Below are 57,035 nucleotides of genomic sequence, written 5' to 3'. Positions count from 1 at the left end.
CTCTACAAGTTGCCGGCCGATTTCCCTGCCGAGGCTGGCGCCTTGATCGAACCCCTGGCGGTCGGCATGCACGCGGTGAAAAAGGCCGGCAGCCTGCTGGGCCAAAACGTGGTGGTGGTCGGCGCCGGTACGATCGGCCTGTGCACCATCATGTGCGCCAAGGCCGCTGGCGCGGCCCAGGTGATTGCCCTGGAGATGTCCGGCGCACGCAAGGCCAAGGCCCTGGAAGTCGGTGCCAACCATGTGATCGATCCGAAGGAGTGCGACGCCCTGGCCGAAGTGCGTCGCCTGACCGGTGGCCTGGGGGCGGATGTCAGCTTTGAGTGCATCGGCAACAAGCACACCGCCAAACTGGCTATCGACCTGATCCGCAAGGCTGGCAAATGTGTGTTGGTGGGAATCTTCGAGGAGCCCAGTGAATTCAATTTCTTCGACCTGGTGTCCACCGAGAAGCAGGTGCTCGGCGCGCTGGCCTACAACGGTGAGTTTGCCGATGTGATCGCTTTCATCGCCGATGGGCGCCTGGATATCTCGCCACTGGTGACCGGACGCATCCAGCTGGAGCAGATCGTTGGCCAGGGCTTCGAGGAACTGGTCAATAACAAGGAGCACAACGTGAAAATCATTGTGTCTCCCGCACGGGTCTGACTGAGAGCGCCCGGGTGGGCGATTTGGCGATGGCCGGCAGCGGCCATCGCATTTTTTACACAGCGTGTCGCTTCAGTCAGGCAGATAGTCCCGCCAGACACGCCCTTCGTTGAGCTGCAGTTGTTGTTCTTCCTGTTGCCGGAACGGGCGGTCGCAATCAAGGAAAAACTCATCGAGCTGGGGTGGCTTGATGCCGGTGCCACTGAGCATCCCATGGACTTGGCCACGGTGGTGGATCTGATGTTCGAACAGGTGCAGTAACAGCCGGTCGATCCGCTCACGTACCACGCCGTCCACGCGTACCAGCTCAACGGAGCGGGCGAGGTCTCTTTCTCGCAGGCTTTCGCACAATGCCAGCAGTTGCTGGTCGGTTCGGGTTTGGCTTTCCTTCAGCTGGGCAAAGGCCAAGGTCTCGGAAAAGTCCTTGATCTGGCCGTCCCGGTCACCTTCCAGAGCGGTCAGGTAATAGCGGTCCACTTCCAGAATATGGCAGAGCGTGCCTTGTATGGACGGGAAGAACCCCGTGCGCGGCGCCTCGTATTCGGCTTCGCTCAACTGCGCGCAGGCAGTGAGCAGTCGGTGATTGGCCCACTGATTGTTCAGGGCCTGGGCCAGGAAGTAATTCATGGGGCACCTTGTGGGAGCGAGCTTGCTCGCGATGATGGCGGCACATCCAGCATAGTCGATTCAGACAGACCGCTATCGCGAGCAAGTTCGCTCCCACATGGGTGCTTTATTTACAGAGTATTGGGTCGGTTCTTAAAGCCCCACATCCGGCAACACCGGCCGATTGGCCAGGGCCTTGGCCATGATCTGCTCCACATACAGCCGATCCTCTTGCGGCAAGGCCAGGCGTGGTGGGCGGGTGAGGGCGCTGCCGCGACCGGCAATGGCTTCGCACAGCTTGATGCATTGCACCAGGTCGGCGCGGGCGTCCAGATGCAGGATCGGCATCAGCCATTCGTAGATCGGCATCGCTTCGGCAAAGCGTCCGGCGCGGGCCAGGCGGAAAATGGTCTCGCCTTCTTTCGGAAACACGTTGGACATGCCCGAGACCCAGCCTTCGGCACCCACGGCAAGGCTTTCCAGCACCACATCGTCCAGGCCTGCGAACAGTACAAAGCGGTCGCCGACTTCATTGCGCACGTCAATGAAACGCCGGGTGTCGCCGGAGGAATCCTTGAAGCACACCACGTTGTCGCAATCGGCCAGGGAAATCAGAATGTCCGGGGTCACGTCATTCTTGTAGATCGGCGGGTTGTTGTAGACCATCAACGGCACGTCGGCATGCCGAGCGACGTAGCGGAAATGCTCGGCGGTCTCGAACGGCTTGGAGCCATAGACCAGCGCCGGCATCAGCATCACTCCGTCGACCCCCACCTTACGCACCGCGTTGGCGACCTTGGCCGCTTGCACGCTGGTGAACTCGGCCACGCCGCAAATCACCGGCACCCGGCCCCGGGAAGCGTCTACCGCGACTTCGGTCACGGCGATCTTTTCCTCGGCGCTCAGGGAAGTGTTTTCCCCCACCGACCCGCAGACCACCAGGCCTGACACGCCATCACGAATAACGTTGGAAATCACTTGGTGGGTTTTTTCCAGGTTGATGGAAAAGTCATCGTTGAATTGGGTGGTGACGGCAGGGAAGACGCCGCTCCAGTTGATGCGTTTGCTCATGGTTGTCTCCGGTTTTGGTATTTCGTATACGTAAAAAGAATTGAATGCCCTACAAGGGGCGATTCCAGGTTCAAGAAATCACGCGCCAGGCCAGGTATCCGAAAGCCGATAGCCCTGCGGCCACGGGTCGGCCGGGTCGAGCAGCAGTTGATGCGTGCCGGTGATCCATGCCCGCCCGGCGATGCACGGATAAATCGCCGGGCGTCCGGCCACGTCGGTCAGCGAGTCGATGCGGCAATGGAATTCGGAGCCGATGATCGAGCGGCCGATGAACCGTTCGCCGACCTGCATCAAGCCCTTGGCGTGCAGCACCGCCATGCGCGCCGAGCAGCCGGTGCCGGTGGGGGAGCGGTCGATCTTGCCCGGCTGGATCACCACCGCGTTGGCGCCGGTGGCGATGCCATTCTCCTGGACGATGGGCGCGGCGATCTGGCAGAACGAGATATGCGACCAATCGGGGTTCAGCGGGTGGACGAAGCCCAGTTGTTCATTGGCGGCCCGGGTGATTTTCAAGCCCACGGCCACCAGCTCGGCGGCCTCGTCTGGACGGATGGCGAAGCCCAGGCGCTGGGCGTCGACAATCACAAAACTGTCGCCGCCGTACGCCGTGTCTACCTGCAACGAGCCCAGGCCCTCGACTTCGATCCAGGCATCGAGGCGGTCGGCGAAGGAGGGCACGTTCTTGATCTCCACTCGCTGCACCTTGCCGTCGCGGCAGTCGGCCACGGCTTCGATCAGGCCGCCCGGTGCCTCAAGCACCAAGCGAGTCTGGGGTTCGGTCATCGGCAGGATGCCGCTGTCCAGCAGCACGGTGGCGACGCACAACGAGTTGGAGCCGGACATCGGCGGGGTGTCGGCCGGCTCCATGATGATCCAGGCCATTTGCGCCCGTGGGTCCTTGGCCGGTACGAGCAGGTTAACGTGGCGGAATACGCCGCCCCGCGGCTCGTTGAGAACGAAGTTGCGCAGGGTCTGGTCCTGGGCGATCCAGCGGGACTGTTCCCACACCGTGGCGCCGGGCGGTGGGGCGACGCCGCCGACGATCACGTCGCCGACTTCGCCCTCGGCGTGGCAGCTGACTACATGGATGATTTTCGATGAGCGCATAAGTCAAATCCTTGTGTTGTCTTGTAGGGCCTCATCGCGAGCAAGCTCGCTCCCACACTGTTTTGTGAGCGCCACAGAACCTGTGGGAGCGAGCCTGCTCGCGATGGGCCATCCGCTATTTCACCGACTTGAGGAAAGCCGCCGTCTCCGGCTGCACGGGATTGCCAATCACCTGGTCCGGCGCCCCGATCTCATGGACCCGGCCATTGCAAAAGAACGCCACGCGGTCGGACACGTCCCGGGCGAAGCGGATCTCGTGGGTCACCAGCACCATGGTCATGCCGTCTTCGGCGAGCATGCGCATGGTGTCCAGCACTTCGCCCACCAGTTGCGGGTCCAGGGCCGAGGTGGCTTCGTCGAACAGCATGTAGTCCGGCGACATCGCCAGGGCACGGGCGATGGCCATGCGTTGTTGCTGGCCGCCGGAAAGCTTGCCGGGAAAGGCCTTGAGCTTGTCCCCCAGGCCGACATGCTGGAGCTGTTGCACCGCCAGCGCCTCGGCGTCCTGCTGGCTTTTGCCCAGCACCTTGCGCGGCGCCAGCATCACGTTTTCCAGCACGGTCAGGTGCGGGAAGGCGTTCCATTGCTGGAACACGATGCCGATCTTCTGCCGCAAGCGATTGAGGTCGGTGGCGCGATCATGAACCTCGACACCGTCCACGCGAATGCTGCCTTTCTGGATCGGCTCCAGGCCGTTGATGCACATCAGCAGGGTCGATTTTCCGGAGCCGGAACCGCCGATGATCGACACCACTTCACCCTTGTCCACGGTCAGGCTAACGCCCTTGACCACTTCCAGGTCACCGAAGGATTTGTGCACGTTTTCGATCTCAATCATTTTCCTGCCACCTTCTTTCCAGACGTGCGCCGAGGCGGGCGACCACCAGGCTCATGACGTAGTAAATGAGGCCCGCGATGCACAGCACCAACAGGGGTTCCTGAATGCGCGTGACAATGGTTTGCGAAGCACGGAGCAATTCGACGATGCCGATCCACATCACCAGCGCGGTGTCTTTCATCACGCCGAGCACCAGGTTCAGCCAGCCGGGAAAGGCCACCCGCGTGGCAATCGGCAGGACGATGAAACGCAAGTCCTGCAAGTAACTCAGGCCCAGGGAACGGCTGGCCCGGCGGGTGCTCAGTGGGACCGCCAGCACGCCACCACGGACGATTTCGGTGAAGTACGCGGCGGCGTAGACCCCGAGCACGATGCAACCCACCGCGAAGGCACTGAGGTTCAGGCCGACGATGCTCTTGAGGGAGTTGAACAGCACGAACTGGATCAGCAGCGGCACGCTGCGAAACACGTCTAGCACCCAGGCCAGCGGCAGGCTGGCCCGGGGCAACAGTGCTCGCAACAGGCCGAACAGCAAGCCGGCCAGGGTACCCAGCAGGATCGACCAGACGGTCAGTTGCAGCGTGACCCAGGCCCCATTGAGCAAGAACAGCAGGTCGTTAACGGTGAGGCTTGTAGAAAACATGACCAGCCCTCCTCAATAACGAAACAAGCGCCAGGACAACAGCCGGGCCAGCCCGACGATCAGCTTGGCGATCAGGTAATACAGCACCGCCGCGAGGGCGAAGTACTCGAAGGTGCGGAACGTCTTGACGTTGTATTCCTGGGTAACGCCTGTGAGGTCGTTGTTCAGGCCGACGACCACGCCCAACGACGTCATCAACACCGCCCAGACCATCTGGTTGGTCAGCGGATAGAAGACGATGCGCAACAGTTGCGGAACGATGATCATCCGGTAGGCCTGGAAAGCGCTCATGCCCAGGGAACGAGCGGCACGCATTTGCGTACTCGGCACGGCCTTGAGGCCGCCACGAAAGTTTTCTGCCAGGTAACCGGCATTGTTGAAGGTGATCCCGGCCAGCAAGGCCAGCCAGGAACTGACGTGCAGCCCGAGGGAGCCGAGGCCGAAGTAGAGGATGTAGATCTGGAACAGCGAGGGGGTGTTGCGGGCGATGGACACCCAGCCGTTGCCCACGCCCCGCAGCAAGGGATGCCGGGCTTGGCGCATCACTGTCAGTACCAGGGCGATCAATACGCCGAAAATCATCGACAGCGCGGCGGTTTCAAAAGTTACCCAGGCCCCGGCCAGCATATCGGGCAGGGCGCGCAGGGCCGGGCGCCATTGGAAGCTGTAGTCAAACATGGGTAGTGCCCCCCGTACGGGCGGTGGGTCGCAGCCACGTCGGCGGCTGGCCGCTGGTCGCGGCGGTGCAAGCGGCGTCGACGCATTCGGCAAGGGCGGCAAAGTGCACCCCACGACCAACCAGGCCGGGTGCGTAATGGGCGTATTTGCCGGAGTTGGTCATCAGCGTGGTGGCGTGGGGCGGGATCACCGGTTCGCCCAACATGCACCAGCAGGTGTCGGTTACCAGCACCGCACCGAAGGCCTCGATGGCCGCCAGGTAGCCGGCCTTGCGTGCCTGCTCCAGCACCGCTCGACCGCAGGTAATCGCCAGCACCACATACGGATGCTTGACCCGCCCCGCGCACAAGGTCGCGAGGGCGGCGAATTCGCTGAGGGAGAAATGTGGGTTACCCAGGGACACCACGTCCACCCAGTTGTCCCGGGCGCTGTTGAGCTCGCGCCAACTGGCAAGCAGGCCGGCGGTATCGACGCTTTCCTGCGGCAACGTGACGTCGCTCCCCAGGACCGCCGTCGGGTCGAGGGCTTCCGGCGTCACCCCGGCGATGTGGAACAACGGCGCGGCGCTGGTGGTGGCGAATGCGGCGCCGAAGGCCTTGAGGTCGTCCAGGGTTGGCGCGGCGTGTTCCAGGCCGCGTATCAGCGGGATACGACGGCCCGCCAAAGCGCCGATGTGATAGCCCAGCAGCGGATAGAAACTGTCGTCCGTGTTGCCCAGCGCTGGCACGTCGATGATCAGCCCGGCCTTGCGCGGGGCGTCGAGATGACAACCTGTCAACGGTGCCCGCCCGCACAGGGCAATGCAGATGTCGAGGAAGTCCGGGTACTTCTGCGTGCGCGCACCCAGCACACTGTTGGCGTAGACCACCGCGTTGGATTCGGCCCAGACGATTTGCTCGCCGGCCTTGGGCGCGGTCTCCAGCAGGTAGGGCGCACAGGTGAAACTCAGTTGGGCGCCCATCGCCATGTAGGCATCGCCCAAGGCACTGGCCGGCTCGCCCAGGGCCGGATCGACGCCCAGTTCGCGCCAGCGACGCTGGTCCACGGAGATGGAATTGAGGGTGGTGGGCACGCGGACTTTCGCGCCCCACTGCACCAGTTGTTCGGCAAAGCGCAGGCTGGCCGGGCCGGTGTAGATGCAGCCGTCGATGTGGGCCTGGGTCACGTCCAGCAGTTGCGTAGCCCCCTGGATCTCGGCCATGCGTAGCACGATTTGCATCGCCACTTGGGCCGCCTTGCCGTGGGCGCCGTCGAGCAACGCCCGGTCCTGTTCGGTGAGGCGCAGGGTTGAAGGCGTCGGTGGCTGCAAGGCAACATTCGACTCATGCCAGCCATCGTTGGGACGACGGCCAGTCAGGGTCAGGCAATCGCCTTCGACGCGGACGAAACCCTGGCCGCGCAGACTGTTGAAGGCCTCTAGGCCTACACACAAGACCGGCAAGGAACGCTGGAAAATCACCTGCGCCACCAGCACGCCCAGGGTCAGGATCTCATCGGCTTCGGCCAGTATCAGAGCGGCGGGGGCGTGGCCGTTGCTGATCAGTTCCATCAACACGCTACTGCCGGTGCAGGAGCCACGCCCGCTGGGAATCGCCAGCACACGCCCGGCCAAGCGCTCACCGCTCAGCGAGTGATGCCGGTCGATGACTTCGCCACTGGCCGGATCGACCCCGCCCCAGAAGCTCAAGCCGACATCGGCGAACAGCAGGGCGCCCTGGGCGGCACCCTCCACCAGACTGCGACCCTTCACACGGATAGGCGTGCTTGGCATGCGCCGATCCTCAGTAGTAAACCTGCGGCACGGTCAGGTTGGCTGGCGGGATGTCGGTGCCGACCCATTTGACGAACAACTCTTTGTAGCGGCCCGTGCGCACCTGCTGGTTGACGAACAGGTTGAGGTAGTTGAGCAGGCCGTATTCGCTGCGCTTGGCGCCCAGGGATACGTAGTCGATGACATAAGGCGCGTCGCCGGCGATCTTCAGGCCTTTGTATTTGCCCGATTTGATGGTCGCCGCCGCCACGGTGTTGGTGACCACGGTCGCGTCAATGTGGCCTTGGGCGACGGCCAGCAGGGTGTCGTTCTGCGACTGGTAGGCGCGGAAACTGCCGCTGCCCCAGCTCTTCTGGTCTTTTTCCAGGGCGATGGCTTCGTAGGTGCTGCTGGTGTTGCCGAGTTTCTTGCCCTTGAGGTCGGCGTAGCTGTTGATGCCGGTGTCGTCGCGGGTCAGCACGACCATTTGGAAGGCGAAGTAGGGCACGGTCAGGCCGACGGTCTTGGCTCGCTCCAAGGTGTCAGACGTGGAGGCGACGATGACATCGGCGCGACTGGACAGCAGCGCGGGGATTCGGTCGGAGAAAGGGGTTTCCACCACTTCGGCGTCCACACCGAGGACCTTCGCCAGATCGTGGCAATAGTCCACATCGAATCCCGCCGGCTTGTTGTTTTCATCGCGAAAGCCCATGGGTGGGAAGTCCAGGGTTACGGCGCAACGCAGCGTGCCCGAGCCAATGATGTCGTCGAGCTTGTCGGCGTGGGCGGGGGCAATGAAAAGCGGGGTGAGGACAACGCTGAGGGCTACGGCCAATGCAGGGTTTTTCATAAATGCCTCGCTGTCGAATAAATGCGGTGAGATATCGTATTGAGGATTTCGTATACGATATTAGATAAGCAAGCGGCGTGCCGGTTTGCTGCTCATTCGCGGGAATGCCGCCGGAGGGCTGATATAGAGGCTTTCATGGGCGGTGGTGAAGCTCAGGGCAGCAGGCACCGCTGGCCCAGGGTGTTACAGATGGGAGCAGCCACGAGGCGCCATGCCCCGTTAGGGAACAGGCCTCAGCGCTGATTCTCGCGATACTGGCTGGGGGACAGGCTGGTCAGGGCCCGGAACTGGCGGCTGAAAGCACTGTGGTCGGTGTAACCGCAGCGCAAGGCGATTTCGGTGATTGGCAGGTCCTGATCCAGTAACAACCGCGAAGCTTCTTCCAGCCGCGCCTTGTGAATCATCTGCCGGGGCGTGAGCTGGAAAATGCGTTTGCAGTGCCGCTCCAACTGCGCCACTGATAACCCGGCGATGGCGGTCAGTTCAGCCAGGCTGATGGGGCGGGCGAAGTGGCTTTTGATATGGGCATCCACCGCCGCCAGTTTCTGGAAGGCCGGATGGCTCGATTGGGGCAGTTGCAGGTCGCGGGAGATACCGGCGAGGCCGACGATCTGGCCGGTGGGGTCATGCAGGGCGAGCTTGTGGGTCAGGCACCACACGGGTTGGTTGCCGTAATACAAATGCAGTTCGAGCTGGTCGGCCAACTCCCGGCCGCTGGCCAGCACCCGGCGATCCTGCTCGGTGTACAACGGGCCGAAGCGTTCGGGGAACACCTGTTCGGCGGTGAGGCCGAGCAGGTCGGCGCTGTGTTTGAAGCCGCAGCGGCGGGCCAGGGTCTGGTTGACGAAGGCGTAGCGGGCTTGCTTGTCCTTGATGAAAAACACCACATCCGAAAGGGTGTCCAGCAGCGGCGCGATGGGTTGCAAGCTGCGCAGCAGGGTGTCGAGGTCGCAGGGTGCGAAAGAGGTGAGCGAAGGGTACATGGCCGACGTCGTCTTTTTTGTGGAAGCGATGGCGGAGTGTCAATCGAAAATGCGCTGGCTGTCACGCCGCTATCGCGAGCAGGCTCGCTCCCACATGGGGTCCTGCGGTGCCGCAAAGTTGAAGCTCACCTCAAATCCCTGTGGGAGCGAGCCTGCTCGCGATGGCGTCAGTACATCCAACATCGATGCAAGCAGGCCCACCGCTATCGCGAGCAAGCTCGCTCCCACTGGGAGTTTGTGGTGAGTACAGGTCTGAGTGGGATGTGTGTCGGGCTCAGGTGGGTGGGGCTTGTTCCAAGGCCAGCAAGGTATCGATCCGCGCCGGGTTGAAGGGCGGGCGGGGTGTGGGTGGTGTCCAGCCGAGCAGGTGTTCCAGCGCGGCGCCGCACACCCGGCCTTGGCACGCGCCCATGCCGCAACGGCTCGCCAGTTTCGCTTCGCGCCAGTTTTCATGGCCGATCAGTTCGCCATACGGCACGTCTTCGCAACGACAGACCAGGGTGTCGGCGCGGGCCAGGGTCTTGAGCCGTGGATCGAGGGTGAAGGCCTTGTTCAATGCCTGGGCGAAACCCTGCCAGCGTGTGCGCCGGGGCCACAGGCGCTGGGCTGCCGCAGTATCGCCGACGGCGGCATGGCCGGCGATGGCGCCTTCCACCAGCGCCAGTTCGCTGCCGCCAAAACCGGTGCATTCCCCAGCGGCGTAATGTCCGACGCGGGTGGTGGTTTGCCAGGCATCAACGGCCAGCGCCTGGCCCTCCAACGCGCAGCCCAAGGCCTGACCGAGTTGGGTGTTGGGAATGAGCCCGAAGCCACAGGCCAGCCGGTCGCAGGCCAGTTCAATCGTCTTGCCTTGTTGCAGCAAGCGCACGCCCTCGAGCCGTTCCTGCCCCAAGGCCTCCAGCACATAAGTGCCGGTACGGTAGTGGTGGTCGAACAAACTGAACGATTGGAAGAGCTTGCCCGGCCAGCGTGGCAATTGCGCGGCGAAACCGGCGACGGCGGTGCGACTGGCTTGCTCGGCGATGCGCAGCACCTGCGCACCTTGATGTTTCGCCGTGGCGGCGCTGGCCAGTAGCAAGGGGCCGCTGCCAGCGATCACCAGCCGTTCGCCGCGCACCGGCAGGCCGCCCTTGATCAGCGCCTGCAAGCCGCCGGCTCCGGTCACGCCGGGCAACGTCCAGCCGGGGAAGGGCAGCAGCAATTCCCGGGCGCCGGTGCAGAGGATCAAGCGCTCGTAAGTGATCCGCCAGCCGCGCTCGGCATCCTCCACCAACAGGGTTTCGTCTCCTGCGCAGGCGATTACCCGCGCGCCAGCGTGGCAGCGGACGTTAGTGCAGGCATGCAACCGGTCCCGCAGGCGGCGTGCCTGGGTCGGCAGGTTGGCCTGGGGACCGTCGCGCCAGATCTGCCCGCCCGGTAGCGGATTGTCGTCCAGCAGTACAATGCGCGCGCCGCTGCTTGCTGCAGCCAGGGCGGCCGCCATGCCGGCAGGGCCGGCGCCGATGATCAGCAGGTCGGTGGTTTCATTCATGGTCGGGTCTGCACCCGCATACCATCGCGGCACAAGGTCTGGCAGGCCAGACGCCGATGGCCGTCGATCGTCACCCGGCATTCCTGGCAGATGCCCATGCCGCACAAAGGCGCACGGCGCTGGCCGCTGACCGACGTGCGGCTGCTGCCGTCGGAGCCCAAGGCCAATGCCGCCGCGACACTGGTGCCGCTGGCGACCGACAGCCGGTGACCGTCAAGGAATAATTCAGGCATGGGCCGGTTCTCCCAGGAAACGCTGCGGCAGATAAGCTTGAGGGGCAAGTGGCGAGGTTTCGTTGAACAGCTGCGCGGCCAGCAGGTCGGCGGTCGCGGGGGCCGTGGTGACGCCCAGGCCTTCGTGACCTACCGCCAGCCACAGGCCCTGGCGCTGCGGATGTTGGCCCACCAACGGCAGGCCGTCGGGGCTGGCCGCGCGAAAACCGGTCCAGGCACGAATGCCGTTGAGCTGCGCCAGCCCCGGCATGTATTCGACGGCGCGCTTGAGCATCCTCGCCAGCATCCAGCCTTCCACCTGTGGGTCGACGGTGCCGAACTGCCGCGAGGCACCGATGAACAATTGCCCGGTCGGGCGCGGCTGGATATTGCACGCCACCGATGGCCCGCTGGCGTTGTGGGCGCTGGTGACATAGCCCAGTTCCACCAACGTATGGGTGATTGCGGCGGGGTAGCGATCAGTGATCAGCAGGTGCCCCTTTTTCGCTTCGATGGGCAGCTCCGGGCACAGCTCGGTGGCCTGGATGCCATTGGCCAGGACTACCGCGTCGGCGCCCAACCAGCGACCGTCGTCAAGGCGCACGCGGTGGCCGTCCACTTCGCTGACCCGGGCGCGCTGCTGGCGAATGTTGGGCGCGTCGAGCATCCAGCGCGCGGCAGCCGGGGCGTAGAGGATGCCGTCACCCTTGATCAGCAACCCGCCTTCCAAACCTTCGCGCAATTGAGGTTCACGCTGGTGCAGGGCGGCGCGACCGATCAGTTCGCAGGCTTCGCCATGGGCCAGCAGATTCAGATATTTACTGTGGGCCACCGCCATTTCTTCGGCATTGGCCGCCAGCCACAGGGTGCCGTTGTTGCGCCAGGCGCAGGCCTCGGGCAGGGCCGGGGCCAGTTCGCGCCAGCGTTGCAGGGAGTATTGACTGAGGGCGAGTTCCGCCGGGTTGTCATCCAACACCAGCAGATGGCCCATGCCAGCTGCCGTCGCGCCATGCCAACCGGCGTCCAGCACCAGCACTTGCAAGCCGCGTTGGGCCAATGTCCGGGCGCAGGCAGCGCCGATGATGCCGGCGCCGATGATGATCACGTCGGCGACCTGGCCCTCGCTCACGAACGGATACCCCAGGCAAACGGATCATCTGCGTCGATGATCAGCGTGGTTTCGGCGCTGATGTAGGCTCGACCACGGATGGTCGGTACGATGCGCTCGCCCGAGCGTTCATAAGAACCTTCGAATTCACTGCCAATCACGCTGGCCTGGCGCCAGATCTGCCCGGGTTGCAGCTTTCCATCGGCGGCCAGGCAGGCCAGTTTGGCGCTGGTACCGGTGCCGCAAGGGGAGCGGTCATAGGCCTTGCCGGGGCAGAGCACGAAGTTGCGGCTGTCAGCGTGCGGGTCGTCGGCGAACAGTTCGATGTGGTCGATCAGGCCGCCGTCCTCGCCGCGAAAACCCTGCTGCTCCAAGGCTTGCTGCACGGCGTAGGTATAGGCGGTCAACGCGTCGAGGTTATCGCCGGCCACGCGCTGGCCGTGGTCGGCGATCAGGAAAAACCAGTTGCCCCCCCAGGCCACATCACCCACCACCTTGCCGATGCCCGGCACCTCCAGTTCCAGTGCCTTGCGGTACCGGTAGGCCGGCACGTTGCGCACGCTGACCGAATGGTCGTCGTGCAAGGTGGCTTGTACCGTGCCCACCGGGGTTTCGATGCTGTGCACGCCGGGACCGATCCGTCCCAGATGAGCCAGCGACGCCACCAGGCCGATGGTGCCGTGGCCGCACATGCCTAGGTAGCCGCTGTTATTGAAGAAGATCACCCCGGCACAGGCACTCGGGTCCACCGGTTCACAGAGCAGCGCCCCCACCAGCACATCGCTGCCTCGCGGTTCCAGAACGCAGGCCGTGCGCCAGGCATCGTGTTGCTCGGCCAGGCGCTGCCGGCGCTCGGCCATGCTGCCTCGACCCAGGTCGGGAAAGCCGTCGGTGACCAATCGGGTCGGCTCGCCGCCGGTGTGGGAATCGATCACGGTGATGCGTTTCATGGGGGCCACGTCCGTTCAGATGATTGACGGCAAGGGTGGCCCGCGCCGGGGGGCGACGGCTTGATGGATTTATCTGGTGCTGATGACGAAATCGGCACAGTGCGGCCCAGCCAGATGAGCCTGGTCAGGCGTTCCTGTCTTGCCATCGCCATTCGATATGCTCGGTATTGATCCCCAAGGCCTCGAGCTTCTCGGCCACATACCGCAGGCAGGCGCCGCCGTCGGGCCTGTAATGTCCGGAAGCATCGTTGACCATGGCAATCACATGGTCCATACGACGTTCGGTGACCCTGAACTCCCCAGCACACATGACGGGCCTGCCACTGCCGAGCTGGCTATGCCTTACATAATTGCCCCGGTCGCTATGTTCCCAGCGCTTATAAATAATGGCGTGTTCCGGTGTATAGACCCATGTGTAGCTATTGGACTGGTCGTTGGGGGACAACAGCTCACTGGTGTGTGTCTTCAGTTGATTGCCGATCAATTTGCCGTCCCTCATCCCGATCAACTGGCCTACGCCGTCTATTTTCGACGGGTCATAACAACGCCAATGCACCAGGTCACCGATAAAGGGCATCCACCTGATCGGATAGGTCTGGGCGTTGAGATCGATGGATCTGTGATCGGAATTTTTCCAGTCGGCGAAATGAACGTGACCCGACCATACGAATCGCAAGTGCGCGGATGAGTTTCGGAGCCATTTGTTGATCTGTTTGAATGAGGTATTGGTGTAGATGTCATTGGCTTTGATCAGTACCGATTCCAGCGCCCAGTCATCAGAAGCGATCGGGTGTGCGACGGGCACCTGGTAGAGGACCAGGCCGTCAATTTCCATCAGCGAAATACGCGGTCGGCCGAACATCCGGGCAATGTCGATATCCACGTGGATGACTTGCCCCACCCTGGGCGCTTCACAGAACAACTGCATCTGACCCAAGGGGCCCATCGATATATAGATGCTGTCGTCCGTGCCCGCCCAGTTTTGATTCTTTATGGAGGCTGTAACAGAAAGGCTGTCGATGAAGGTGTCGAATGGATGTGTCATGGTTGAAAGCAGGTGTCTGTCTTGAATAACGAAGGCACCTGATTCTAGGGCGGCGTCGGACAGCCGCCGCGGTATATATGTATAGGTCTTCAAGAAGTACCGAGTCGCTCATCGACGCGGTACGACGGGCAGTCTCAATGGCTGGAAGGCAGGAACTCGAACAGCGTCTTGCAGACCCCGGCGATGTGTTCGTCCAACAGCTTCACCGCCCGTTCGACATCACCGGCACGGCAGGCGTCGAGGATTTCCCGGTGCTCGTGGTCGGCGCGCTCCTTACCCGCCGAAAGGCTCATTTGCATGCGCAAGTAGCGCTCCAGCTTGTCATGGACCGAACGAATCAAACTCACCAGGAAGGGCCGTTGCGCCGGCTCGTAGAGGCAGGCATGCAATTGCCAGTTCAGTTCGGCCCAGCGTCCGACGTCGTCCTCACCGATGAATTCCTGGCAGATGCGCTCGGCGCGAGCGAAGGTCTCTTCGGTCATGTTGGGAATCGCCAGGCGCAGCACCTTGTCCTCCAGCAGCATGCGGACTTCGAACATCTGCGCCAACTCTGCCTCGGAAATACGCGTGACCATCGCCCCGCGATTACGCTGGAACATCACCAGGCCCTCGGCCTCCAGACGCTTGAGGGCTTCGCGTACGGGGATCTTGCTGACGTTGAACTGGCGGGCGATGTCGTCCTGGCGAATCGGCTCGTCCTCGGCAAAATGCCCGGCGACGATGGCGTCGCGCAGGTGGCGGGTGATGATTTCCGAGGTGGAAGGGGTGTTGCCCAGGTCGGGCAGATTGAACTTGGATAAGGTCACGGCGGCAGGTCGTTCGGCTTGGATGGGGATATGGTATACGACTTTGCCGGGTGCAAGTCGAGCGGTCCGGGTCCTCACCACAGGTCGCGCACTGCCCAAAGGGTTGTGTTCAGCCATGGGACAGCTGGGTGACACATGCCTGCGTCCGAACGATGATCAATCCCGTGACACCTGCACCCGCAGCCAGCGCCAGACCGAACAATACCAGCGCCACATCCGCGCCGAGATAGTCGGCCAGTAAACCCGTCACCACCACCGGGATGCTGAACCCGACATAAGCGAACAGGAAAAATCCGGCGCTGACCCGGGCCTTTTCCTCACCGGCCATGGCCGTGACGGCTGACAATCCACCCAAGTACAGAAAACCGTAGCAGGCACTGCTCGCTCCCAGTGCGCCCAGCAGTACGGCGGCCAGGGACCCGACGCTCGCGCCCCAGGCCAGCAACGCGTAGCTCAACGGCAGGATCAACAGACCCAAGCCAGTGGCCCTGGCCGGTTGCATGCGGCGCACCCAAGGTTGAAAGAGCAGCCCGCAACTGATCACAGTGAAGGTCGACAGACCCGACCAGCGTTGCAGGTCGTGGGTGGCAAGCACCGAAGGCAGGATGGCGATGACCAGGCCCGAGGTCGCCCAGGCCAGCAGCATCGAAAAACTGTAGGGCAGGCTGCCGGCGGGGAACAGTGGCAAGCGCAACAGTGCTGCGCTACTGATTTTCACGGCAGGGTCCGGTAAGCGCCAGACCACGCCGATTGCGACGGCAGCCAGCAGCAATTGCAGCCAGAAGCTGCCGGGTGTGACGCTGTGATGGACGAACAGAAACAGGCTGGTCAAGGCCGCGCCCAGACCAAACCCCAGAGAGGTGCTGGCGGTGACCCGGTTGGCCGGTGAGCGGGTATCGCGGGTGACCATCAGTTCGGTCATGTAGGCCGTCGATGTCGCCGAGGCCAGCCCCGTGCCGACGCCCATCATCAGCCGCGCCACGCCCAGCGCCAGCAGGCTCGGCCAGAGCAACGTCACCACCGTCGCCAGCATCGACAGGCCCAGCGCGATCAGGATCAACGGCCGGCGTCCCACTCGGTCGGCCAGCCCGCCGAAGGCCAGCAGGACCGGCAACACGCCCAGCACGTAACCGGAAAATGCTACCGCCGTGGCGCCAGCACCATAGCCGGACAACTGCGCGTAGGTGGTGTACAGCGGTGCTTGCAGGTTGACCGCCAGGGTGATCAGGCAAAGACCGAACGCCAGTCCCCACGCGTGTCGATGTTGTGTGTTCAAAGGTGTTCCTTAGGTGGGGGAGCTCGGGTGCAGTCGTTGGGACTATCACTTGTGGGGAGCCACTCGAACAAGGAACACCCAGCGGCCTTTTGTGCTTAACTGTTCGCTCGAAATTAAAGAACACTTGGGCAAGAGTGCGCGCGTGGACCTGAACATTGATCGCAACGCTGCTGAACCGGTGATCCGCCAACTGGTGACTCACGTCATGGGGTGGATACAGTCCCATGGCATTCGTCCCGGTGCGCGCATGCCTTCCATCCGTCAATTGGCCCAGGAAAACAACCTGAGCCTGTCGAGCGTGATCAAGGCTTATGACCAACTGGTGGCCGTCGGGGTGCTGGAGTCGCGCCATGGGTCGGGCTTCTTCGTCGCGCAGCCGTTGTCCCAGCCCGCGGCGCCGGCCATTGAACCGGACAACGTGGCATGGCGGCTGTTCGACAATCAATCGACGCAACTCAAGCTGGGCTGTGGCTGGCTGCCCGACGCCTGGCGCGACGAGACCGACCTGGGCCAAGCCATCCGGCAGGTGGTGCGCAGCGACAGCCAGGCGCTGTTCAACTACAGCACCCCGCTGGGTTCGCCGCAGCTGCGCTTGCACATTCAAAAACGCTTGGGCCTGATCGATATCCACGCCGATCTGGGGCAAATCCTCACTACCCAAGGCGCCAGTCATGGCCTTGACCTGCTGGTGCGCACGCTACTCAAACCCGGCGACCTGGTGCTGGTGGAGAGCCCCGGTTATTACAATCTGTTCAACCTGCTGCAGCTCCACGGGGTCAAGACCCTGGCGGTACCCAGGACCGCCCAGGGGCCGGATATCGCCAGCCTGGAGCGAATCCTGAGCCAGCATAAACCCACGTATTTCTTCATCAACAGCATGTACCAGAACCCCACCGGTACCAGCCTGGCGCCGAGCGTGGCCTATCGTCTGCTGCAACTGGCCACGCTGCATGACTTTCGCCTCATCGAGGACGACATCTACGCCGATTTCCAGAACGGCCCGACCTCACGCCTGGCGACCCTCGATGCCCTGGACCGGGTGATCTACCTCGCGAGTTTCTCCAAGACGCTGTCCAGTTCGCTGCGCATCGGTTATGTGGTCGCCCAGCCCGAAATCATCAACCGCCTGGCCGAAGTCAAGATGGTGACCGGCATCGGTTGCTCGCTGCTGGCCGAAAACGTGGTGGCGACGTTGTTGGCCAACGGCGCGTATCGCAAGTTGATCCAACGCTTGCGTCAACGCCTGAACAAGCAGATGGCGAGTACGCTGCGCCAACTGGACCCGGTGCATTGGGAGGTCTTTGCCGAGCCGACTGGGGGCCTGTTTATCTGGGCCAGGCCTCGGCGGCTCGATGCACGACGGGTTGAGCAGATCGCGCGGGAACTGCACATCCAACTGTCCCAGGGCTCGACTTTCTTGCCTGGGGGGAGGCTTGCGACTGGCTGCGGCTGAACGTGGCCTATACCCAGGATATTCGGGCGCAGAGGTTCTTTCAGCGGGTTGAAAGGGAGTCTGCAGCGCTTCAGTGAGCAGGGTGAATGTCCCGGCGCCATCGCGAGCAAGCTCGCTCCCACATGGGTTCATGGATATTTACAGAAATCGCGTCCGCCACAAATCCCTGTGGGAGCGAGCCTGCTCGCGATGGCGGACTGACAGACACCAAAAAAGATGCTAATGGGAATTTATATCAAACAAGAATGAGTTCATGTATCTTTCGCGACACATTCTTGTCGGCCTCGAAAATGGCCGGTGTTCTTTCATTAGGATTGTGCATCGATGCGTCGGATTCTTGTTTCACTGTGTGTGCTCCAGGCTTATTCGGTTTCCACCTGGGCAGATGAGTCCATCTCTACGGACAGGGCACCGCTGGAGCTGCAAGCCACGGATATCGTTGGCGAGTCGGATTATGAGAATGCGCAGGGCCCGGTGAAGGGGTACCACGCCACCCGTTCCGCCAGCGCAACCCGTACCGACACCGCAATCCATGAAACCCCGCAATCGATCTCCGTAGTGTCCCGCGACGTTGTCGAAGACCTCAGCGCCACACGCCTGCAAGACGCCCTCGACTACGCCGGCGGGGTTGGCCGGGGCAATAACTTCGGCGGCCAGGGCCTGACCACGTTCACCGTGCGCGGCTTCACCACGGGGGAGTTCTATCGCAATGGCTTCCCGATCAACCGGGGCTACCCGAACATGCCTGATGCCAACACCATCGAGCGCCTGGAGGTGCTGCGAGGGCCGGCGACCATGCTGTATGGCCGTGGCGACCCGGGCGGTACCTTCAACGTGGTGTCCAAACAACCTTTGGCCGAGCGAAAGGTGACCTTGGGTAGCCAGCTCAACGATCAGGGTATGCGCCGTGGCACGTTGGATGCCTCCGGCCCGTTGGATGAACAAGGCAACCTGGCCTATCGCCTGAACGTGATCGGCGAGGGCGGGGACACCTTCCGCGACCACGTCGAGACCGAGCGTTACGGCATTGCGCCGGTGGTCTCCTGGCAGGTCAACGACACCACGCGCTTGATCTTCGAAGGCGATTTCATGCGCAACAATGCTCCGCTGGACCGTGGCTTGACTCACTATGCCGGCCAGCGCGGCACCGCATCGCGCGATACGTTTTTCGGCGAAAAAGACGCCGGCAAGCTGCACAACGACAACAACATGCTGCAGGTGCGTTTCGAACACATGCTCAACGACGACTGGACCCTCGCCGGCGGCACCCAGTGGCTCGATGGCACGTTGCAGGGCAACGCGGTCGAAGGCAACGGCATCGCCGCCGATGGGCGCACCCTGGGTCGCAACTTCAACTTCCGCAAGCTGGAATGGAGCGACCGCGACACTCAGTTGAACCTCACCGGGCATTTTTCCACCGGCGGGTTCGAGCACACGCTGTTGACCGGGATCGAATATGAGGACTATGACTACCAGTCCATCATCCAACGTTCCGCCGCCGGTGCCGGTGCCTACCCGATCGATATCTTCGATCCGGTGTATGGCCAGCCGCGCCCGGCGCTGACGCGCACGCCCACTGACGACCAGGAAAACCTCAAGACGTTCGGCGTGTTCGTCCAGGACCAAGTGGCGCTCACCGAACGCTTGAAACTGTTGGCTGGGGCGCGTTTCGAGCGCTTTGAGCATGAGTACGAGACCTTCGTCCCTCAAGCCCGGCCTGGCAGCAGGAACTGGGATGTCACTGACAGCGCCGTTACCCCGCGCCTGGGTGTGATCTACGACCTGACCGACACGGTGGCGGTCTACGCCAACACCGCCCGCTCTTTCAAACCCAACACTGGGGCCAGCCGCGAAGGGGGCGGGTTCAAGCCGGAAGAGGGCAAGTCCTACGAAATGGGCGTCAAGTGGGAAGCGCTGGATCGCCAGTTGAGCGTCGATGCGGCGATTTACCAGATCGAAAAGCGCAACGTGCTCACGCCTGACCCACTGGATTCCACATTCAACGTCGCCGCCGGCGAGGTGCGCAGCCGTGGTTTCGACCTGAACGTGGCGGGCAACCTCACGCCACAATGGCGCATGATCGGTGGCTACGCCTATGTGGACGCCGAGGTGACCAAGGACATCAATATCCCGACCGGCACTCGCCTGCTCAACGTGCCCCGGAACACCTTCAGCCTGTTGAACGTCTACGAGTTCCAGGACGGCGGTCTCAAAGGCCTGGGCCTGGGATTGGGCGGCAAGTACGTTGGCGAGCGGGCCGGCAATACGGCGGCCAACGCCTTTACCATGGACAGCTACACCGTCGTCGACCTGCTCGGCTACTACAAGGTCAACGAGCAGATTCGCCTCAACCTGGACCTGAAGAACCTGTTCGACGCCGATTATGAGGAAGGCGCATTTGGGGGTGTCTATGCCTATCCAGGCGCACCGCGGACGGTGCAGGCCGGCATCTCCTACACGCTCTGAATCCAACGCCTCATGAAAACCCCGAAGGTCCTGCCTCCGGGGTTTTTCCTTTTTACCACTTGCCCGTGCTCATCCCGCCGTCCACCGGCAGTATCGCGCCCGTCGTGAAATCAGCGCCCGCCAGGTACAGCACGGCTTCGGCAATTTCCTCGATGGTACCCACGCGACCGGCCGGGGCCAGGTTGTCGAGGAACTCGCGGTGCGCCTGGTCGTGCATCGGCGTGTCGATGATCCCGGGAGCAACGGCGTTGACCTTGATGTTGTAGGGCGACAGTTCCAGGGCCAGGGCGCGGGTCATCTGGTTGACGCCGCCCTTGATCAACACCGGCAGTGCTGCGGGCACCTGGATGTTCGGTTGCAGCGCCACAGCCGCCGAGATGTTGATGATGAAGCCTTGCTGGCGACTGATCATGTGCGCGGCAGCAGCCTGGCTGGCGTAGACCAGCCCCTTGAGGTTGGTGTCCAGCAGCGCGTCCAGGTCCTGGGGGCTGTATTCGATGAAGGGTTTTGGCAGAAAGAAACCGGCGTTGTTCACCAGCCCGTCCACCGCCCCGAACGCCTCGATGGCTTTGTTGATGAGGGTGGTCGAAGTGGCCGGGTCAGCGACATCGCCGGCCACGCCAATGAAACCGGCCGGGTGCCCGAGTAGCCCTGCGGCATCGTCCAGGCCTGACTGGGAACGGGCGTTGCCCACCACGTTATAGCCACGAACGAGAAACGCCTTGACCAAGCCAAGGCCGATGCCGCTGGAGGCGCCGGTGAGGATGACGGTTTTGTTGAGGTTCATGATGGGACTCCTGATCACGTTGAGTTGAAACCGTTGCGCCTGGGTGGGCGGTGGTTGAGATCAGGGTATTGATGTGCCGAGGGTTGATAAATGGAGGTTCTGGTACTTGAGTTGATACCTGATGTAATCAATTGTGTGATCACCACTGGACCATTGTGGGAGCGAGCTTGCTCGCGATAGCGGCATTCCAGTCAACATTTGAGTCGGCTGATATACCGCTATCGCGAGCAAGCTCGCTCCCACAGGGTTATTGGGTTGGCAGATATAAAAAAGCCCGGTCAATCGGACCGGGCTCGGAAGTTTAGAACATCATTCCTTGGGCAGACTTCGATACTCAGTCGTGGTGATCCCCGCATACCCCCAGTTATCCGTATCGACCTCCTCGATCACGATATGAGTCAAGTGCGGGTCCTTGCCCAGCACGCGCTGGAGGGTTTCGGTGATTTCTGCAATCACCTGGGCTTTCTGCTCGCGGGTGACGCCGTCGCGGGTAATACGCACATTGACGAAAGGCATGTTGCACTCCTGCTGGTGAGAAAAGTGCCCAGGAAGATTCCTGCGCAACGGGGGCCACTATATTTATACGCCTGAGGCTGATAAACAGGCGCCTGGGATCTTCAGTTGATACGCGGTGTAATGAATCATGAAGCGTCATTTCGAAGACTTGCAGTTGGGCAGCATAGAGCTGTTTTGCCTGGCGGCCGAGGCGGGCAGTTTTACTGCGGCGGCCCAGGCGGCGGGCGTTACGCCGGCGGCGGTGAGCCGTTCGATCTTTCGCCTGGAAGAGCGCCTGGGTTCACGACTTTTCGTGCGCACCACCCGCAGCATCCGCCTGACCGAAGCCGGCAAGATCTATTTTGAACAATGCCGGCAGGCCTTGACCCAACTGGTCGAGGCGCAACAGGAAATGATGGGCGCGCAATCGGTGCCGTCCGGACAACTGCGCATCAGCCTGCCCACCACCTATGGTCACCACCGGATCCTGCCCTTGCTCCCGGCCTTTCGGGCGCTGTACCCGCAAGTCAGCGTGGACCTGCACTTGAGCAATCGAAACATCGACTTCGTTGCCGAAGGTTATGACCTGGCGATCCGAGTGCGCGCCCAGCCGGACTCGTCCATGATCGCCCGGCTGCTGGAAGACGCGAAACTGGTGGTAGTCGCGGCACCGGACTATCTGCACAAGGCCGGCACGCCACAGACTCTGGAGGACCTGGACGCTCACGAGTGCATCCAGTTCGAATTGCCCAGCAGCGGGCGACGGATTTCCTGGTTGTTCGATGTCGATGGCAAGGAGCGGGAGGTATTCGGCCAGGGTGGCTATTGCTGTTCGGATGATGTGCTGGGCGGGGTGACATTGGCCAAGCATGGCGCGGGGTTGTTCCAGACCTACAAATTCATCGTTGAGCAGGAGCTGGCGGACGGCCGCCTGGTAGAGGTCTTGCAGCCCTTCGCGGGCCGCTCACGTCCTTTCACCTTGCTTTACCCCCACGGCCGCTACATGCCGCAACGGGTGCGGGCCTTCGTGGATTTTCTCTTGCAGCATCGCGAACAGTGGGCGGGAGCCTGACGATAGCTTCGGGCCAAGGTGTTCCCTGTGGCGAGGGAACTTGCTCCCGCCTGAGTGCGAAGCGCTCAGCAGAAGCTCGCCACAGAAAACACCTGAGTCAACCCAATATCAGAACCGAAACGCTTGACGACCAATCAGCAACCACTTGCCATTCTTCTGCTTCTGCCAGATCTGGAAGTTCTCGATTTCAGTGGGAACCACTTCAGTGCCTTTGAGCGCCTGCGCTGAGAAGTGGTTACGCACCAGCGCCACATCGCCAGACAGGGTGATTTTCTGGTTCTTCATTTCCAGGGTCTTGAACGCGCTCTTGCCGGTTTCGATGTCGGCGATGAAGGCTTTCTTGTCCTGGATGTTCCCGCTGGAGTGCCCGTAGGTCAGGTTCTCGGCGGCCAGTGCCTGCAGTTGTGGGATGTCTTTGTGCAGCATGGCCTGGGTCAGGTGGTCGACGGCCTGGGCCACGTCCTGCTCGGGCGATGAAGTGGCTGCCGCTGCGTAGCCGCTGAACAGGCACAGGAAGCTGATGACCAGTGTGGTTTTTTTCATGGGGATTTCCTTGTTGTTGTAGGTATCAGGAACGCGAGCGATGCGTGCTCGTCGGTCATCGTACAACTTGTTTTGAGATGGGGGAACAGCCGAGTGAATGTACGTTGCGTTTTCGATAAAAAAGATTGCGATCAGGTTCCTTGGGCACGCCCAGCCGTTATCATCTCGTTGGTTGTACGCTGCTCATGAGCGAACGAACTCGGAACAGAAGGAATCAGGATGTCCCCGACACTTTCAGATCGCTATCGCGGATGCTTATTGGGCTTGGCGTGTGGTGACGCCGTTGGCACTACTGTTGAATTCCAGCCACGGAATTCCTTTGCCCCCGTGACCGACATGGTCGGTGGCGGCCCCTTCAGTCTCAAGCCTGGCCAATGGACCGATGACACATCGATGGCTTTGTGTCTGGCTGAGAGCCTGTTGCAAAAGCGTGGTTTTGATGCGACTGACCAGATGGGCCGATACCTCAATTGGTGGCATTGGGGTTATCTGAGTTCCACTGGTGATTGCTTTGACATTGGTATGACCGTTCGCGGTGCACTGGAACGCTATCAGTCCCATGGCGACCCCTTCGCGGGGGATACCGCTCCTGATACGGCTGGCAATGGTTCGCTGATGCGACTGGCACCGGTCGTGTTGTTCTTTTATCCAGATCGCGAACGCATTCGCGATTTTGCGGCTCTGAGTTCACGCACAACCCATGGGGCAACAGAGGCGGTGGAGTGTTGCCAGGTGTTGGCCGATGTCATTGGCAACGCATTGACCGGCGCTTCAAAGGCGGATGTGTTGCGTGTGGTGTCCGAGCAACTGACCGAGGCCAAAGTGATAGCCCTCGCCCAAGGGGCCTATGAGGGAAAAGGTCGTAGTGAAGTGTCAGGCTCTGGTTATTCGGTGGCTTCCTTGGAAGCGGCGCTGTGGTGCTTTCATCAGACGGACAGCTTCACTGATGCGGTGCTGGCCGCGACGAACCTGGGCGACGACGCTGACACCACCGCTGCCATTGTCGGTCAGGTGGCAGGGGCATTTTATGGGGTGCAGGCTATTCCCTCCGATTGGTTGCAGAAGTTGTGGATGCGACAGGAGATTGAAGCCATGGCGGATGCGCTTCACTTGCAGGTCTGAGCCGCTTTTCAAGTAAAGATTTAGTATCTGATCTTCTTGCTCTTGAGCCCCGTACTGCCTCAACGCAAGGCACAGCTGAAGGCTATGTTTGAAGCTCAGTTCGCGAGGCAGGCAGTCGGCCAACAGAGCTGATTGCACCATCTTTGCTTTCGACTCAATTGTTTGGGACACGCCCCCGCAAACCAAATGGAAGGCACCCCATGTTCATCATCGAACTAGACCACCAACACCTACTAAAAACCCTAGGCAAAGTGGAACACTCCATCGGAGACCTCACACCACTCACACAGCCTAGCCGCCGAACTCGCCAGCCAAACCGAGGAAAACTTCGAACATGAGGGCCGCCCCCAGTGGCCTGAGCTTTCCGACGTCACCAAAGGACGCCGAGCCGAAACCGGCCACTGGCCCGGCGAGATGTTGCAAGTCAGCGCCGTCGGTCTGGCCGCTTCAATTATCACTCAGGCTTCCGACAGCTCCGCGCTGGTGGGCACTAACAAACCTTATGCGGCGATGATGCAACTTGGAGGTAATCAAGCTGACTTTCCGCAGCTATCGGGCGATATCCCAGGCCGACCGTACTTGCCTATGGATGACGAAGGGAATCTGCAGCCTGAGGCGGAAAAAATCATCCAAGTTTTAGCGTTAGCTCACCTGGAAGGTTCTACCAAGTAAGTCGTCTAAAAGCGGTGATGGTGCTCGTCTTGGTACGGTTTCAAGAGACTTCTCAGACTCAACTGTGCATATGCTTTTTCTCCTCCAGTGGACAGCCGCGAAACTTCGTGACATCTTGATGTCATGTTGCCACCTAATTCGCAATGCGCTAAGGATTGAGCATGAGTTATGAAGCAGAAGTTTTCAATGTGATGATTGCATCCCCTGGAGATGTTAAAGCCGAGCGAGCACAGGTCAGAGAGGTGATTCATGAATGGAACGCCGTACATTCCAGGTCTCGTAAGATAGTTCTTCTGCCTATTGGATGGGAGACGCACTCTGCTCCTGAAATGGGGTCGGGCCCACAGGAAATTATTAACAGACAAATTCTAGATAAGTGTGATTTATTAATTGGCGTTTTTTGGACAAGAGTCGGAACTGCTACTACTGAATATGCGAGCGGAACCGTGGAGGAAATTGAAAAGCATGTGAATGGCGGCAGGCCAGCCATGTTGTATTTTTCCAATCAGCCCGCTGCTTTAGATACAGTAGATCATGATCAATACAAACTTCTGACAGAGTTCAAGAAAACGTGTCAGCAACGCAGCTTGTACGAGGGGTACGAAGACTTGTCGGACTTTCGAAATAAGTTCTCGCGACAGTTGCAGATTACAATTAATGAAAATGAAATTTTTAAAGTTAATGATGCGGTTGGCGGCAAGGATGTTTCTCTCCCGCAGAAAATTATTCCAACTTTGTCTTATGAGGCGAAGTCATTGTTGAGAGAAGCATCAAAAGATTCGCACGGAACAATAATGCATATTCGCTACATTGGCGGAACTGACATACAAACGAACGGTAGAAATCTTATAGATTCCCGTGAGCGTAGAGATGTCGCAAAATGGGAGTCTGCACTGGAAGAGCTTTTGAAGCTTGATCTCGTAACGGCTCGAGGTTCCAAAGGCGAAGTGTACGAAGTAACAAACTTAGGATTTAGTCTCGCCGACACCTTAGGTGCTGACTAATCCGCCTAGATATATTGAGTGTTAATATATGATATCGATAAATCTTCGTGACAAAAAGCTATTTGGTAATGAAGCGGGTGAGGATGAAGATCTCAATCATCTGAACGCGTACTATATTGAAAACAAAGACTTTGATGATTTTTATGCTTGCGAAGAAAAGCTATCCATTGTAAGCGCTCGAAAAGGGATGGGGAAGTCCGCGCTCCTTTCTCGGTTGTATTATAAGTTAAATAATGATGATTCATATGGCGATCCGATTATAGTTCGGGTGAAGGGGAACGATCTGCTGGGTCTCGGGCACTTTACGGGATCCGATCATTCATTTTTAGAGAATTATTGGAAGCAAATAATCTGTAAAAAAATCCTCATGGAGATTGGTGCTCATATAGGTATCGCTCTATCTGATGACACTATGTCAATGGTAGAGCTTGCTGAGCTCGACGGACTAAAAAGCAAAAATATTGTAGGTGCGCTGATCTCTAGGACGTTAGGCAAAATACCTTTGCTGGGTATTGAACTAAAAAAATCACTTCCTACTAACAGCGAAAGCTTACTAAAGCGCTATCAGGATTCTGAAGAGCGAAAGCATGTGTGGTTACTTATCGACGATATCGACGCAAAATTCCAGAATAACTCCGAAAGCCAAGCACGAGTAGGGTCGTTCTTTAGCGCGATCCGGTCCTTGGCGTTTGATTACAAAGGATTGAATATACGCACAACCGTCCGAAGCGATGTTTGGTCCTGCCTAAGGCACCTCGAAGATCTAGATAAGCTACAGCAGTATATAATAAATATATTTTGGACTAAACGGCAGATGCGCGACATGCTTGCGCAGAAAATTCTTGTTTATATAACGAATAATCATCCCGACTCCCCAGAAGCAAAACTCAAGCTCGCTACTGACTACAACAAAATATTAGATATGGTGTTTACATCACCTATCGAATGGGGGCAAAGCAAAGAGGCAAAATTATTTGACGCAATATCTGCTTTCTCTAATAGAAGGCCTCGTTGGATGGGGCAGTTGTGCCGCATGGCCGCAAAAAAAGCCAAAGAAAACGCCTTAATTCGGAAAGTAACCCTTGAGCATATCAATTATATACTTTCCGACTTTGGAGCCAACCGCAGAGACGACCTCATTAAAGAGCATATACATCAGTTTGAAGAGCTAAATAATCTTATTGATGCATTAAGAGCCACCAAAAAAGAGTTTTCATGCTCTGAACTAGAAGAGGCCCTGGAGCTTAATTTTTTACGCGGTCGAACTAAAGACGATATCCCCATGATTGACGGAAAGCCTTATGCGGGCGTTGAAGATCTCGCGGACTTCTTATATAAGCTAGGTTTGATCTCTCATATCCACCTAGATGGAATAGAGTTCACACATTTCACAGATGACCCTGACCTATATCGTTCTACAGAAAATCGTAGAAACAACGTAAAGTGGTCGCTACACCCATCGTATCGAAAGTTCTTGAATATTCATTAGTCATCGGATGGATTGGGCTGGACGAAAAAAGCGTCTTAGAGCAGGCTTGAAGATTGGCATCAGAACTAAAGCGGTGTTTCTACGTGAACTCCAACGCCGCCTAGTCGGCCTAATCCATTTCAGCGACGTTACGACAGTGGACACATAGGCGATCTAACTCTGCATCAGTACCATAAGGATGATCAAACCCTCCACCACATTGCACGCAACCCAACTCTGGGCTGTCCTCTAGGCATAAGGCACAAAACGCATCATCTACAATGTAGGTTCTGTGATGACACTTAGAACACCATTCCAGCGGCGGCTCGCCCCCCTGAGTAGCAGTGAGGTACAAATCCCGATAATGCCTAGCCACCAGAATGCTCTCGACTGCCTCTTGGTAAGTCGTCACAGCGCCGCAGCTCGTACATTCAAAGCTTGTTTTAGGAGGTTGAGCAAGGGGGACGTGGGGTTTGATCAGCTCTGATCTACAGCTAACGCAGCGCAAGCCCCCAGCGGACTTTGTCAGCAGAGGAAGTGGCCAGAAAATCGCTTTGGAAGCCTCCTGGCAAATATGATGCTCATGCGTGTAGAAGGCATTTTGCTTGGTGAGGAACGACCAAAGATCATTGCCGAGCAACTGGAGCGGGCTTTTTCCCAGATGCTTAGGAGCGAACTGCTGGATTAGATGGAAGGAGGCCTCCATAGCTTCAAGCAATACTGAAGCAGGGTGCGGGCTGAAATAATGCTCAACATCGTTGCGCAACTTGGTAAGCGCTTCAAGGCGCTTCCAATCAACACCATCTACACCAAGCCCCTTGAGTCGCTGAATGATAGACTGCACATCAACTGTCTTACTACCTGTACCAATCCACATAGGATTGCCGTCGATATCAAGCACAGGGGTCACGGTCTGCTTGAGAAGTACCTCCTTCGAATCTGCCGGGCTGAGTTCCTGTAGCTTAACTTTGAAAAGCAAAAGTAATCCGGCTGTTAGATTTCGAATTGCCGAAAGTGCGCGCGCATCATCATTTTCAGCGGCCTGAAAATCCTCCACCCCAAGCCGAATGGAGGCAACAGCATTGGCAAGCATCGACATTCAAATGTTCCTTTCTCGTTTGAAGATATTTTCGAGCGTGGGGGGATGCTCCTCGCTAGAAAGCTATGAGGCCAAATCTGAGCCTCATTCCGCTAGACACCGGGACGCTGAAGATTAGCAGCCATTTAGCGGTGAGTCCCTACGCAATGTCGAGGACGATGCCTTCTAGGGATAGGAGTCTTTCGAAGGGCTACAACCACCACCGAATCCCCCGGCAGCGCATCCACAGCCCCGGTATCTTATCCCTCACCGCTCGTAGTGACAGGGCGGTGCAGCCTGGGGGAGTGCTTAAGTGCCTCTGATGAAGGAACAGGTCGCTCCGCCCGATGTTTGATGGCGCTGTCCGCCGGGCCCTCTGGGCACTCTGGCATTGCAAATCCCCAGTCCACACCGGCGTACAGTGCCATCTTTTTAATCGCCAGAGTTTTATGGTTGCTGTGCGAGGTTCAACCCACTGCGTTGAGTGCGATCTTTTCAGCCGGTGACCCCGTACAGCGCCTCCCTCCGCCAAGCATCCTTCAAAGCCCTTCAAGTGCGATCGAAGGCCGAAGCCAATCACCCAAGATCGCCTCCAGCCTCAAACCCTCTGCCGAGAAAGCACGTCGTTGCCGCGGTCAGATGTAGGCAAATTCCCCAAAGCATCCGCCAGCGTATTATCTACGGCATAATCTCGTTTAATACCGATGACCCCGGAGCGTCCCATAAGACACTGTATTTACACCGATACAGCCCCAAGGAATAACGAAGAAAAATCGCCTCGTTTAATTTTCGCAAACATATCCAGCGCGACACGTTTAAATACACTCCACATAACGCCCCAAAGGCTACGAGGCCTTGCGTCCTTACTTACGCATGCGTCAGAATCCGCTGGCTTGTGCGCTTTGCCCCGGGCCTCTATCGTTCATCTGCCACTGCCCATCAGTGGTCGGGTTTAGTCGCCCGGACGGTTTTAGTAAAGTGCATAAGTACCATTCAGTCAGGTCATTCTATTCCTGCACTTGATGGTGGTTGTGTGCAGGGCGCCCCTTGGGCGCGCCGGGCTTGCTAATTCCACCGGTCGACTAACCTGCGCACAGCCGCCACCCTTCTTTTAGTCGAGAACGGTTGCGGCCCCAGCTGAGGGAATTAGTTATATGTTCAAGGTTACTCCCAACCCCCCGAATATCGATTCGGTACTCTACGGCGACTCTCTCGACCCCGAAAAGTTGAAAGAGGCGGCAGACCGCGCGCTCAAGCACTACCTGAACCCCGGGGCAACGAAAACGCAGATACCGCCCCGCAAGCCCAGCACGATCTTCACCATCGACGCAGCGGTGGATGACGAAACGTTACTCGTTGAGGCGTGCGAATCCTTGGCATCCGCCAGCGTGATGGTCAGCGACCTCACCGATTTGACGGACGGCCCAAGGCGCCAAACGATGCTGGTGCTGCAACGGGTCATCATGTTGGGTGAGCTAGCGGTCAATCGAGTACTGGATAACTACAAGCCTGGGTAGTCGCCAGGTAGTGTTGTGAGGGGCGCCGCAAGCGCCCTCACAACCTAAGTCCACGAAGCTCGGTGGAACGTTGGGTTCCGTCAGGCACTGCCAACCGCATGGGCCTTGTTGCTCCGCCTTCACAAGCCTTCCCGAACCGCCCCCCGAATCCCCTCCAGCAACATGGTGAACGCCGGGTTGTCGTTGTCCTCGCGCCAGACCAGGTGCAACTCGCTCTGCACCCCTTCGCCCAGGTCGATCTCACGAAACACCACATGCTTGAACACCACGCTGGTGGCGCAACGTGGCACTAGCGCCAGGCCCATGCCGGCGTTGACCAGCGCCAGGATTGTCAGCGACGACCCCAGCCATTGCACGAATTGCGGTGCGACCCGGGCCGAGCGAAGCATGCCGGTGAGCAGTTCGTTGAAGGGCGGGTAGGCGGAGTGGGAGTACATGAGGAACGGTTGGCCGTCCAGATCCTGGACGCCCACGGTCTCGGCACTGGCCAGCGGATGCCCGGCGGGCACCGCCAGGACGAAGGGTTCGCGCACCAGGCACTCGGTGGCGTAACCGGTTTCCAGCAGCGGCGAACGAACGATACCCAGGTCGATGCGCCGGGCGCGCAAGGCCTCGTGCTGCTGGTAAGTGTTCATCTCCGCCAGGACGATTTTGACCTGGGGCTGTTTCAGCCGTGCCTCGGCGATGACCTTGGGCAAGAACTCGTACACCGCGCTGCCGACGAAGCTGATGGTGACCGAGCCGATGTCGCCCTGGGCGAACCGCCGGGCGGCGACGGCGGCTTGCTGTGCCTGCTCCAGCAGGTTCTGCGCCTCGATGAAAAACGCCCGGCCGGCGGCGGTGAGCGCCACGCTGCGGGTACTGCGGGTGAACAGTTCGACACCCAGGTGGTGTTCCAGCAATTGGATCTGCCGGCTCAGCGGTGGCTGGGTCATGTTCAGGCGTTCGGCGGCGCGACGGAAGTTGAGTTCGGTCGCCACCGTGGTGAAGCAGCGCAGCTGGGCTAGTTCAAACATTGATTCAATCCGGGTATCAATCAAGTGCCAAGTTAGATTAGACGGGAACAATCCGCCGCGTCCATCATCGCCCCGTTCCCCACAAAAACAATGATCGGGAGGCACCCCTTGAATAACGTAACGGACTCCACCCATGACAGCACCCTGGCGCTCGCAGCGGCCAAGGTCAAACGTCATGTACTGCCGCTGGTGGTGGTGATGTTCATCGTCAACTACATCGACCGGGTAAACATCGGCTTTGTGCGCAGCCACCTGGAAACCGACCTGGGCATCGGCGCCGCCGCCTATGGGCTGGGTGCCGGGTTGTTCTTCGTTGGCTACGCACTGTTTGAAGTGCCGTCCAACATGCTCCTGCAGCGCTACGGCGCCCGGGCCTGGCTGACACGCATCATGTTCACCTGGGGCGCGGCGGCCATGGCCATGGCCTTTGTGCGCGGCGAAACCAGCTTCTATGTGCTGCGCTTCATCCTCGGCGCAGCGGAGGCGGGCTTCTTTCCCGGCATCATCTACTACTTCACCCAATGGCTGCCGGCTAACGAACGTGGCAAGGCCATGGCGATTTTCCTCAGCGGTTCGGCCATTGCCTCGGTGATCTCCGGCCCGGTGTCTGGCGCATTGCTGCATCTGAGTGGACTGGGCCTGCACGGTTGGCAGTGGATGTTCCTGATCGAGGGCTTTGCTTCCATCGTGTTGTGCGGGTTTGTCTGGTTCTGGCTGCAATCCCATCCGAGCCAGGCCAAATGGTTGACCGACGACGAGAAAACCGTGCTGATCGCCGCCATTGCTCAAGAACAACGGGCCCGGGAAGCCGCGCAGGTGATCAAGCCGTCGATGTTCAAGTTGCTGGCCGACCGGCAGATCGCGCTGTTCTGCTTCATCTACTTCTCCATCGCCCTGACCATCTATGGCGCCACGTTCTGGCTGCCGAGCATGATCAAGAAAATGGGCAACCTGGGAGACTTCCAGGTCGGCTTGCTCAACTCCATTCCGTGGATCATTTCCATCGTCGCGATGTACGGTTTCGCCGCCCTGGCGGGCAAATGGAAGTTCCAGCAGGCCTGGGTCGCGGTGACGCTGGTGATCGCGGCGTTTGGCATGTTCATGTCCACCACCGGCGGGCCGATCTTCGCCTTCGTCGCGATCTGTTTTGCCGCCATCGGTTTCAAAGCGGCGTCGGCGTTGTTCTGGCCGATTCCCCAGGGCTATCTGGATGCCCGCATCGCGGCGGCGGTGATTGCCCTGATCAACTCCATCGGCAACCTCGGCGGCTTCGTCGCGCCCACGGCGTTCGGATTCCTGGAGCAGACCACCGGCTCCATCGAGGGCGGCCTGTATGGATTGGCCATCACCTCGCTCGTCGCCGCCGTGGTGATCTTTTTCGCCCGCACCGCGCCCAAGCGCGACACCCCGAATTCACTGTCCGGCCGGCCCGAAACCGTTGCCGAAGCCGATCAGCCGCACACACGTCAAGCCTTGAACCCTGGCCCATCGGGAGCCGCTGTATGAAGATCAAACGCGTCACCGTCACACCCATTGCGTTTCGCGATCCACCCTTGCTCAACGCCAGCGGCATCCACGAGCCGTTCGCGCTGCGCTCGATCATCGAGATCGAGAGCGACAACGGTTACATCGGCCTGGGCGAGAGCTACGGCGATGCCCCGGCCCTGGCGATCCAGCAGCAACTGCAGGACCAGTTGATCGGCCTGGATCCGTTCAACCTCAATCAGTTGCGAGCCATCGTCCAAGCCACCGTCGCCGCCCATAAACCGGTCAGCGTCGCCGGGGCCGAACTGGCACCGGGTTCCCATGCGAGCAAGGCGGTGAGCAATGCCTATTCGGCGTTCGAGGTGGCCTTTCTGGACCTGCAGGCCCATTACTTGAATGTGCCGCTGGTGGATCTGCTGGGCGGCGCGATTCGCGAGGAGATTGCGTTCAGCGCGTATCTGTTTTTCAAGTATGCCGAGCACATCGATTCGCCGTATCCGCCGGACAGTTGGGGCGAGGCGCTCAACGAACAGCAAATCGTCGCCCAGGCCCGACGGATGATCCAGGACTATGGCTTCAAGAGCATCAAGCTCAAGGCTGGCGCCCTCGATCCGGAGCATGAAGTGGCGTGCATCAAGGCGTTGAAGCAGGCGTTCCCCGGCTACCCGTTGCGCATCGACCCCAATGGCAACTGGTCCCTGGAAACCTCGATTCGCATGGCCGAACTGCTGGGCGATGACTTGCAGTATTACGAAGACCCGACGCCGGGGCTGGAGGGGATGGCCGAACTGCACAAACGCACGGGCCTGCCCCTGGCGACCAACATGGTGGTCACCGATTTCGATGAGTTCCGTCGCAGCGTAGCGTTGAACAGCGTGCAGATTGTGCTGGCCGACCATCATTACTGGGGCGGCCTGCGGGACACCCAGGCCTTGGCAAAAATGTGCAGCACCTTCGGCCTGGGCGTGTCGATGCATTCGAACTCGCACCTGGGTATCAGCCTGATGGCCATGGCTCATGTGGCGGCGGCGGTGCCGAACCTGGACTTCGCTTGCGACACCCATTACCCGTGGCAGGAGCCGGATGAGGAAGTGATCAAGGGCGGCAAGCTGCCGATCGTCGACGGCTGCGTGAAAATCACCCGAGCGCCGGGCCTGGGTTTGGAGCTGGACCGCGATCAACTGGGCAAGCTGCATGACCAGTTCCTCAGTTGCGGTATTCGCCAGCGTGACGATGTGCGGCAGATGCAGCGCTACCGGCCGGACTGGAAAACCGTCAAGCCGAGGTTCTGAGCCCAAGGCGCAGGGCCTGCTGCGCAGGCCAGCGGGAGCAAGCTCCCTCGCCACAAGAGCCTTGCCACCCAAACAGTATTGCGCGAAACCCTGTGGGAGCGAGCTTGCTCGCCATAGCAGTGTGTCAGTCGACATCAATGCTGAATGGTTCGCCGCCATCGCGAGCAAGCTCGCTCCCACAGGGTGGGTGGCCACCCAACGATCAACTGGCAGGACAACCGACCCACACCCAAAGTCTCGCGCCCGGCGGCATCGGGGTCTTACACCCAAACTGCCGCGCTGGGCCGGCGCTTCCAAAGCATTCGCCAATTGCCTCCAAGGCAGCGTATGACGCGGCCTGGCGCCTTTCGATAATCGCCTCCGACATCCCGTCTCATGTTGCGGAGCGCGCCATGCACAACAATAAAAATATTCGCCAGCGTTTTATGCCTGCGGTCATCGCCGGTCTCTCGACCCTGGGCTTGACGCCTTGGGCCCAGGCCGAAATCATGCTGTACGACAAAGACCAGACCACCTTTTCCACTGACGGCTACATCAACGCCTTCTATGTCAACAGTGACGTGGACCGGGCAGGGGATCAGTACGACCGTCGACAAGCGCGGGTCAAGATGGGCTTTTTGCCGAACTACCTGGGCTTCAACATGGGCAAGCAGGTTGATGACCTCAAGCTCGGTGCCCGCGCCTCGTTCTGGGTGACCATCAACGACAGTGAAACCAACGGCACCGACACCGCCATCGATGTGCGGCAATTCTACGGTACCGTCGCCAACCCAGAGTGGGGCGAGGTATTGATCGGCAAGGACTTCGGCCTGTTCGCCCGCTCCAACATCCTGCTCGATGAACTGCTGGCCGGTTACGGCCAAGTCAGCGACACCCTGGGGCTGGTGGACGGCGGTGGTGTCTCGTTCGGCAACATCGGCAGCGGTTACCCTTATCCGTTCCCAACCTCGCAGATCACTTACCGCACCCCGGTGATAGACGGCTTGCGAGTGGCGGTGGGCATCATGGATCCGGTGGACACCAACGACAACAGCGCCACCGGCAAGGCCTACCAGGAAAACCCTCGCACCGAGAGCGAGATCACCTACCAGTTCGACCTCGCCGGGGCGAAGATCTACAGCTGGCTCAACGGCAGCTACCAGACCTCGGACAACACCGACTCCACCGTCGAATCGGTGACCTCCAAAGGCCTGGGTTATGGCGTCCAGGCGAAGATGGGCGGGCTGTCGCTCACCGGTTCCGGGTTCCAGGCCAAGGGCATCAACCCGTTCTTCACCAACAACGCTGGCGAAGCCACGTTGCGCAACGTCGACAGCAAGGGCTACCTGCTGCAGGGCTCCTACAAGTTGGGCAAGAACCGCCTGGCGCTGTCCTACGGCAAGACCGACGACGATGGCAATGGCGTGGTGGGCAGCGGCGCCGATTACGAAACCCGTGGTATCGCGCTGTTTCATGACGTCAACGACAACCTCAAGCTCGTGGCCGAATACAACCAGTTCGAAATCAACGGCCACGACACCAGCGCGCAGAATGAAGACACCGATACCTTTGCAGTGGGGGCGGTGTTGACCTGGTAAGGGCAATACGTCGAGCGAAAAGCATACCCTTGTGGCGAGGGGATAAAACCCCTCGCCACAAGAGCATTCCAGGCAAAGTCCGAGTGTTTTGTGGTGGCCCCAGCCGTGCGCATCGCGGCCAGGGCCGCCACCGTTCTCCTCCCATGGAAGCGCCCACCCGCTACCCAAGTAGCATTCGTGCCGCGGGCGCGGCTTCGTACACTCAAGGTTCCTATCACGCACCGTCGGAGGCGAAGATGCTAAAGGCCCAGAGCGAAGGTGTGGTGAGCGCCATGTCCCAGGCCACGGACGTCCAGCAAGTGGCCCAGGAGCTGGCGCGACAGTTGTTGCACCCGCACCTGGGTTTCGTGCTGTTTTTCTGTTCCGCCGAATACAACTTGCCGGCCCTCGGCCAGGCGCTGTCCCAAAGTTTCGGTGGGATTCGCCTGGTGGGCTGCACCAGCGCCGGGGAAATCACCGCCCAGGGTTATGGCCGCAACTGCGTGACCGCAGTGGGCTTCGATCATCGGCATTTTTCCATCGCCGCCGAACTGATCGGCGAAATGGAACACTTCAGCCTGATCGACGCCCAGCAAATGGTCGAGCGGCTGGCCAGTGGTTGCCGCAGCAACGCTCTGGCACCGATCAAGGGCCACAGCTTCGCCTTGACCCTGCTTGACGGCCTGTCCAGCCGCGAGGAAATGGTCCTGGCGGCCCTGAGTGCCGCACTTGGGGACATCCCGCATTTTGGCGGTTCGGCCGGCGACGATAATTACCTGACCCACACCCATGTGTACTTCGAAGGCCAGTTCCACAGTGGCGCGGCCGTGGTGCTGCTGATCAACACCTGGCTGGAATTCGAAGTGTTCACCACCCATCACATCCTGCCTCGGGAAGAAAAACTGGTGGTGACTGGCGCCGACAGCGCTTCACGACGGGTCTATGAACTCAACGCCGAACCTGCCGCCGAAGAATACGCCCGGCACATCGGCGTGCCGGTGAGCGCACTCGATTACCGGGTCTTCGCCGCCCATCCGCTGGCGGTGCGTATCAATGACCAGTACTACGTGAGGGCCATCCAGCAGGTCCACCCGGACCTGAGCCTGAGCTTCTACTGTGCGGTGGAGAACGGCATCGTCCTTACCGCGATGACCCCGGGACCTTTGCTGGACAACCTGCAAAACCTGTTCGACGGCTTGCAGGCACGCCTCGGCGACTTGCTGCTGACCATCGGCTGTGACTGTTTCCTCAGGCGCCTGGAACTCGAAGACCGTGGCGGCCTGGAACAGATCGGCCAGTTCCTGCGCGAACAACGGGTGATGGGTTTCAACACCTACGGAGAACAGTTCAATGGCATGCACATCAACCAGACCTTTACCGGAGTTGCCATTGCCCGCCATCGCGTCCCCGGCCATCGCTGAGCTGCAGGCGCAGATCGCCAGCCTGCAGCACGACAACCACAAGCTGCGGCGGATCAACGCTGCGCTGATCGAACGGGTGGAGTCCGGCGTGACCCGGGGCAACGACCCGTATGCGGCATTCCAGCATTCGGTGGTGCTGGCCGAACAGGTTCGCGAGCGTACCGACGCACTGAACCAGGCCATGGCCGAGCTCAAGGCTGGCAATCACTTGCTGGGTGAGGCGCGGCTGCGGGCGGAAACCGCCCACCGGCATTTGATCGACGCTATCGAGAGCATTTCCGACGCGTTCGTGCTGTTCGATGAGCAGCAACGCATCGTCCTGTTCAATAGCCGTTTCAAGGCGTTCTGGGCCAACAGCCGGGTGCGGATCATCGCCGGGATGCGCCTGTCGCAGGTCAAGCGCTTGATGACCGCCAACGGCTTGTTCAGCGAAGAACCCCGGGGGCAGGCCGACGAACACGTGCTGTATCGCTTGCAGAACGGTCGCTGGCTGCAAGTCAGCGAGCGACCGACCCAGGAAGGCGGGCGGGTGATCCTGTTTACCGACATCACCGACGTCAAACTCAGTGAAACCGTGCGCCGCGAGCAGGCCATCGCACAGAAATCCCACTTGTTGCAGCGCGCGGTCGACAACCTCTCCCAGGGCGTGGCGATGGTCAACGCCCAAGGGGTACTGGAGCTTTGGAACCGCCGGTTCCTGGAACTCAGCGGCCTGGCACCGGTGGCGGCGCACCGGTCGTTCAGCGAGGTCATCGCCGACAGCGAACTGCGCCTGCTAACCCCGGCCAGTCGCGACAGCAACGGGCGGTTGATCCACGAATGCGAACAGCGCCTCTCCGATGGCCGGGTCCTGGAGATTCGTACCCATCCGCTGCCCACCGGCGGTTACGTCAACACCTTTACCGACATCACCGAGCGCTACCAACACGCCGAGGCCCTGAGCGAAAGTGAACGCTGGATCCGTTTGATCACTGACCATGTGCCGGCGTTGATCGCCTACCTCAACGCTGACCTGGTCTACGAGTTCACCAACAAGGTCTACGAACAATGGTACTGCTGGCCGCGCGGGGTGATGCTCGGCCAGAGCTTGCGCGAGGCACACAGCGAGCAGCATTACCAACGCCTGGAGGCTTACGTCGCCCGGGCCTTGGCCGGTGAGAGCGTGACATTCGAGTTCGCCGAAACCAACATCAACAACCAGGAACGCTACATGCTGCGTTCCTATGTGCCCAACCGGCTGGCCAACGGCGAGGTGGTGGGGATCTTCGTGCTGATCCGCGACATCACCGAGCGCCGCCGCACCGCCGAGGCGCTGCACCAGGCTTATCAGAACCTGGAACAGCGCGTGCAGGAACGCACCGCCGAACTCACCACCCTCAATGATCAGTTGCTGCGCGAGATCGACGAGCGCAGTCGGGTGGAATTGCGCCTGCGCGAGGCCAAGCGCGAGGCCGAGCAGGCCAACCTGTCGAAAACCAAATTCCTCGCGGCGGTCAGCCATGACCTGCTGCAACCGCTCAATGCCGCGCGGTTGTTCACCAGCGCCTTGCTCGAACGCCGCGAACCGGTGGCGAACGCACAACTGGTGCGCAACGTCAGCCATTCGCTGCAGGACGTGGAAAACCTGCTGGGCACCCTGGTGGACATTTCCAAGCTCGATGCCGGGGTGATCAAGGCTGACATCGCACCATTCGCCCTCAGCGAGTTGCTCGATAACCTGGCCGCCGAATATGTCCAGGTGGCCCGCAGCGAAGGGCTGGAATTGCACTTTGTGCCATGTTCGGCCCTGGTGCGCAGTGACATTCAGCTGTTGGCGCGGATCCTGCGCAACCTGCTGAGCAATGCCATTCGCTACACCCCCAGTGGTCGGGTGGTGTTGGGTTGTCGGCGACATCGCCAGCGTTTGTCGATCGAAGTCTGGGACAGCGGCATCGGTATCGCCGAAAACCGCCTGGAGGAAATTTTCCAGGAGTTCAAGCGCGGCGACGTACAGCGCCCGGACCAGGACCGCGGATTGGGCCTGGGGCTGGCGATTGTCGAGAAAATCGCCGGTATCCTCGGGCACCGGATCCAGGTGCGTTCGTGGCCGGGCAAGGGCTCGATGTTCGCCATCGAAGTCCCCCTCAGCGCCACCGCGCCCAAGCCATTGCCGTGCCTGGACATGAGCGAACCGATGCTCGAGCGTTTGCGCGGAGCGCGGGTCTGGGTGTTGGATAACGACGCGGCGATCTGCGCCGGCATGCGGACCTTGCTCGAAGGCTGGGGGTGTCGGGTAGTGACGGCATTGTCGGAGCAGGACCTGGCACGCCAGGTGGACAATTACCATGCCGAGGCGGATCTGCTGATCGCCGACTATCACCTGGACAATGAGCAGAACGGGGTCGACGCCGTCGCCCGGATCAACGCCCGCCGGGCCTCACCGATCCCGGCGATGATGATCACCGCCAACTACAGCAACGAACTCAAGCAACAGATCCGCGAACTGGGCCATACCCTGATGCACAAGCCGGTGCGGCCGATGAAGCTCAAGATTGCGATGAGTCATCTGTTGGGCCAGACCCACGGCCATTGATCGTTCCCACGCAGAGCGTGGGAACGATCAATACAGCTACGATGCGGTGCCTTTCAACGCCGCAAATAAGCCCCGAAATCAATATCCCCGGCACTGAGGATCGCCTGTACCCGGTTGTGCACATTGAGTTTGCGCAGGATGGCCGAGACGTGAGCCTTGACCGTGGTTTCGGCGATGTCCAGCGTATAGGCGATCTGTTTGTTCGACTCACCTTTGGTCATGCGCTCAAGCACCAGCAGCTGCTTGCGGGTCAGGGCCTGGAGCAGTTCCGGTGGAAAGCTCGGGTTCTCATTCAGGCGTCGGCCCATCGGGCTTTTTTGCGTGCGGATGATGTCAGGTGGCAGGTACACGTTGCCGTTGAGAATCTGTTCGATGGCATCGGTCATCTGCGAGCGAGGCGAGGACTTGGTGATGAAGCCCACCGCACCATAGGTGATGGCCTGCAACACTATCTGCTTGTCTTGCTCGGCGGAGACGATCACCACCGGAATGGTTGGTGCCTCGTTGCGCAGGTTGATCAGGCCATTGAGCCCGTGCATGCCGGGCATGTTCAGGTCCAGCAGGATCAGGTCGAGGTCGTCGTGTTCGCGGGTCAACGCCAGGGCGCTGTCCAGGTCGGCGGTTTCCATCACCTCGCTGCCAGGAAACCCGTCGCTGATGACGTTGTGGATGGCTTCGCGAAACAGTGGGTGATCGTCGGCTATCAGGATCTTATACATGGCCATTCACCTCGTTATTGTCGTGTGGGTGGGGCAGTTGGGCGCACGCGTGCGGTCAGGGAAAGGGTTCGGGCCGCGCTGCCTGCAGGGGCAGGTTGGCCGCTTCCCACGCATCGAGGCCATCGCGATACCAATACACATGGTTATAGCCCATGGCAGCGGCGCGTTTTACCGCGTTCCAGCTCAGCCAGCAATCGGCGCGGCAATAAAAGACCAGCGGTTGATCCGACCGCCCGGAGGTGGCTTTGCGCAGATGATAGGAGAGGTACGCCTGCCAGGTCGGGTCGAGGTCACCGTCGCCGGTATTGGCCAGCCACAGGCTGCCGGGGAGGTTGGCGTGAGGCTCGTTATCGATGAACTGCCCCTGGACCCAGGGCCGGCGGTAAACGTCGATCAGTACCGGGGGCGGTGTTTGCCCGAGCAGTTGTTGCAGGGCCTGGGTGTCGAGCACCTGCGCACCGTCCACCGCGGCAGGCGTCGGGCTGCGGTACAACGCAATACGGTAGCCCTGTGGGGAAAACAGGGCAGTGTCAGCCTGCGCGACATTCAGCGACAGGCCCAGCAGGACGATGGCCAGCAAACGGGGCATAGGAATTTATCCTTTTTGTTATGCGCCCATTACATGCCAGGGTGGGAGGTCTTGTGAATGCGACCATAGACAGGAAAACCAGTACTAAAGTCGTAATTTGAGGCGATGGATCCTGCACAGAACCCTGTGGGAGCGAGCTTGCTCGCGATGGCGGCGGATCATTTAGCAACGATGTTGACTGACGCACCGCTATCGCAAGCAAGCTCGCTCCCACAGGAATCCATCCACCAGGGAAGGCTTGTGTGGGCTGGATCAGTTCGCCTTACGCAACGCCGCATGCTGCGGATTGAACGTCCACACCGCCAGCAGCGCAAACACCAGGGTCAAGCCCAGGCATACCGCCATCGCCAACAGGTTGAACTGTTCGTACAAGGCAAAACGCACCAGTTCCACGCCATGGGTGAACGGACTCACCGCGCACAGCCAATACAGCCACGGGCTGGCTTCGAGCATCTTCCATAACGGGTACAGCGCCGAAGACAGGAAGAACATCGGGAAGATCACGAAGTTCATCACCCCGGCAAAGTTCTCCAGCTGCCGGATGGCATTGGACAGCAGCAAGCCCAGGGCGCTGAGCATCAGCGCCACCAGCAACAGGGCCGGCAGGGCCAGCAGCAGGCCCATGGTCGGCGGCTGGATTCCGTACAACCAGGCAATGGCGAGAAAGGCGTAGACCTGCAGCAGCGAGATCAACGAGGTCGCCAGCAACTTGCTTGCCAGCAGAAAAGCCCGGGGCAGGGGGCTGGTCAGCAACACGCGCATGCTGCCCATTTCCCGGTCGTAGACCATCGATAGCGAACCTTGCATGCCGTTGAACAGCAGGATCATGCAGGCCAGCCCGGGCACGATGTACACCTCGTAGGGAATGTAGGTGTCGTAGGGCGCGATGATGGCGATGCCCAGCGCCGCACGAAAGCCGGCGGCGAACACCAGCAGCCACAGCAGCGGCCGCACCAGGGCACTGAGCAAGCGTGTGCGTTGCAGCACGAAACGCAGCCATTCGCGCGTCACGATGCCGCTGAAACAATACCAGTACGCGCTCATGGCTGAACTCCCGAGGTGGTCAAGTGCGTGAAGGCCGAGCCGAGGCTGCCGCCATGTTCCAGGCTCACGGCATCGGCACGGCCACTGGCGACCAGGCGGCCCTGGTGCAGGATCAGCAGGTCGTCGCTGGGCTGCACTTCGTCCAGCAGGTGAGTGGTCCAGAGCACGCTGATGCCATGCTCGCGGCACAGCTGGCGAATGTGCTGACCCAGGGCCAGGCGGCTGGCCGGATCGAGGCCGACACTGGGCTCGTCCAGCAGCAACAGGCGCGGTTCATGCAACAGGGCCCGGGCGATTTCCACCCGGCGTCGATGGCCGCCGTTGAGATCGCGCACCCGCTCGTGGCGTCGCTCCGTCAGGTGCTGGCGGGCCAGTTCGGCGTCGATCCGGGTGGCGCCCTGCCGCCGCGACAAACCATGCAATGCGATGTGATAGCGCAGGTTCTGCTCGACACTCAGGTCCAGGTCCAGGGTGCTCTGCTGGAACACCACGCCCAACTGGCGCAGCGCCGCTCGCGGTGATTGCTGCAGGGAATGACCGCCGACACGGATATCTCCGCGTTGCACGTCGTACAAGCGCGTGAGCAAGGCAATCAACGTCGACTTACCGGCGCCGTTGGGCCCCAGCAGCGCGGCGAAGCGCCCGGCGGGCAAGCTGAAACTGACCTGTTTGAGGGCTTCGCGTGCCCCATAGGCGAAGCACAGCTCGCTGACCTCCAAGGCGTTCATGGCGTCACCACCACGCCCCAGGGATAACGCCCGACCTTCACCGACTTGAGCACCTTGCGACTCTGTACATCGATCACCGAGACATCGCCGCTCACGCCGTTGGTTGCCAGCAACTGGCTCTGGTCCGGGGTGAATGCCAGTTGCCAGACCCGTCGGCCCACCAGCAGGTAATCGAGTATTTCGAAGGTCTTGGCGTCGATGACCGCCACATGATTGGCCGGGCCCAGGGCGACGAAGGCGAGCTTGCCGTCGGCGCTGAGCTTGATGCCCACCGGCTGCACTTTGTCAGGGTGCACGCCCTTGATCTGGAAGGTCAGGGTCTTGAGGGTCTTGCGTGTGGCGACATCGAGAATGGTCAGAGTGCCGCCGATCTCCGCCGATGCCCACAGTTGGGTTCCATCGTGGCTGAACTCGACGAAACGCGGCCGCTGGTCCACCAGCGTGTTGTCGGCCAGGGTCTGGGTGCTGGTGTCGATCCAGTGCAGCATGTTCGTGGTTTCACTGGTGTTGACCGCCCACTTGCCATCGGGGCTGACGGCCATGCCTTCGGGCTCGACACCCACGCCAATCTGGCCCAGCACTTCGGAGGTCTGGGTATCGATGACCGTGACCAGGGCGTCGTCCTCGTTGGAAACGTAGAGCCAGCGGTCGTTGGGGTGCAGGGCGAACTGCTCGGGGTCTTTGCCGGAGGGCAGTTCCTTGATGATCTTGCGCGTGGCGACGTCCATCACCTGCACCCGGTCCGAATCGCTGGCGCAGATGTACAGCAGGCGGTTGTCGTGGGACAGCAACAAGCCACGGGGGCGCTGGCCCACCGGCAGGGTGTCGATGACTTCCAGGCTTTGCATGTCGATCAGGCTCAGGCTGTTGTCTTTCTCGTTGGAGACCCAGGCAGTGCTCGCGGCGGCAGGGCCGGCGACGAGCAGCGCAGCGCCCAGGGCGAGGGCTTGGCAGAGCTGGGCCGGGTGGAGCCGTGCCGGGCAAATCAGGGAGCGGCGCATGGCGGTTTTCCTTATTGTTGTTATCGATCAGGGGTAACGGCAGCTCACTTCGGGCTGGTCGTAGCCCAGGCTGTCCATTTCATTGGTGGGGTGTAGAAAACCCTCCTGGGGCGAGGTGCTGACCAACGCCCGCGGCTGGACCAGGGGAATCGGTTGGCGCAGTTGGCCGTTCCACGGTCGGTAGCTGAGCTTGCGGCCCTTGAACCCATCCAGCGGCAACTGGTCGCTGAGGGCCAGTTGGCGGATGGCGAGCGGCTCGGCCTGGCGCAGTTTGCCCACGGCGCTGGCGATGCTGCGCACGGCGATCCAGGCGGCGAAGTCACGGTCATTCATCCAGCGCCCGGCCAGGGTTTCGAAGCGCTTTTGCAACTGCGCCGCACCATAGGTTTCCACGGTCTTGTGCCAACCGGTGGGGGTCAGCCCTTGGGTGCCCGCCACTGGGCGCGGGTACCAGGTTTGATAGGGCACGTACTCGCCGAAGTCGCCGCGCTCATCGGCCACCAGCACCACGTCGTATTCGGCGGTCTGGGTGAACAGCGGCATGTCGGCCTGGGCGCTGCGGCGTTGGTCGTTGTCGAACTGCCAGGCCTTCTCGGCGACGATCCTCATGCCGAAGCGTTTCATGGCCCGGCGCAATGCGGCGGCATAGGCCTGGTCCTCGGCTGTCTGGCCGACGATCAGCAAGGCCCGCTGCCACTTGCGCACCACGCTGAACTGCACCAGGGCATCGGCGAGCATGGCTCGGTCGGGCAGGCTGTGCAGCACGTTGCCCAGGCAGTCGGTGGTGCGCAGGCTGTCGTCGGGGCTACCGGCGTTGAACAGCAGGCTGTCGGGCAGGGCGGCGCTGAGCTGGCGCAGGCTCGCGGCCGGGGCGTTGACCACGAACAGCCGCAGGCCTTGGTCGTGTTGGGCGCGGGCGGCCTGGAGCAGTGCTTCGGGGCTATCGACGTTGGCGCTTTCCAGGCGGTAGTCGTGTTTGAGAAAGCGCCCGGTGCTGTTGCTGTCGATGATCGCCAGCTCAGCCCCGCGCAGCCCGGCGTCGACCGGTTCGGCAATGACGTTGGACAGCAGCGGGCCGGAGTCGGGGCGATAACCCAGGTAGCCGATGCGCACTTGCAGCGGTGTGGCATCGCCAGCGTGAGCGGTTGCCGCTGCCAGCAGAGAAACCAAGGCGTAACTGACGAGCCGGCGCATGACATCCTCCATTGCGGGTAGCGCCAGCATAGGAAGCCAGGGGGCCTGGGGAAATATGTAGAAAGTACCGCCGGGGCAGTACCAAGGTAGTAACTCGCCTTGGCGGCCGGGGTTTTAGCATGCAAGGCATTGTCATTGACCAGGAGGGACAGACCATGCGGATTCTCAAAGCGCTGCTGCTGCCGTTTCTGCTGATCCTGAGCCTGGTTGGCGTTGACCGGCTGGCGGGTAAAAAAATCGGGTGCAATGGACATAAAAACTGCGGCCACCCCGTAACCCCGGTGGGAGCGAGCCTGCTCGCGATAGCGGCCTCACATCCAACATTATTGTCGACTGAACCGCCGTTATCGCGAGTAGGCTCGCTCCCACAAGGGATTTGTGTCCGGCGCGGATGTGAGTTCATCCCGGCAATGGGCCGCTAACCATGTCAGCCCTCTGGCGCATCAATCTCTGGGTTTCCGCCTTTTTCGCCCTGGTCACCCTGGCTTGTGCCGTCCTGTTGTTGCACCAAGCCACGACCGATGTGAAACGAGAGCTGCAATCGGCCGAGTCGGTGGTGCATTACCTGCGCGAAACCGCCGAGCGCGATCCGGCCAGTCTCCAGCCACGACTGACCGCCAGCCTGCGTCACGTGCGCGTGCGGTGGTTGGCGCCGGGCGAGCTGTTCCCGGCGGATGTCGAAAGTGGGGTGAAGGCCTGGCTCGGCCGGCGATTGCTGGATGACGGTCCCGCGGCTCAGGTGGTGGACCTGCCTGACGGTCGGCGGGCCTGGATTGCGGTCGATCCTCGCGACGAAATCGAGGAAATCCTCGATTCTTTGGTGCAGTTGCTGGGCGTCTGTGGCTTGGCGCTGGTGCTCAGTTTGCTGGTGATTCGTTGGGCTGTACGCCGAGGCATGCGGTTGCTGGATGAGTTGCTGCATGCGCTGCGCCAGGTGTCCGCCGGGAACCTTCAGGTGCATTTGCCAACTGAAGGCGTGCCGGAGGCACAGCAGTTGGCGGGGCATTTCAACCGGATGACCACCGCCCTGGCCCAGTCTCAGGCGGATAACACCCGGCTGACCCAGGCGTTGCTGGCCGTGCAGGAGCAGGAGCGAACCCTTCTGGCCCAGACCCTGCACGACGACCTGGGCCAATACGTGGCCGGCATTCGCGCTCGGGCCTGTCTGCTGCGGTTGCTGATTGACCAGCCACCGGCGCTGGAACAGACCATCAGCCAGCTCGAAGATCATTGCGAACATTTGCACCAGGGGTTCCGGACACTGGTGCATGACCTGTACCCGGTGGTGTTGCAACACCTGCCGTTGTGCGAGGCCATCGGACTGTTGGCCGGGCAGTGGCAGCAGTCCCAGGGCATCGCGTGTCAGTTGCGCATCGATCAGGTCCTGCCGCCCTTGTCCGGGCCGGACAAGACCCATCTGTATCGCTTGTTGCAGGAAGCGCTGACTAACGTTGCCCGACATGCCGGCGCCAGCGAGGTGCGGATCCGTTTGCAACACCGTGCCGGGCGCCTGCGCTTGCTGGTGCGTGACAACGGCCGTGGCGCGGCGCAACCCGCGCTTGCAGGCGTTGGCCTGCACTCGATGGCCGAACGGGCCCGCAGCCTGGGCGGCGAACTGCGCGTCATCAGCCAGCCGGGCGTCGGTTGGGCGCTGGCCTTGAATATACCTATGGAGGCGTGATGAACATCTTGTTGGTGGACGACCATGCAGTGGTTCGGCAGGGCTATGCCAGCCTTTTGCGGGCATTGATGCCGGACTTGCAGGTGCGGGAAGCGACCACAGGGGAAGAGGCGTTGAGCCAGGTCCAGGAACAGGTGCCGCACCTGGTGATCATGGACTTCGGCCTGCCCGGTATCAGTGGCTTGGAAACCACCCGGCGCTTGCGCCAGCGCTTGCCGCAACTGCGGGTGTTGTTCTTCAGCATGCACGATGAACTGCCGTTGGTGCGCCAGGCGCTGGATGCCGGTGCCGCGGGTTACCTGACCAAGAACTCGGCGCCCCAGGTGCTGGTGGAAGCGGTGCGGCGAGTGTTGGCCGGGCATGTCTACATCGAGCAATCCCTGGCCACGCAACTGGCCTGCGCCAGCTCCCGACACGATACCGACCCGCGCTTGCAATGCATGACCCAGCGCGAGCTGGAGATCTTCGTCATGCTCGCCAAGGGTACCCCGGCCCGCACCATCGCCGAACAGCTGTGCATCAGCGCCAAGACCGTGTCCAACCACCTGACCCTGCTCAAGAGCAAGTTGCAGGTCAGCTCCCATGCCGAGCTGGTGCATTTGGGGATTGATATGGGGGTGGTGCGGGTGGCGGGGTGAACCCCTTACTTGAAAGGGAGCAAGTGCCCTCGCCACAGAGGGGCTGTGTAGGTCTTTGGATGGGTTATTGATCCCAGGACACCGGGCACCCCGTACAGCCCTGCATATTTGCATCCTGGAAGTTCCCATAGTGCTGGCGTGAGCCACTCAGGTTGGCCTGTTCCAGGTTGCTTTCGCCGAGCTTGACCTCCTGCAGGTTGGCGTCGCGCAGATCGGCGCCCTTGAGGTCGGCCTTGCTCAGCCAGGCCATTTCCAGGTCGGCGGCCTGCAGGTTGGCATTGTGCAAACGAGCGCCGGACAGACGGGCGAACTGAAGGTAAGCAGCGCTCAGGTCGGCCCGCTGGAACTGCGCACCCTGGGCGAACAAACCCCAACCCTGGATCGCCTTGAGCGTGGCGCCACTGAAGTCTGCCAAGCGCAGGTTGCTCTGTTGCAGGCTGGCACGGGTCAGGTTGGCGCCTTGCAGGCGGGCTTTTTCCAGATTGGCCAGGTCCAGCCGTGCGTGACGCAAGTCGGCACCGCGCAGGTCGGCACCGCTGAGGTTCATCTTGCGCAGGTCCTGGTTGGCCAACCGGGCGCCGCGCAGGTCGGCGCCGGGGCATTGGCTGGATTCGGCGATGATGCAGCCGTTGATAGTGAGCGGGGTGTCAACGTCGTCGGCATTGGCGTGGGCGATGATCATGAGCAATACAAGCGGCAGATAGTTCATGGCAAGACACTCGGGCAGCTAATGTGGGAGCGAGCTTGCTCGCGATTGCGTCGGTTCAGTTGGCAGTGATGTTGGCTGACAGTGCGCTATCGCGAGCAAGCTCGCTCCCACAGGGGGTTGTGTTTGGGCTCAGAGGCTATTTCTGCGCCGTTGCCTTATCCCAACTCGGAATCTTGAACACCCAGAACGAACCGCCCTGGGCCACGGGCTTGGTCAGTTCGGCCATGTCGCCGCCCCACAACGGCACAGCACCGCCATAGCCCACGGTCACGCCGATGTACTGCTCGCCATCCTGCTCCCAGGTGATGGGCGGGGAGACGATGCCGCTGCCGGTCTGGAATTTCCACAGTTCCTGGCCGGTCTTGGCATCGAAGGCCTTGAAGAAACCGTCACCGGTACCGGTGAACACCAGGTTGCCCTTGGTCGCCAGCACGCCGGCCCACAGCGGCAGCGGCTCCTTGTGCTCCCACACCACTTTGCCGGTGGTGGGGTTCATCGCCCGCAGGCTGCCGACGTGATCGTCGTACATGCGCTTGATACGAAAGCCCATGCCCAGGTAGGCCGAGCCTTTCTTGTAGTTCACTTCTTCGGTCCAGTATTCCTCTTTCCACTGGTTGCCGGGGACGTAGAACAGCCCGGTGTCCTGGCTGTAGGCCATGGGGTTCCAGTTCTTGCCGCCGAGAAACGGTGGTGAGACTTCCACCGGTTTGCCCTTGGTTTCCCCCGGTAATGGCTTGGCCGGACGCTGGCCGGGGTTTTCCACCGGGCGACCGGTCTTGAGGTCGATATGGCTGGCCCAGGTGATGTTATCGACGAAGGGGAAGGCGTTCTGCAGCTTGCCGTTGTTGCGGTCCACGACATAGAAGAAACCGTTGCGGTCTGCGTGGGCGGTGGCCTTGACCACTTTGCCGTCCTTGTCCTTGTAGTCGAACAGCACCAGCTCATTGTTGCCAGAGAAGTCCCAGGCATCGTTGGGCGTGTGTTGGTAGAACCACTTCACTTCGCCGGTACTGGGGTCAACGCCGACCTGGCCGGAGGTGTAGAGGCTGTCGTAATCGTGGGGGTTGCCGTCCTTGGCCGTACGTGCCCAGGTGTTCCAAGGGCCGGGGTTGCCGGCGCCGACGATGATGGTGTTGGTCTCGGGGTCGAAACTGGCGCTCTGCCAAGGCGCGCCGCCGCCGTGGCTCCAGGCTTCGACCTTGCCGGTTTCGCTGGTTTTATCGTCAGGCCAGGACGGCGCCTTGACGTCGCCGGTCGGCGTGCTGTCCTTGCCGTTGAGGCGACCCATGTGGCCTTCGACGAAGGGGCGCATCCAGACTTCCTCACCGGTTTCCGGGTCACGGGCGAACAACTGGCCGACCACCCCGAACTCGTCGCCGGAACTGCCGTGGATCAACAGCACCTTGCCGCTGGTCTTGTCCTTGATCAGCACCGGAGCGCCGGTCATGGTGTAGCCGCCGGCGTGGTCGCCGAACTTCTTGTTCCACACCACCTTGCCGGTGTTTTTATCCAGGGCGACCACCCGCGCGTCCAGGGTGCCGAAATAGATCTTGTCACCGTAGATGGCCGCGCCACGGTTGACCACGTCGCAGCATGGACGAATGTTGTCCGGCAGGCGGTGGTTGTAGGTCCAGAGGCGCTTGCCCGTCTTGGCGTCGAGGGCGAACACCCGTGAGTATGAGCCGGTGACATACACCACACCGTCGCTGACGATGGCCTGGGATTCCTGGCCGCGCTGCTTCTCGTCGCCGAACGAGTAGGACCAGGCCGGTGTGAGCTTGAACACGTTCTTGTCGTTGACCTGGGCCAGCGGGCTCCAGCGCTGGGCGTTGGTGCCCATGCCGTATTGCAGCACGTCCTTGGTGCTCAGGTGGTCGTTGGCGATGTCTTCCCAAGTGACGGCAGCACTCGCCGAGGGACTCGACGACAGACTGCCGGCCAACAGCAAGGCAACGGTCAGGGAGGAGAGGGCGGGTAGCGTTTTTATTCTCATGGTGGCAGTTCCCAGTGAAAGGTTTTGGCCTGACTAGGGTGAGTCGCACCGAGCGCCTCGGGATACGGAAAAAGTCCCGCCCTCGCCGGGAAGACTTCCCGAGCCGCCTGTCTTTGCGACTCGCGCCGGATGACCCGCTACCAAGGGAGTAGAACGCGGCCACCAAAGCAGCATTCGGCTGGCGGCAGGGGGTTCCTAAGATGACGGCACGGCTTCTTCACAGAGGTCTTGCGTGCAATCTGAGAGGGCATAACAATGACAACAAAACGCAACGCCATCATCGCTACCGCACTGCTGATGGGGCTGGCCGGCGCAGGCTCCGTGTGTGCCCATGGCAACGTAGTGCCCCAGGCAGTGGAAACCAAGGGACTGACCCCAATCAAGGACACCGGTGTCGCACTGGACGGTGACGGCTGGGCCACGGTGAACCCTTATCGCACTTCGTCCGAGCGTGATCGGGCGCTGGAAATCGGCTCATCGGCCTACAACCAGAACTGCGCGGCCTGCCATGGCCTGGAGGCCAAGTCGGGCGGCATCGCTCCGGACCTGCGCATGCTCGACGCTGCTGAAGCCGGCGATGAGTGGTTTGTCGAGCGCGTGCGCCATGGCGCAGTGCGCGACGGCCGGGTCTACATGCCGAAAATGGCCGATTACTTGAGCCAAGAAGCTTTGTGGGCGGTGCGCACCTATCTCGACAGCGTGCACGTCGAGGAGTGATCGCCATGCGCCTGTTCGCGTGGGTGATGTGCAGCTTGCTCTTGTGTGGCCAGGCGGTGCAGGCGCAGGTGCGCAGCTACGACCAGATGATTGCCGCCGGCGAGTTGAAGGTCGCGGTCTACAAGGATTTCGCGCCCTACAGCTTCGAAGACCACGGCCAACCCAGGGGCGTGGACGTGGAACTGGCCCAAGCCTTGGCCAAAGCGCTTGGCGTGCGCTTGCAATTGATCTGGGCACCGCCGGGCGAAAAACTCGATGACGACCTGCGCGATTACATCTGGCGCAGCAGTCCGTTGCACGACCGGCAATTGGCCGACTTGATGATGCGCGTGCCCTACGATCACGACTACGTGCAAAAGCGCAACGACATCGGCGAACTGGCAAACGCCCAGGTGGTGATGTTCGGGCCTTATCAGCAGGAGTGCTGGCAGGTGGCGTATGACCGACGGCGGTTGGATTCGGTGGGCAGCGTCGCGGTGTTCCAGCAACACCCCATCGGTGTTGAAGTCGACAGCGTTCCATCGTTCTACCTGACGTCTGTGTTCAACGGCATGCTCAGTGCCAAGACCCACCATTACCCCGGTGTCAGCCAGGCTTTCAACGCGATGCAGGCGGGGGAAGTCGACGCGGTCATGGCCATGCGTGGGGAAATCGACTGGCAGGTGCACGAGGCCGCTGATCCACAATTGGCGCTGGCGGAAAATGCCTACCCGAACATGGGCAAGCAACGCTGGGAAATCGGCATGGCGGTGCACGAAAGCAACCGTCAGTTGGCCTATGCGGTGGAAGAGGCGCTGGAAGGCTTGATCCGCGACGGTAGCGTCAAGACGGTCTATGCCCATTACGGCCTGCGTTACGACGTGCCCGAGATGTATCAATAGGAGCGCAGGGATGAAATGGGCCATGTGGTGCCTGCTGTGGTGCGGTCTGCCCATGATCGCGCTGGCGGCGATCGAGCCGGGCAAGGATCCGGTGCCTTCGGTGATGTGGGCCTTCTACCACAAGCAACTGCTGGGCGACGCGCCGTTCGTGTTCGACGATCGGGTGCGGTTGCTGGCGCCGCCTTTTGCCGAGGATGCGCGCCAGGTCCCGCTGGAGATCGACGCCCGGGCCTTCGCCGGTGATGTGGTGCGGGTGCTGGCCTGGGCCGAACTGAACCCGTTGCCGAAAATCGTTGATTTCAGGCCGGGGGATCGTGTGTTGCCTTGGTTGTCGATCCGCATCCGGATCGAGCAAGCCACGCCGTTGCGAGCCGCCGTGCAAACCCGCGACGGCCTGTGGCACGTCGGCTCGACGTTGATCGACGCGGCCGGTGGTGGCTGTACCGCGCCGAGTGTGGTGCGCACCCAGCCGGGGTGGGAGGAGCACTTGGGTGAGGTAATCGGCGCCCGTTATCCCCGGGGCGACACGAGTCGCCTGCGCTTGCAGGTGGCCCATCCGATGGATAACGGCCTGGTGAGCGGTATCCCGGAATTTTTCCTCAATCAGGCCCAGTTACTGGATGCCGACGGCAAGGTGCTGGCGCACTTGGAGCTGTTTCCGGCGGTCAGCGAAAACCCCAACCTGGGCTTCGACATACAAGGCCCCGGGCAGACCCGCCTGTTGCTGCGCGACAACAGCGGCAACACGTTCGAGGCGGCGATCCCCTGACCACAAGGAGCGCGCCATGCGCTGGTTGATGCTGATGTTCGTGAGCCTGTGCTGGCCGACGTGGGCCGGGACAGACTATTCACTCAAGCCCCGGCAGATCGCCGAGGGCACCTGGCTGCTGGAAGGCAGCACCGAGAATTTTGCCAAGTCCAATGGCGGCAACATCGTCAATACCGCGTTCATCGTGACTGACGCCGGCGTGGTGGTGATCGACACTGGGCCTTCGAAGCGCTATGGCGAGGCGCTACGCCAGGCTATCGCAGCGACCACGGATAAACCGGTGATCCAGGTCCTGTTGACCCATCACCACCCTGACCACGTACTGGGCAACCAGGCCTTCAGTGATGTGCCCATCGGCGCGCTGGCGGACACCACCGACTTGCTGCGGCAGCAGGGCGATGCATTGGCGGAAAACATGTATCGGCTGGTCGGCGACTGGATGCGCGGCACCGAGGTGGTGCTGCCGACCCAGGTGCTGGAGCCCGGGACGCTGAAGGTGGGCAATCATTCGCTGCGTCTGCTGCAACTGGCCGGGCACACGGGTGCCGATCTGGCGATTCTCGATGAAACCACAGGCGTGCTGTTCGCCGGGGACCTGGTGTTCTATGAGCGAGCCCTGACCACCCCCAACAGTCCGGGCCTCGAGGTATGGCTCAAAGACCTCGACACCCTGCAGGCCTTGCCCTGGAAGCAGATTGTCCCCGGCCACGGCCCGCTTGCGACTGACCCCCGGCCCTTTGCGCAGATGCGCGATTACCTGGGTTGGCTCGACCAGTTGATGCGCGACGGCGCCGCCCGTGGCGATGACATGGCCGAGATGATCCGCAGCCCCATTCCAGAGCGCTTTGCCGGGATCAGCCTGAGTCGGTATGAGCTGATTCGCAGTGTCAGTCATCTCTATCCGCGCTATGAGCGAGCGGGGATGAAGCGGGTGGACACCAAACCCGAATGATTCAAGCTGTCCCGTGGCGAGGGAGCTTGCTCCCGCTGGGCTGCGCAACTGCCTGAAGCATCCAAAAGCGCGGTGTTCCAATTCGCTCACCTAACAGTTCTGTTAGTGGTCGCCTGATGCAGTTACCGAATACCCTTCAATTGCACGTTAAAACTTACGAGGGTGTCATCTCATGTCTCCCCAACACGAACCGCTACTCTGTCGATACCATTACGACCCGCTCGACCGATTGATCGGCTGTACGCTGCTGGATGAGCCTGAATTTCAGCGTTTCTACTGTAAAAAACGTCTGGCCACAGAGATTCAAGGCACGATAAAAAATTCAATATTCCAACACGATGACCAGCTACTCGCGCAACAGCGTCACGGCGATAAGTTTGACGCTACGTTGCTGATAACCGATTGCCAGCGGTCGGTGTTGCACACGCTCGGTGAGAACAGCCAGCGACAATCCATCGCCTATTCACCTTACGGCCATCGTCCCATTGATCGCGGTATAGCCAGTTTACTGGGATTCAACGGTGAGCGAGCGGACCCGGTGACCGGGCATTATTTATTGGGTAATGGGCGTCGGGCGTTCAGCCCGGTGTTGATGCGATTTAACAGTTCAGACAGTTTTAGTCCGTTTGGGGAAGGTGGGCTAAATGGGTATACATACTGCTTGGGTGACCCGATTAATAGAAGAGATCCTACGGGGAACACTCCACAGGCATTGTTAGGCTTGAAAAAAACTTACGTAGGTCAAAGTCTTTGGACAAAGGGAGGGGTCGCCAGTTCTGACGGATTCCGTGCGTTAAAAAGGATTAATGCTTTAGGTGAAAAGATTGAGAAGATTAAACTCGATGCTCAGAGGCAGATCTTCACAGCAGATAAGAATGTATTGGACGCGGGGGGCGACATCCAAAACACCACCACGCCAAAAACCGGAATCCGACTTGATAACCTTGCTTATAAGGTAGCGCGCCCTGAAACGCATCCGTTTTCTTCATTGACAGACAAATTTCCAAAACCTTATTTAGACCTCATGCAGCGCCAAGCGACCATCGATCAAGCTAACTACTATGATGTCTTTAAATATTTGGAGGGAGTGGTGTCGGATGAGGGTATGCATCTTGCGGGTGCTCTGGAAAGCAAAACTCTCAAATTCAACAAGGAAATAGTTGCCTCGTATAAACTTAGGTTGCGATTATTTTCATTAGAGGAGGTTTCTAAGTTGGTTGCAGAGCAAGATCGAATTCGCGACAAATACTTGACTTATTTGCCTCAATAATATCGCCCCCGGAAATAGTTGAATCCGTATCGAGCTAGACTGCAATCAGCCACATTTCAAGAGGTTGCTAAATTGGTGAAGGAGCGCAACCGAACTCGCGAAGTACTTGCGCGGTAGATAGAAAGACCTTAAGCAGACTACATTGGATGCCCAAGGAGTTGTGGTTTTTTACCGGCGAGACCGCCGCACAAGCGTCAGGGTGCTCAAATAAGAGAGGCAGTTGCTCACTCCCTCGCCACGGGGCGTTGTGTAGGCCGACCAAGCCGCCTTTGACATGTACCAAGGAACTAGAAAACTCAACACAGCGGGCAATTGTTGCCGGCGGCTCCGGGCCCAAGAATCTGTGGCAGACCGGGAAAAATTCCCGGGTATAACAATAACCGCAGAGGTAGCCGTCATGAGTCATCCCGCACGTCGCCAACCCTTCGCCGTGAGCCTGCTGCTCAGTGCCATGCTGCTGTCCGGTTCGGCCCTTGCAGCCGTGACCGATCAGGAAATTCTCCAGGACCCGAAGAACCCGCAACAGATCGTGACTAACGGTCTGGGTGTCCAGGGCCAACGCTACAGTCCGCTCGATACCCTCAATGTCGATAACGTCAAGGACCTGCGCCCGGTCTGGGCGTTCTCCTTCGGCGGTGAAAAGCAGCGCGGCCAGCAGGCCCAGCCGATGATCAAAGACGGGGTGATGTACCTCACCGGTTCCTATTCGCGAGTATTCGCGGTGGATGCGCGCACCGGCAAGAAGCTTTGGCAGTACGATGCGCGCCTGCCGGATGACATCCGCCCTTGCTGCGACGTGATCAACCGGGGCGTGGCGCTGTATGGCGACCTGGTGTTCTTCGGCACCCTCGACGCCAAGCTGGTGGCCCTGAACAAGGACACCGGCAAAGTGGTCTGGAGCAAGAAGGTCGCCGACCACAAGGAAGGCTACTCCATCAGCGCCGCGCCGCTGGTGATCAACGGCAAGCTGATCACCGGTGTGGCCGGTGGCGAGTTTGGTGTGGTGGGCCAGATCAGTGCCTATGATCCGAAGAACGGTGAACTGCTCTGGACCCGCCCAACCGTGGAAGGGCACATGGGCTACGTCTACAAGGACGGCAAGGCCATCGAGAACGGCATTTCCGGCGGCGAAGCCGGCAAGACCTGGCCTGGCGATCTCTGGAAAACCGGCGGCGCGGCACCTTGGCTGGGCGGTTACTACGATCCGGAAACCAACCTGCTGCTGTTCGGCACCGGTAACCCGGCACCGTGGAACTCCCACCTGCGCCCTGGTGACAACCTCTATTCATCGTCGCGCCTGGCCCTGAACCCGGACGACGGCACCATCAAGTGGCACTTCCAGAGCACGCCTCACGACGGCTGGGACTATGACGGCGTCAACGAGCTGATCTCGTTCAACTACAAGGAAGGTGGCAAGGACATCAAGGCTGCGGCCACCGCCGACCGCAACGGCTTCTTCTACGTACTCGATCGCACCAACGGCAAGTTCATCCGTGGTTTCCCGTTTGTCGACAAGATCACCTGGGCCAGTGGTTTGGATAAGGACGGCCGGCCGATCTACAACGAGGCCAGCCGTCCGGGTGCGCCGGGTAGCGAAGCCAAGGGCAGTTCGGTGTTCGTGGCACCGGCGTTCCTCGGCGCGAAGAACTGGATGCCGATGGCTTACAACCAGGACACCGGGTTGTTCTACGTGCCGTCCAACGAATGGGGCATGGACATCTGGAACGAAGGCATCGCCTACAAGAAAGGCGCCGCGTTCCTCGGGGCCGGTTTCACTATCAAGCCGCTGAACGAGGATTACATCGGCGTGCTGCGGGCCATCGATCCGAAGACGGGTAAGGAAGTCTGGCGCCACAAGAACTATGCGCCACTGTGGGGCGGCGTGCTGACCACCAAGGGCAACTTGGTGTTCACCGGCACGCCTGAAGGTTTCTTGCAGGCCTTCAACGCCAAGACCGGGGAAAAAGTCTGGGAATTCCAGACCGGTTCTGGCGTGCTCGGTTCGCCCATCACTTGGGAAATGGACGGCGAGCAATACGTCTCCGTGGTCTCTGGCTGGGGCGGTGCGGTGCCGTTGTGGGGCGGCGAGGTGGCCAAGCGCGTGAAGGACTTCAACCAGGGTGGGATGCTCTGGACCTTCAAGTTGCCAAAAGAGCTCGTAGCCAAGCGCTGAGCCAACCTTGGCAAATGTAGAACCTGTGGGAGCGAGCTTGCTCGCGATAGCGGTCGATCAGTCACCTTCCAGGCTGGATGTGCCGACCTCATCGCGAGCAAGCTCGCTCCCACAAAAAAAGCCCCGGTTCATCCTCCGGGCGCGACAAAACCTACGACCAAATAACGAGAGCCCCCCTGCCAATGACGCATTCGTCCAGCATGCGAGGCTCTCTACCATCGGCCTATCGCCTGTCCCGCGACAGGCATCGACCAGGCAGAGGCCCACTATGATCTACGCACAACCCGGAACCCCAGGCGCCGTCGTTACCTTCAAACCGCGCTATGGCAATTTCATCGGCGGCGAATTCGTCGCACCGGTCAATGGCGAGTACTTCACCAATACGTCCCCGGTCAACGGCGAGGTCATCGCCGAGTTCCCCCGTTCCAGCGCCGCCGACATCGACAAAGCCCTGGATGCCGCCCATGCCGCGGCTGACGCGTGGGGCAAGACTTCGGCCCAGGACCGCTCGCTGGTGTTGCTGAAGATTGCCGACCGTATCGAACAGAACTTGGAAATCCTCGCTGTCAGCGAGACCTGGGACAACGGCAAGGCCGTGCGCGAAACCCTCAACGCCGACGTACCGCTGTCGGCTGACCATTTCCGCTATTTCGCGGGCTGCATCCGCGCCCAAGAGGGTGGGGCGGCCGAGATCAACGAGCTGACCACCGCCTATCACTTCCACGAACCGCTGGGCGTGGTCGGGCAGATCATCCCGTGGAACTTCCCGCTGCTGATGGCCGCCTGGAAACTCGCCCCGGCCCTGGCTGCCGGTAACTGCATCGTGCTCAAGCCCGCGGAGCAAACACCGCTGTCG

The 57,035-nt window shown here is 60.6% G+C and carries 51 protein-coding genes and 3 pseudogenes (2 of these 54 running past the window's edge); 24 read left to right on the top strand and 30 right to left on the bottom strand.

Annotated elements, in window-relative coordinates:
• Window positions 1-648: the 3' portion of a 2,3-butanediol dehydrogenase gene (locus tag J9870_RS15560; RefSeq protein ID WP_246883148.1), read on the top strand. Its footprint begins 417 nt before the window's first position; only the last 648 of its 1,065 coding nucleotides appear in the window; its start codon lies off the left edge, out of view; its stop codon occupies window positions 646-648.
• Between the two features lie 72 nt (window positions 649-720).
• On the opposite strand, the gene J9870_RS15555 is transcribed toward J9870_RS15560, so the two are convergent.
• The 16 genes from J9870_RS15555 to J9870_RS15480 all read right to left on the bottom strand — a co-directional run bounded on the left by J9870_RS15555 (window position 721) and on the right by J9870_RS15480 (window position 16,102).
• A complete protein-coding gene (locus J9870_RS15555) occupies window positions 721-1,275 on the bottom strand; it encodes a DinB family protein (RefSeq protein ID WP_210638897.1) in 555 nt (184 codons plus the stop codon).
• Between the two features lie 132 nt (window positions 1,276-1,407).
• The gene (locus J9870_RS15550) at window positions 1,408-2,325 is read right to left on the bottom strand and encodes a dihydrodipicolinate synthase family protein (RefSeq protein WP_210638896.1); all 918 of its coding nucleotides are present in this window, start codon (window positions 2,323-2,325) and stop codon (window positions 1,408-1,410) included.
• A gap of 78 nt (window positions 2,326-2,403) precedes the next feature.
• Entirely contained in the window at window positions 2,404-3,432 is a 1,029-nt protein-coding gene (locus J9870_RS15545; protein WP_063320806.1) for a proline racemase family protein, read from the bottom strand.
• 115 nt (window positions 3,433-3,547) lie between these two features.
• Window positions 3,548-4,270, bottom strand: a complete 723-nt coding sequence (locus J9870_RS15540; RefSeq protein ID WP_210638895.1) for an amino acid ABC transporter ATP-binding protein — start codon at window positions 4,268-4,270, stop codon at window positions 3,548-3,550.
• The gene (locus tag J9870_RS15535; protein ID WP_210638894.1) at window positions 4,263-4,913 is read right to left on the bottom strand and encodes an amino acid ABC transporter permease; all 651 of its coding nucleotides are present in this window, start codon (window positions 4,911-4,913) and stop codon (window positions 4,263-4,265) included. The genes J9870_RS15540 and J9870_RS15535 overlap by 8 nt, the downstream gene beginning before the upstream one ends.
• A gap of 12 nt (window positions 4,914-4,925) precedes the next feature.
• A complete protein-coding gene (locus J9870_RS15530; RefSeq protein WP_003182423.1) occupies window positions 4,926-5,591 on the bottom strand; it encodes an amino acid ABC transporter permease in 666 nt (221 codons plus the stop codon).
• Window positions 5,584-7,362, bottom strand: a complete 1,779-nt coding sequence (locus tag J9870_RS15525) for an aconitase family protein (RefSeq protein ID WP_210638893.1) — start codon at window positions 7,360-7,362, stop codon at window positions 5,584-5,586. The genes J9870_RS15530 and J9870_RS15525 overlap by 8 nt, the downstream gene beginning before the upstream one ends.
• 10 nt (window positions 7,363-7,372) lie before the next feature.
• Window positions 7,373-8,191, bottom strand: coding sequence for a transporter substrate-binding domain-containing protein (locus J9870_RS15520; protein ID WP_210638892.1), 819 nt, complete (start codon window positions 8,189-8,191; stop codon window positions 7,373-7,375).
• A gap of 233 nt (window positions 8,192-8,424) precedes the next feature.
• Window positions 8,425-9,174, bottom strand: coding sequence for an AraC family transcriptional regulator (locus J9870_RS15515; protein ID WP_210638891.1), 750 nt, complete (start codon window positions 9,172-9,174; stop codon window positions 8,425-8,427).
• A 274-nt stretch (window positions 9,175-9,448) separates the two neighbouring features.
• Window positions 9,449-10,705 carry an FAD/NAD(P)-binding oxidoreductase gene (locus J9870_RS15510; protein WP_210638890.1) on the bottom strand — a complete coding sequence of 419 codons (1,257 nt, stop codon included), beginning with the start codon at window positions 10,703-10,705 and terminating at the stop codon, window positions 9,449-9,451.
• Window positions 10,702-10,938, bottom strand: coding sequence for a (2Fe-2S)-binding protein (locus J9870_RS15505; RefSeq protein ID WP_210638889.1), 237 nt, complete (start codon window positions 10,936-10,938; stop codon window positions 10,702-10,704). The genes J9870_RS15510 and J9870_RS15505 overlap by 4 nt, the downstream gene beginning before the upstream one ends.
• The gene (locus tag J9870_RS15500; RefSeq protein ID WP_210638888.1) at window positions 10,931-12,046 is read right to left on the bottom strand and encodes an FAD-dependent oxidoreductase; all 1,116 of its coding nucleotides are present in this window, start codon (window positions 12,044-12,046) and stop codon (window positions 10,931-10,933) included. Before J9870_RS15500 ends, J9870_RS15505 begins: the two co-directional genes overlap by 8 nt.
• The gene (locus J9870_RS15495) at window positions 12,043-12,975 is read right to left on the bottom strand and encodes a 4-hydroxyproline epimerase (RefSeq protein ID WP_210638887.1); all 933 of its coding nucleotides are present in this window, start codon (window positions 12,973-12,975) and stop codon (window positions 12,043-12,045) included. The genes J9870_RS15500 and J9870_RS15495 overlap by 4 nt, the downstream gene beginning before the upstream one ends.
• A gap of 124 nt (window positions 12,976-13,099) precedes the next feature.
• Window positions 13,100-14,113: a hypothetical protein gene (locus J9870_RS15490; RefSeq protein WP_210638886.1), complete on the bottom strand. Its 1,014-nt coding sequence runs from the start codon at window positions 14,111-14,113 to the stop codon at window positions 13,100-13,102.
• 41 nt (window positions 14,114-14,154) lie between these two features.
• Entirely contained in the window at window positions 14,155-14,826 is a 672-nt protein-coding gene (locus tag J9870_RS15485) for a GntR family transcriptional regulator (protein ID WP_210638885.1), read from the bottom strand.
• Between the two features lie 109 nt (window positions 14,827-14,935).
• The gene (locus tag J9870_RS15480; RefSeq protein WP_210638884.1) at window positions 14,936-16,102 is read right to left on the bottom strand and encodes an MFS transporter; all 1,167 of its coding nucleotides are present in this window, start codon (window positions 16,100-16,102) and stop codon (window positions 14,936-14,938) included.
• Between the two features lie 142 nt (window positions 16,103-16,244).
• Between J9870_RS15480 and J9870_RS15475 the strand changes: the two are divergent.
• Window positions 16,245-17,632 (top strand): annotated as a pseudogene (locus tag J9870_RS15475) (PLP-dependent aminotransferase family protein).
• 247 nt (window positions 17,633-17,879) lie between these two features.
• Window positions 17,880-20,021 (top strand): TonB-dependent siderophore receptor, encoded by a 2,142-nt coding sequence (locus J9870_RS15470; protein WP_210638883.1) that lies wholly within the window; start codon window positions 17,880-17,882, stop codon window positions 20,019-20,021.
• 52 nt (window positions 20,022-20,073) lie between these two features.
• On the opposite strand, the gene J9870_RS15465 is transcribed toward J9870_RS15470, so the two are convergent.
• Window positions 20,074-20,808, bottom strand: coding sequence for an SDR family NAD(P)-dependent oxidoreductase (locus J9870_RS15465; RefSeq protein WP_210638882.1), 735 nt, complete (start codon window positions 20,806-20,808; stop codon window positions 20,074-20,076).
• 309 nt (window positions 20,809-21,117) lie between these two features.
• Window positions 21,118-21,324, bottom strand: a complete 207-nt coding sequence (locus J9870_RS15460; protein WP_135845331.1) for a 4-oxalocrotonate tautomerase family protein — start codon at window positions 21,322-21,324, stop codon at window positions 21,118-21,120.
• Window positions 21,325-21,451: 127 nt separating this feature from the next.
• Here J9870_RS15460 and J9870_RS15455 point away from each other — a divergent pair, with 127 nt between their 5' ends.
• Window positions 21,452-22,375, top strand: coding sequence for a LysR family transcriptional regulator (locus tag J9870_RS15455; RefSeq protein WP_210638881.1), 924 nt, complete (start codon window positions 21,452-21,454; stop codon window positions 22,373-22,375).
• Between the two features lie 108 nt (window positions 22,376-22,483).
• On the opposite strand, the gene J9870_RS15450 is transcribed toward J9870_RS15455, so the two are convergent.
• Complete coding sequence (locus tag J9870_RS15450) at window positions 22,484-22,918, bottom strand: nuclear transport factor 2 family protein (protein ID WP_210638880.1); 435 nt, start codon at window positions 22,916-22,918, stop codon at window positions 22,484-22,486.
• A gap of 219 nt (window positions 22,919-23,137) precedes the next feature.
• Here J9870_RS15450 and J9870_RS15445 point away from each other — a divergent pair, with 219 nt between their 5' ends.
• The 4 genes and pseudogenes from J9870_RS15445 (at window position 23,138) to J9870_RS15430 (ending at window position 27,205) form a co-directional block, all read left to right on the top strand.
• Window positions 23,138-24,040 (top strand): ADP-ribosylglycohydrolase family protein, encoded by a 903-nt coding sequence (locus J9870_RS15445; RefSeq protein WP_210638879.1) that lies wholly within the window; start codon window positions 23,138-23,140, stop codon window positions 24,038-24,040.
• 321 nt (window positions 24,041-24,361) lie between these two features.
• Window positions 24,362-24,712 (top strand): annotated as a pseudogene (locus J9870_RS15440) (phage virion morphogenesis protein); the annotation flags it as partial.
• A gap of 161 nt (window positions 24,713-24,873) precedes the next feature.
• Window positions 24,874-25,716, top strand: coding sequence for a DUF4062 domain-containing protein (locus tag J9870_RS15435; RefSeq protein WP_210638878.1), 843 nt, complete (start codon window positions 24,874-24,876; stop codon window positions 25,714-25,716).
• Between the two features lie 28 nt (window positions 25,717-25,744).
• Window positions 25,745-27,205 carry a hypothetical protein gene (locus tag J9870_RS15430; protein WP_210638877.1) on the top strand — a complete coding sequence of 487 codons (1,461 nt, stop codon included), beginning with the start codon at window positions 25,745-25,747 and terminating at the stop codon, window positions 27,203-27,205.
• 109 nt (window positions 27,206-27,314) lie between these two features.
• Here the strand turns inward: J9870_RS15430 and J9870_RS15425 are convergent, their stop codons facing one another.
• Complete coding sequence (locus tag J9870_RS15425) at window positions 27,315-28,283, bottom strand: hypothetical protein (RefSeq protein WP_210638876.1); 969 nt, start codon at window positions 28,281-28,283, stop codon at window positions 27,315-27,317.
• A 1,133-nt stretch (window positions 28,284-29,416) separates the two neighbouring features.
• On the opposite strand from J9870_RS15425, the gene J9870_RS15420 reads away from it, so the two are divergent.
• Window positions 29,417-29,779 (top strand): DUF6124 family protein, encoded by a 363-nt coding sequence (locus tag J9870_RS15420; RefSeq protein WP_210638875.1) that lies wholly within the window; start codon window positions 29,417-29,419, stop codon window positions 29,777-29,779.
• 119 nt (window positions 29,780-29,898) lie between these two features.
• Here J9870_RS15420 and J9870_RS15415 read toward each other — a convergent pair whose 3' ends face one another.
• Window positions 29,899-30,795 carry a LysR substrate-binding domain-containing protein gene (locus J9870_RS15415; protein WP_210638874.1) on the bottom strand — a complete coding sequence of 299 codons (897 nt, stop codon included), beginning with the start codon at window positions 30,793-30,795 and terminating at the stop codon, window positions 29,899-29,901.
• Between the two features lie 108 nt (window positions 30,796-30,903).
• Between J9870_RS15415 and J9870_RS15410 the strand changes: the two genes are divergently transcribed.
• The 5 genes from J9870_RS15410 (at window position 30,904) to nahK (ending at window position 39,121) form a co-directional block, all read left to right on the top strand.
• Entirely contained in the window at window positions 30,904-32,301 is a 1,398-nt protein-coding gene (locus tag J9870_RS15410; protein WP_246883011.1) for an MFS transporter, read from the top strand.
• Window positions 32,298-33,572, top strand: a complete 1,275-nt coding sequence (locus J9870_RS15405; RefSeq protein ID WP_210638872.1) for a glucarate dehydratase family protein — start codon at window positions 32,298-32,300, stop codon at window positions 33,570-33,572. Before J9870_RS15410 ends, J9870_RS15405 begins: the two co-directional genes overlap by 4 nt.
• A 392-nt stretch (window positions 33,573-33,964) precedes the next feature.
• On the top strand, window positions 33,965-35,149 hold the full coding sequence (locus J9870_RS15400) for a porin (protein ID WP_210638871.1): 1,185 nt from the start codon (window positions 33,965-33,967) through the stop codon (window positions 35,147-35,149).
• A gap of 236 nt (window positions 35,150-35,385) precedes the next feature.
• Entirely contained in the window at window positions 35,386-36,549 is a 1,164-nt protein-coding gene (gene nosP / locus J9870_RS15395) for a nitric oxide-sensing protein NosP (RefSeq protein WP_135845338.1), read from the top strand.
• Window positions 36,479-39,121, top strand: a complete 2,643-nt coding sequence (gene nahK, locus J9870_RS15390) for a hybrid sensor histidine kinase/response regulator NahK/ErcS' (RefSeq protein WP_246883010.1) — start codon at window positions 36,479-36,481, stop codon at window positions 39,119-39,121. Before nosP ends, nahK begins: the two co-directional genes overlap by 71 nt.
• Before the next feature lie 53 nt (window positions 39,122-39,174).
• Here nahK and J9870_RS15385 read toward each other — a convergent pair whose 3' ends face one another.
• From J9870_RS15385 to J9870_RS15360, 7 genes and pseudogenes are all read right to left on the bottom strand, one after another.
• Window positions 39,175-39,840, bottom strand: a complete 666-nt coding sequence (locus J9870_RS15385) for a response regulator transcription factor (protein ID WP_210638869.1) — start codon at window positions 39,838-39,840, stop codon at window positions 39,175-39,177.
• Between the two features lie 55 nt (window positions 39,841-39,895).
• Window positions 39,896-40,429: a PQQ-dependent catabolism-associated CXXCW motif protein gene (locus J9870_RS15380; protein WP_210638868.1), complete on the bottom strand. Its 534-nt coding sequence runs from the start codon at window positions 40,427-40,429 to the stop codon at window positions 39,896-39,898.
• A gap of 124 nt (window positions 40,430-40,553) precedes the next feature.
• Window positions 40,554-40,682 (bottom strand): annotated as a pseudogene (locus J9870_RS29740) (DUF4381 domain-containing protein); the annotation flags it as partial.
• Window positions 40,682-41,473 carry an ABC transporter permease gene (locus tag J9870_RS15375; RefSeq protein ID WP_210638867.1) on the bottom strand — a complete coding sequence of 264 codons (792 nt, stop codon included), beginning with the start codon at window positions 41,471-41,473 and terminating at the stop codon, window positions 40,682-40,684. The gene J9870_RS15375 and the pseudogene J9870_RS29740, both read right to left, overlap by 1 nt.
• Complete coding sequence (locus J9870_RS15370) at window positions 41,470-42,201, bottom strand: ABC transporter ATP-binding protein (protein ID WP_210638866.1); 732 nt, start codon at window positions 42,199-42,201, stop codon at window positions 41,470-41,472. Before J9870_RS15370 ends, J9870_RS15375 begins: the two co-directional genes overlap by 4 nt.
• Complete coding sequence (locus tag J9870_RS15365; protein WP_210638865.1) at window positions 42,198-43,202, bottom strand: YVTN family beta-propeller repeat protein; 1,005 nt, start codon at window positions 43,200-43,202, stop codon at window positions 42,198-42,200. The genes J9870_RS15370 and J9870_RS15365 overlap by 4 nt, the downstream gene beginning before the upstream one ends.
• A gap of 27 nt (window positions 43,203-43,229) precedes the next feature.
• Window positions 43,230-44,396, bottom strand: a complete 1,167-nt coding sequence (locus tag J9870_RS15360) for an ABC transporter substrate-binding protein (protein WP_210638864.1) — start codon at window positions 44,394-44,396, stop codon at window positions 43,230-43,232.
• A 155-nt stretch (window positions 44,397-44,551) separates the two neighbouring features.
• Here J9870_RS15360 and J9870_RS15355 point away from each other — a divergent pair, with 155 nt between their 5' ends.
• From J9870_RS15355 to J9870_RS15345, 3 genes are read left to right on the top strand one after another with little or no spacing between them, the layout of a single operon-like run.
• Window positions 44,552-44,818, top strand: a complete 267-nt coding sequence (locus J9870_RS15355) for a hypothetical protein (protein WP_210645472.1) — start codon at window positions 44,552-44,554, stop codon at window positions 44,816-44,818.
• A gap of 2 nt (window positions 44,819-44,820) precedes the next feature.
• Window positions 44,821-46,077, top strand: coding sequence for an ATP-binding protein (locus J9870_RS15350; RefSeq protein ID WP_210638863.1), 1,257 nt, complete (start codon window positions 44,821-44,823; stop codon window positions 46,075-46,077).
• The gene (locus J9870_RS15345) at window positions 46,077-46,715 is read left to right on the top strand and encodes a response regulator transcription factor (RefSeq protein ID WP_210638862.1); all 639 of its coding nucleotides are present in this window, start codon (window positions 46,077-46,079) and stop codon (window positions 46,713-46,715) included. The genes J9870_RS15350 and J9870_RS15345 overlap by 1 nt, the downstream gene beginning before the upstream one ends.
• A 64-nt stretch (window positions 46,716-46,779) precedes the next feature.
• Here the strand turns inward: J9870_RS15345 and J9870_RS15340 are convergent, their stop codons facing one another.
• Window positions 46,780-47,424, bottom strand: a complete 645-nt coding sequence (locus tag J9870_RS15340; RefSeq protein WP_210638861.1) for a pentapeptide repeat-containing protein — start codon at window positions 47,422-47,424, stop codon at window positions 46,780-46,782.
• Window positions 47,425-47,560: 136 nt separating this feature from the next.
• Window positions 47,561-49,417, bottom strand: coding sequence for a quinoprotein ethanol dehydrogenase (gene exaA / locus J9870_RS15335; protein WP_210638860.1), 1,857 nt, complete (start codon window positions 49,415-49,417; stop codon window positions 47,561-47,563).
• Window positions 49,418-49,672: 255 nt separating this feature from the next.
• Between exaA and pedF the strand changes: the two genes are divergently transcribed.
• The 7 genes from pedF to J9870_RS15300 form a co-directional block, all read left to right on the top strand.
• A complete protein-coding gene (gene pedF, locus J9870_RS15330; protein WP_210638859.1) occupies window positions 49,673-50,134 on the top strand; it encodes a cytochrome c-550 PedF in 462 nt (153 codons plus the stop codon).
• 5 nt (window positions 50,135-50,139) lie between these two features.
• Window positions 50,140-51,015, top strand: coding sequence for a transporter substrate-binding domain-containing protein (locus J9870_RS15325; RefSeq protein WP_210638858.1), 876 nt, complete (start codon window positions 50,140-50,142; stop codon window positions 51,013-51,015).
• Window positions 51,016-51,025: 10 nt separating this feature from the next.
• Window positions 51,026-51,784 carry a quinoprotein dehydrogenase-associated SoxYZ-like carrier gene (locus J9870_RS15320; RefSeq protein ID WP_210638857.1) on the top strand — a complete coding sequence of 253 codons (759 nt, stop codon included), beginning with the start codon at window positions 51,026-51,028 and terminating at the stop codon, window positions 51,782-51,784.
• A gap of 16 nt (window positions 51,785-51,800) precedes the next feature.
• On the top strand, window positions 51,801-52,736 hold the full coding sequence (locus J9870_RS15315; RefSeq protein WP_210638856.1) for a quinoprotein relay system zinc metallohydrolase 1: 936 nt from the start codon (window positions 51,801-51,803) through the stop codon (window positions 52,734-52,736).
• Window positions 52,737-52,908: 172 nt separating this feature from the next.
• Window positions 52,909-54,006 (top strand): RHS repeat-associated core domain-containing protein, encoded by a 1,098-nt coding sequence (locus J9870_RS15310; protein WP_210638855.1) that lies wholly within the window; start codon window positions 52,909-52,911, stop codon window positions 54,004-54,006.
• Between the two features lie 397 nt (window positions 54,007-54,403).
• Entirely contained in the window at window positions 54,404-56,179 is a 1,776-nt protein-coding gene (locus tag J9870_RS15305) for a PQQ-dependent methanol/ethanol family dehydrogenase (protein WP_210638854.1), read from the top strand.
• 268 nt (window positions 56,180-56,447) lie between these two features.
• Window positions 56,448-57,035, top strand: the 5' portion of a protein-coding gene (locus J9870_RS15300; RefSeq protein WP_210638853.1) for an aldehyde dehydrogenase family protein. 933 nt of this gene lie beyond the right edge of the window; only the first 588 of its 1,521 coding nucleotides appear in the window; the start codon lies at window positions 56,448-56,450; its stop codon lies off the right edge, out of view.

The organism is Pseudomonas sp. Tri1 (assembly GCF_017968885.1).
Taxonomy (GTDB): domain Bacteria; phylum Pseudomonadota; class Gammaproteobacteria; order Pseudomonadales; family Pseudomonadaceae; genus Aquipseudomonas.
Note: the sequence above shows the minus strand (reverse complement) of the source record. Positions and strands in the feature narration are given on the sequence as shown.

Bases quoted from the DNA above. Each gene is read 5' to 3' on its own strand.
- J9870_RS15445 (WP_210638879.1), top strand. From the start codon at position 23,138: ATGTCCCCGACACTTTCAGATCGCTATCGCGGATGCTTATTGGGCTTG.
- J9870_RS15520 (WP_210638892.1), bottom strand. From the start codon at position 8,191: ATGAAAAACCCTGCATTGGCCGTAGCCCTCAGCGTTGTCCTCACCCCG.
- J9870_RS15310 (WP_210638855.1), top strand. From the start codon at position 52,909: ATGTCTCCCCAACACGAACCGCTACTCTGTCGATACCATTACGACCCG.
- J9870_RS15405 (WP_210638872.1), top strand. From the start codon at position 32,298: ATGAAGATCAAACGCGTCACCGTCACACCCATTGCGTTTCGCGATCCA.
- J9870_RS15370 (WP_210638866.1), bottom strand. From the start codon at position 42,201: ATGAACGCCTTGGAGGTCAGCGAGCTGTGCTTCGCCTATGGGGCACGC.
- J9870_RS15365 (WP_210638865.1), bottom strand. From the start codon at position 43,202: ATGCGCCGCTCCCTGATTTGCCCGGCACGGCTCCACCCGGCCCAGCTC.
- J9870_RS15380 (WP_210638868.1), bottom strand. From the start codon at position 40,429: ATGCCCCGTTTGCTGGCCATCGTCCTGCTGGGCCTGTCGCTGAATGTC.
- J9870_RS15425 (WP_210638876.1), bottom strand. From the start codon at position 28,283: ATGTCGATGCTTGCCAATGCTGTTGCCTCCATTCGGCTTGGGGTGGAG.
- J9870_RS15360 (WP_210638864.1), bottom strand. From the start codon at position 44,396: ATGCGCCGGCTCGTCAGTTACGCCTTGGTTTCTCTGCTGGCAGCGGCA.
- pedF (WP_210638859.1), top strand. From the start codon at position 49,673: ATGACAACAAAACGCAACGCCATCATCGCTACCGCACTGCTGATGGGG.
- J9870_RS15525 (WP_210638893.1), bottom strand. From the start codon at position 7,362: ATGCCAAGCACGCCTATCCGTGTGAAGGGTCGCAGTCTGGTGGAGGGT.
- J9870_RS15455 (WP_210638881.1), top strand. From the start codon at position 21,452: ATGAAGCGTCATTTCGAAGACTTGCAGTTGGGCAGCATAGAGCTGTTT.
- nahK (WP_246883010.1), top strand. From the start codon at position 36,479: ATGGCATGCACATCAACCAGACCTTTACCGGAGTTGCCATTGCCCGCC.
- J9870_RS15340 (WP_210638861.1), bottom strand. From the start codon at position 47,424: ATGAACTATCTGCCGCTTGTATTGCTCATGATCATCGCCCACGCCAAT.
- J9870_RS15350 (WP_210638863.1), top strand. From the start codon at position 44,821: ATGTCAGCCCTCTGGCGCATCAATCTCTGGGTTTCCGCCTTTTTCGCC.
- J9870_RS15415 (WP_210638874.1), bottom strand. From the start codon at position 30,795: ATGTTTGAACTAGCCCAGCTGCGCTGCTTCACCACGGTGGCGACCGAA.
- exaA (WP_210638860.1), bottom strand. From the start codon at position 49,417: ATGAGAATAAAAACGCTACCCGCCCTCTCCTCCCTGACCGTTGCCTTG.
- J9870_RS15400 (WP_210638871.1), top strand. From the start codon at position 33,965: ATGCACAACAATAAAAATATTCGCCAGCGTTTTATGCCTGCGGTCATC.
- J9870_RS15345 (WP_210638862.1), top strand. From the start codon at position 46,077: ATGAACATCTTGTTGGTGGACGACCATGCAGTGGTTCGGCAGGGCTAT.
- J9870_RS15470 (WP_210638883.1), top strand. From the start codon at position 17,880: ATGCGTCGGATTCTTGTTTCACTGTGTGTGCTCCAGGCTTATTCGGTT.
- J9870_RS15430 (WP_210638877.1), top strand. From the start codon at position 25,745: ATGATATCGATAAATCTTCGTGACAAAAAGCTATTTGGTAATGAAGCG.
- nosP (WP_135845338.1), top strand. From the start codon at position 35,386: ATGCTAAAGGCCCAGAGCGAAGGTGTGGTGAGCGCCATGTCCCAGGCC.
- J9870_RS15385 (WP_210638869.1), bottom strand. From the start codon at position 39,840: ATGTATAAGATCCTGATAGCCGACGATCACCCACTGTTTCGCGAAGCC.
- J9870_RS15510 (WP_210638890.1), bottom strand. From the start codon at position 10,705: ATGAATGAAACCACCGACCTGCTGATCATCGGCGCCGGCCCTGCCGGC.
- J9870_RS15465 (WP_210638882.1), bottom strand. From the start codon at position 20,808: ATGAACCTCAACAAAACCGTCATCCTCACCGGCGCCTCCAGCGGCATC.
- J9870_RS15305 (WP_210638854.1), top strand. From the start codon at position 54,404: ATGAGTCATCCCGCACGTCGCCAACCCTTCGCCGTGAGCCTGCTGCTC.
- J9870_RS15515 (WP_210638891.1), bottom strand. From the start codon at position 9,174: ATGTACCCTTCGCTCACCTCTTTCGCACCCTGCGACCTCGACACCCTG.
- J9870_RS15375 (WP_210638867.1), bottom strand. From the start codon at position 41,473: ATGAGCGCGTACTGGTATTGTTTCAGCGGCATCGTGACGCGCGAATGG.
- J9870_RS15535 (WP_210638894.1), bottom strand. From the start codon at position 4,913: ATGTTTTCTACAAGCCTCACCGTTAACGACCTGCTGTTCTTGCTCAAT.
- J9870_RS15545 (WP_063320806.1), bottom strand. From the start codon at position 3,432: ATGCGCTCATCGAAAATCATCCATGTAGTCAGCTGCCACGCCGAGGGC.
- J9870_RS15530 (WP_003182423.1), bottom strand. From the start codon at position 5,591: ATGTTTGACTACAGCTTCCAATGGCGCCCGGCCCTGCGCGCCCTGCCC.
- J9870_RS15505 (WP_210638889.1), bottom strand. From the start codon at position 10,938: ATGCCTGAATTATTCCTTGACGGTCACCGGCTGTCGGTCGCCAGCGGC.
- J9870_RS15550 (WP_210638896.1), bottom strand. From the start codon at position 2,325: ATGAGCAAACGCATCAACTGGAGCGGCGTCTTCCCTGCCGTCACCACC.
- J9870_RS15320 (WP_210638857.1), top strand. From the start codon at position 51,026: ATGAAATGGGCCATGTGGTGCCTGCTGTGGTGCGGTCTGCCCATGATC.
- J9870_RS15540 (WP_210638895.1), bottom strand. From the start codon at position 4,270: ATGATTGAGATCGAAAACGTGCACAAATCCTTCGGTGACCTGGAAGTG.
- J9870_RS15420 (WP_210638875.1), top strand. From the start codon at position 29,417: ATGTTCAAGGTTACTCCCAACCCCCCGAATATCGATTCGGTACTCTAC.
- J9870_RS15555 (WP_210638897.1), bottom strand. From the start codon at position 1,275: ATGAATTACTTCCTGGCCCAGGCCCTGAACAATCAGTGGGCCAATCAC.
- J9870_RS15495 (WP_210638887.1), bottom strand. From the start codon at position 12,975: ATGAAACGCATCACCGTGATCGATTCCCACACCGGCGGCGAGCCGACC.
- J9870_RS15435 (WP_210638878.1), top strand. From the start codon at position 24,874: ATGAGTTATGAAGCAGAAGTTTTCAATGTGATGATTGCATCCCCTGGA.
- J9870_RS15460 (WP_135845331.1), bottom strand. From the start codon at position 21,324: ATGCCTTTCGTCAATGTGCGTATTACCCGCGACGGCGTCACCCGCGAG.
- J9870_RS15450 (WP_210638880.1), bottom strand. From the start codon at position 22,918: ATGAAAAAAACCACACTGGTCATCAGCTTCCTGTGCCTGTTCAGCGGC.
- J9870_RS15325 (WP_210638858.1), top strand. From the start codon at position 50,140: ATGCGCCTGTTCGCGTGGGTGATGTGCAGCTTGCTCTTGTGTGGCCAG.
- J9870_RS15315 (WP_210638856.1), top strand. From the start codon at position 51,801: ATGCGCTGGTTGATGCTGATGTTCGTGAGCCTGTGCTGGCCGACGTGG.
- J9870_RS15355 (WP_210645472.1), top strand. From the start codon at position 44,552: ATGCGGATTCTCAAAGCGCTGCTGCTGCCGTTTCTGCTGATCCTGAGC.